Below are 57,671 nucleotides of genomic sequence, written 5' to 3' on the forward strand. Positions count from 1 at the left end.
CACCAATTGGATCTTCCTGACTGACTAACCTAGTTTACACCATGCGCTTCCGCGAAGCCACAACCTCCGACATACCTCTACTCCAGATCATCCGTCACTCTGTAAAAGAGAATATCCTTTCCGACCCGACTTTGGTGACGGACGAACTCTGCGCGTTATACCTGACTGAGCGCGGCAAAGGATGGGTATGCGAAGTTGATGGTCAGGTGGTTGGTTTCTCGATCGTTGACCTGCAGGAGCACAACGTATGGGCGTTGTTTATGCTACCTGAATTTGAAGGTCAAGGTATAGGCAAGCAACTGCACCGTATCATGCTCGACTGGTATTTTCAGCAGACGAAAGAACCGATCTGGCTAGGCACAGACCCTGGCACCAGAGCCGAAGCTTTTTACCGCCGGCAAGGCTGGCGGGAAACAGGTATACATGCTGGCTCCGAAGTCAAGTTTGAAATGCGCTACAACGACTGGCTGACTAAAAGTAAGGCATAATACTTCTAAGCTCCTTTCTCGCTTCCCTCCGACTTTCACAAGCTTTCTCCCGTATAGACGAATCAAGTTTTACCAACCAAAACCGATTCACTATGCTTGAAGAGCTCTGGTACAAAAATGCTATCATCTACAGCCTCGATCTCGAAACGTTCATGGACCTGAACGGCGACGGCGTAGGCGACTTTGCAGGACTTGCCCGTCGCCTCGATTACCTCAACGCCATGGGCATCGACTGTGTTTGGCTGGCCCCATTCCAACCTTCCCCCAACAAGGACAATGGTTACGATGTGTACGATTACTACGGTGTCGATCAACGGCACGGCTCCAGCGGCGACTTTGTAGAGTTCATGCACCAGGCCAATAAGCGTGGCATCAAGGTCATCATCGACCTGGTGGTGAACCATACCTCTGACCAGCACCCCTGGTTTCAGGATGCCCGCAGCAGCGAAGACGCCGAGCACCGCGACTGGTATGTGTGGTCTAAAAAGAAGCCTTCTGACTGGGATGAGGGCATGGTGTTCCCGGGGGTGCAGGAATCTACCTGGACCTACGACAAGAAGGCGAAGTCCTGGTACTTCCACCGCTTCTACGAATTTCAGCCCGATCTTAACATGGACAACCCCAAGGTACGTGAAGAGATTCAGCGCATCATGGGCTTTTGGCTGCAATTAGGGGTATGTGGCTTCAGGGTTGATGCTGTGCCTTTTATGATCGAGTCGCCAGTACCGGGTTCAGATAACCATGAACTCAACTTTGATTACCTGCGCGACATGCGACGCTTTCTGCAGTGGCGGCGTGGTGATGCCATTCTACTGGGCGAAGCTAACGTACTACCCGAAGAAACTAAAAAATACTTCGGTGATAAAGGGGATGGCATTCAGATGATGTTCAACTTTTATGTGAACCAGCATCTGTTTTACGCCTTAGCAACCGGTGAAATAGAGCCTTTGGTGGAGGCCCTGGAAGAAACACGCACCCACATGGCTACGGTGCAGTGGGCCCACTTCCTGCGCAACCACGACGAACTGGACCTGGGTCGCCTAACCGATGAACAGCGTGAAAAGGTCTTTGCCCGCTTCGCCCCGGATAAAGACATGCAGCTTTACGATCGGGGCATCCGCCGTCGCCTTTCTACTATGCTGGGCAACCGCCAGCAAAGTGAGTTAGCTTATAGCCTGATGTTTTCTTTGCCAGGCACTCCAGTTATCCGCTATGGCGATGAAATAGGTATGGGGGATGACCTGAGCCTCAATGAACGGGACGCCGTGCGCACACCAATGCAATGGACCGATGACCACCAGGCGGGTTTCTCTACAGCCAATAAACTGGTGCATCCTGTCATCGACAAAGGCCCTTACTCTTATCACCATGTGAATGTAGAGAACCAGCGCCGCGAGCCCGATTCACTCCTCAACTGGATGACTGCCCTGATTCGCCTGCGGCAGGAGTGTACCGAGATTGGCTTTGGCGATTGGCAAATTCTGAAAACGAATAAACCGAAGGTACTCTGCATGCATTACAGCTGGCAAGGCAGCTCTCTGATCATCCTGCACAACTTCGATGAAAAAGCGCACGAGGTAATTTTAGACTTAAAGCAAAAGCAAAACGGTCAAAAAGAAAAAGAGCGAAAGTTGGTCGACCTGATGGTTAACTACGAAAGCGAAGCTGACGAGAAGGGCAAACACTACATTACGCTCGATGCCTACGGCTATCGCTGGTTCCGGACCGGCGACCTGAGTCATTTGCTCAAGAAGAGCTAGTACGCTTAATAAATAACGCGAGCGGCCTCGCCCCGAATTACATTCCGAGCGAGGCCGCTCGCGTTATACAGATGGGCAGTAGATTATACCTTACTGCCCCTGCAGATCGATTTCGTCGGTTGGAAGCACCTCTACTTTTACTCCCATTTTCTTCTGGATGATCTTGAAGTGATGTGCATCTTCTGGTGTTATCAGCGAAATGGCTTCGCCGGAGGCTTCGGCGCGGCCGGTGCGGCCGATGCGGTGCACATAGTCTTTTGGGGAGCGCGGCAATTCGTAATTGATCACATAGGGCAGGAACTTGATGTCTATACCTCGTGAGGCCAGGTCGGTGGCGACCAGCACACGAAGCTTGCCAGCCTTGAACTGACGAAGCGCCTCTGTTCTGCCGCCCTGGCTTCTGTCACCGTGAAAAGCAGCGGCTTCTACTCCATGCTTTTTGAGTTTACCTACCACATTATCAGCCGTGCGGATGGACGAAGCAAACACCAGCACCTGCTGCATGTCGTGCTGCCGGATCAGGTAACGCAGCAGCGGCCCTTTCTTCTCAGGATCTACCTGGTAGGCTACCTGCCTGATCAGTTCCGGCACCGTGGCCTCCTCCTGCACAGTTACCCGCACCGGGTTGGTCAGGAGTTTGCTGATCAGGTCCTCCACATCCTGGCTCAGTGTGGCCGAGAACAAGAGGTTCTGCCTTCTTGCCGGTAACATGGCGAGTAGTTTGTTTACCTCCTCCTGAAAACCCAGATTCAGCATCTTGTCAGCCTCGTCCAGCACCAGCGTTTCCACCTCCGATAGGTGCACGGCTTTATGTTCGATCAGGTCGAGCAGTCGGCCGGGTGTTGCAACAAGCACATCCGTGCCGCTCAGTTTCATCATCTGGGGGTTGATGGAAATTCCGCCATATACGGCCTGTGTCTTCACCGGTCTTTCCAACCCTTTACCGAAAGCTCTGAACACCTCTTCGATCTGCACCGCCAGTTCGCGTGTCGGCACCAGCACCAGTGCGCGCACATAGCGGTTGCGGCCGGCCTGCTTCTGCTGGTATAGCTCCAGAATTGGCAGCGCGAAACTAGCCGTCTTGCCGGATCCCGTCTGGGCTATACCCAGCAGGTCCTTCCCTCTCAGGATGGCAGGTATAGCCTGCGTCTGTATAGGGTAGGGAGCGGTATAGCCTTGTTCTTGAATGGAACGCAGCAGTGGTGCCGAAAGGCCTAGTGAGGAGAATGACATAGATTCAGGTATAGAGTGCCGGGCAACTTGCCCGCGCGCCGGCAAAGGTACACATATTATACGTCTCTGTCTTTAGGAGCAATAATGACCTGGGTGTCATATCTTGTCAGGTAGTCGAGCAGCGCATAGATAAACAGCGCTACCCCTGACATTTCCATCAGCTCTTCCAGGCAGTAGAGGATGCGGTTGTACAGGTGGTCAAGCCCGTAGCGCTTGTACAGGTAGCCTTCAAAAAACTCCAGCCCGAGCGCGCCGCCCACAAACAGCGCCCCCGACAGCAGGATCAGATTACGGGTATAAGCGGGCAGACGAAGCACAAAGCCGATAAAATAAGCCACCACCGCCAACGTGAGCACGCCATAGGGCACCACCCAAGCCCAATGCAGCATACCCGACAGGTCGATTGCCAGACGCGGACGCACAAAATCCGCCACCCGCTCGTGTATCTGCGTGTTCTCATCGATGGCCATAAACAGGAAGATACACCCCAATATAAACCAGTGACGGGTATTGGTTTCCTGTACGGAGTGCTTATGTTGGCGGTGAACAAGAAAGAGGAGTCCACTAGCCGCTAACAACATCACCGAAGAGAAAAAAGCGGGTATGTTACTCTCGCCGTTGAAAGTAAAATAATACATCAATATCCGTGTCAACCTTGATTCGTAGTGCAAAACACTGTCCAGTACAATCCCGGCTATATCAGCCAGCAGCAGCACGAAAATTATTATAGCAAGCTTCCTAAGCACGTTATCAGGTGAAAGCAATAAGGGGGTGGTGGTAGGGGAAGTAGAGGTCAAATGCATATTTCAACAATAGGGAAGAGATCGGTACAATTTACAGATTCAGGTATACCCCAAAACCTCTTCTTCTGTTGCCCTGTACAAAGCCTGAGGCCACCCTAAAACAAGCCGAGCCTCAACTTCATTTCCACAGACTATGGGAGCCGCAATCCTACCAAAAGCTGCTTCCCAACAAATTAACAAACCATTTTTTCCACAGAAATAGTACACATGCTTAAATAGTTAACAAGTTATCCACTGAACATACCCCCAACCTTGATTTTTTATTCCTAAATCTTCAAATTATCTTCGTAATCCAAACCTGATAAACATGACGCAAGACGGACTAAACGCAGCCATACGTAACGACTGGACACTGGAGGAGATCAAAGCGATCTACTATAAACCGGTGTTGGAACTGATTGTAGAAGCAGCCAATGTACATAAGCAGTACCAGGCTACTGGTGAGGTACAGGTATGTACCTTATTGTCAGTAAAAACCGGTGGTTGTCCCGAAGACTGTTCTTACTGTCCGCAGGCTGCCCGTTTCCATACGGGTGTGGATGTGCACAAGCTGTTGAGCCAGGAGCAGGTGCTCACGGCTGCCCAGCGTGCCAAAGACGGCGGTTCTACCCGTTTCTGCATGGGTGCCGCCTGGCGCGAGGTGCGCGACAACCGCGACTTCGACAAGGTGCTTGACATGGTGAAGGGTGTGAACCAGATGGGTCTGGAAGTTTGCTGTACTTTGGGTATGGTGAATGAGTACCAGGCCGAGAAGCTGAAAGAAGCTGGTCTTTATGCCTATAACCACAACCTCGACACATCAGAAGAGAACTACTCAAACATCATCACGACCCGTACCTACGGCGACCGCCTAGACACGATCGAGAACGTGCGCAAAGCAGGTATATCCGTTTGCTCTGGTGGCATCATCGGCTTGGGCGAAACAGACGAAGACCGCATTGGCATGCTTCATACCTTGTCTACCCTGGTGCAGCACCCAGAGTCAGTTCCGGTGAATGCGCTGGTACCGGTAAAGGGAACGCCGCTTGAAAACCAGCCGCTTGTTACGGTTTGGGAAATGGTGCGCATGATCGCGACGGCGCGTATCCTAATGCCGAAAACCATGGTACGCCTTTCAGCTGGCCGTGAGCGCATGAGTGTAACTGATCAGGCCCTTTGCTTCCTGGCCGGTGCCAACTCTATCTTCACAGGCGAGAAGCTTTTGACGACTCCTAACCCGGATTTTGACGCGGATAAAGCGATGTTCGACCTGTTAGGCCTGACGCCACGCAAGTCGTTTAAAGAAGAGCCGCAGCACGTTTGCTAATCATTGATTGGCAAAAGATTATTCAACATAAGACAAAAGACTTTTCTTATTTTAAGGAACACATATAATTGGTTGTCCTTTGTCAAAAATTCCTTTGTCTACTAGTCCATTAACAAATAAACTACAGCAGAAGCTGGAGGAACGGGAGGCGCAGGATACTTTGCGCACGCTCAAAACCACCGCAGGACTTATTGACTTCTGCTCCAACGATTACCTCGGCCTTGCTCGCAGTGAGAAATTGCGGGCACTTATCCACAAGGAAGAGGAGCACTATAGACATTTACCATTGGGGGCAACGGGCTCCCGACTGCTATCCGGCAACCACGGCCTTTTCGAAGAGCTGGAAGGTATCATTGCGTCCTACCACAAGGGGGAAGCGGCGTTACTTTTCAACTCCGGTTATACAGCTAACGTGGGGCTGCTGTCAGCCTTGCCGCAGCGTGGCGACACCGTGTTTTATGACGAAGCCTGTCATGCTTCCATGAAAGACGGTATGCGCCTGAGCTTTGCTAAAACGTACTCCTTCCGGCATAACAGCGTGGATGATCTGCGGCAAAAGCTGAAGCACGCCACGGGGCAGGTATACGTGGTAGTGGAGTCAGTTTACTCCATGGATGGCGACCAGGCTCCCCTGCGGGAACTGGCCCAGGTATGCCAGGAGCAGGAAGCCGCTTTAATTGTGGACGAAGCCCATGCGGTGGGCTTGTATGGCGAGAAAGGCGAAGGCCTGACCGTGGCCCTTGGGCTACAGAATCAGGTATTTGCACAGGTCATCACCTATGGCAAAGCCATGGGCAGCCACGGAGCTGCTGTGGTGGGTCCAAAGGTGCTGCGTGACTTTTTGATTAATTATAGTAGAGCATTTATTTATACCACAGGTCTGCCGACGCATGCGCTGGTGGTCCTGAAGTGTGCTTATACCCTGTTGCCCGAACTCTCGCAAGAGCGCAAGCGCGTGCAGCAATTAGCGAACCGACTGTACCAGAAACTGAACAAACTTAGCGGCATACGCTGCACCCCGGAAGACAGTGTGATCCTGTCTGTTTTCCCGCAACAGCCACAGCAACTTAAGGCGCTGGCGGCTGCCCTGCAACAAGCTGGATTTGATGTACGCCCCGTGCTGCCTCCTACTGTGCCCGCCGGTACAGAGCGGCTCCGCGTGATCGTGCATGCCTATAATAGTGAAGAAGAAATTGACGGCCTCGTGCAGGCCATAGCGAAAGGTACATGAAAAGATATTTTGTAACAGGCATCGGAACGGACGTTGGCAAAACAGTTGCCGCAGCCATACTTACCGAAGCCCTGCAGGCCGACTACTGGAAACCCGTGCAGGCGGGCGGCCTTGACTTTACCGACACAGACATGGTTAAGAGTCTGGTTTCAAACGAAAAGTCTGTATTTCACCCGGAAGCATACCGTCTGAAGATGGCCGCCTCTCCGCACAAAGCAGCAGCGGCTGAAGGCATCGAGATCGATGTGCACGGACTGAAGCTGCCGGAGACGGAGAACAACCTGATCGTAGAGGGAGCCGGCGGCCTGATGGTGCCCCTGAACAAGCGCTACCTCGTGTTGGACCTGGTGCAGCAATTGGGACTGGAGGTTATTCTTGTTTCCAGAAATTACTTGGGCTCGATCAACCATACCCTGCTCACAGCGGAGGTACTGCGTTACCGCAAGGTTCCGGTGGCAGGCATTATCTTCAATGGTGAGGAGAACCAGACTTCTGAGGACTTCATCATTAAGTATACCGGTTTGCGCCGGCTACCATCTATCCGTCAGGAAGCCGATTTCTGCCAGGAGGCTGTTGCTGAGTACGCTAGGAATTTTACGCCATACCTGTAAGCCTGTATAACAAAGGATAAACAACCTGAAAGCCTATTGATTAAACTCTACTAAACGACATCCTCTTTCCAGGTTTTAACCAGAAACAGCACCAGTTCATGCGTCGTCATTATGTCTGCAGGCAAGGGTTTCTTTTTAATCTGGGAGGGCTTCATCGGAAGCATTAATTTCAGATAGGGCACATGAACGCAGAAGAACTGTTGCAGGTTTTAATTCACCCGCTTGGCAAAGTACAGGTACAGGAAACAGCAGCGCGGGTCAACTCAGGCAAACTGTCAGTTCAGGATCTTTTGTCCCTGTGTTTTCTGAAGCAAAACCCGGCCGTTGCCTTTCGGGCGGCTTGGGTGCTGGAGCATGTGGCGTATGTCTTCCCAAAGCAATTCGTGCCCCACCTCCCGGAATTTATCTGGCAGCTACCCGAGCAGCACAACCTGAGCTGCCAGCGGCACTTCACCAAAATACTGATGTGCTGCACCAACCCGGAGGCCAAGCCCATTTACAAGGTGGCGTGGCGTGCTATACCTGACCACGAGGTGGTGGTGGAAACGGTGTTTGAGTGGTTGATCAAACCAGTTACACCCGTTGCGGTAAGAGTCAATTGCCTGGACATACTGGTATACCTACAGGCCGAGTTTCCCTGGGTGAAAGACGAACTGAAGGCCCAAATCGAGTTCCTGATGAAAGATGGTTCGCCTGCCATTCTCAGCAGGGGCAAAAAGCTGCTTAAGCGCTTTTTCCAGAGCAATCCATAGGCAAATCCCCCAGCCTTTCATACTTTCGCACCATAGCTTTTCCCTTTATTATGTCAGCTTCCGATAACCTAGCCAACCGCGACCAGCAAGTGATCTGGCATCCGTACACCCAGATGAAAACCGCTGCCCTCCCTATACCGATCGTCCGGGGCGAGGGAGCGCTGTTGTATGCCGAGGATGGAAAGACTTACATCGATGCCGTAGCTTCGTGGTGGGTGAACCTGCACGGGCATGCGCATCCTTACATCGCGCAAAAGGTAGCCGAACAGTTGCAGACGCTGGAGCACGTGATCTTCGCCGGCTTCACCCATCCTGCTGCTGTTACCTTTGCTGAGCGACTGCTTCAAATACTCCCCCAAGGTCAGAGACGCATTTTTTATTCTGACAATGGCTCGACGGCGGTGGAAGTCGCACTCAAAATGGCGATCCAGTACTGGCAGAACAAGGGTATACCGAAGCGTAAAATCATCGCTTTCCGCAACAGCTATCACGGCGATACCTTCGGGGCAATGGCGGTGAGTGCACGTAGCGCCTTCACGGCACCCTTCTGGTCATATTTGTTTGAGGTCTGCTTTATTGATGTGCCTATACCTGGACAGGAGGAAGAAACGATAAAGCAGCTGGAAGCCTATACCCATGCCGGAGACATAGCTGCTTTTATCTATGAGCCGCTGGTGCTCGGTACGGCAGGTATGATTATGTATACCCCGGAAGTTCTGGACCAGCTTTTAAATATCTGTCAGCAGCACGGGATCCTGACCATTGCCGATGAAGTGATGACAGGCTTCGGCCGCACCGGCCGCACCTTCGCCAGCGATTACCTGCAGCAGCAGCCCGATATGGTTACCCTCTCCAAAGGATTAACTGGCGGAACCATGGCTTTAGGCGCCACTTCCTGCAACGAAAAAATCTATGAAGCTTTCCTGAGCGACGACAAGCGCAAGACCCTGTTTCACGGGCACAGCTATACCGGCAACCCGGTAGCCTGCGCCGCAGGTCTGGCCAGCATGGACTTGCTCCTGCAGGAAGAAACCCAGCAGCAGATCGCCCGCATTAGTCAGCGCCACGCAGCTTTTGCAGAACTGTTCAGGTCCTTGCCAAAGGTAGCGGAGGTGAGGCAGCAGGGCACTATCCTGGCTGTTGAATTTGAGGCGGACGGCACTTCCTACTTCAACAAACTCGGCGACACACTTTATAGCTTTGCCCTGGAGCAAGGCGTTATCCTGCGTCCGCTCGGCAACATCATTTATGTCATACCGCCCTACTGCATTACTGACAAGCAGCTAGACCAGGTATACCAGGCGATACAAGGTATGCAGGAGCTCATCACTGGGAATCGTTATTTTGAGCCGCCTACCAAAACCACGCTGCACGATTAAGCTTAAATTCTTCTACCTTTGCGGCTGATTTGGAATCTGCAAAAGAACATATCGTTATCAGGGGCTGTGGCGCTGTTTCATCGTTGGGTTCCGACAGTGAATCGATCTCACAAGGCTACCTCTCAGGCAAACCTGCAATTACCACAATGCAGCACCAGGGACAGCCCACCCCTGTGGCATCCCTCCCCGACACGGCAGAGGCAGCATTGCAGGCACTTGTCGCTACAAACCCAGCCTACCGCCAACTAGACCGCTCTGTGCATCTGGCAATTTTTGCTGCAACACAGGCCGCCACACAGGCTGGCTGGCTTAACGGGGATGCCACTCATCAGGAAGAAGATCTGGCAGTGAACATTGGCTCTTCCAGAGGAGCAACCGGCTTGTTTGAGCACCACTACGACGCTTTTCAGCAAGGACAACTTTCCTCCTCATCCTCTCCTACCACCACCCTGGGTAATCTCTCAAGCTGGGTAGGGCATGCCGTGAATGCCGGTGGCGCGCAAATCAGTCACTCCATCACCTGTAGCACAGCGCTTATGGCCGTTGCCAACGGAGTTGCCTGGCTACGAGCAGGTATGGCCAGTCGCTTTCTGGCAGGCGGCACCGAGGCGCCTCTTACTGATTTCACGATCGCTCAGATGAAGGCTGTAGGAATTTACTCCAGGCTCTTTACACATCCGTTTCCCTGCCAGCCTTTCGGCACATCCGCTCAAAATACCTTTGTGCTGGGTGAAGGAGCCGCCGTACTGGCACTGGAAAAAGCACCGGCAACTCAACTTAATAAGGGTGATGTGATAATCGAGGCTATTGGATTTGGTTTTGAGAAGATCCGTAGCAAAACAGGGATTTCAGCCGAGGGAGTAAATTTTCAACAAGCAATGCGGCATGCCCTGCTTCAACTCCTTCAGGAAAACCGAACAGTGGATGCAATCATTACCCATTCTCCCGGAACAAAGTCAGGAGACAGTGCCGAACTGGCCGCTATAAAGGCACTGTTTGGAGAGAGCATGCCCTGCCTGACCACCAACAAGCATCTGATTGGCCATACCTTAGGAGCCTCCGGAGCTTTAAGTCTCCAGTACGCGCTGCATCTGTTACAGTCTCAACAGGTCATATACCCTGACTATCCTACCTTACTCACAACCCCACCTGTTGCCCGCCTGCGCCGCATCATGGTCAATGCAGCTGGCTTCGGTGGAAACGCTGCCTGTTTAGTGCTTTCAGTGGTCTAGAAAATCAAGGTTTTTTTAAATTCTTGTTCCTACTTCTATTGCCTATATTTACTCGCCCTATATAGTGCAATTATTGTACATTTCCGCTCTGCAAGCTTTTACACTGCTTCAATAAAATTGCACTGTTTTTTCCTCAAATTCAATCTCCTTCTCTTACAGTGTTAGTACTCCCCATTCCCCTTTCAGCAAAAACGTCCATAACACAGGAAGCTACTGATTGTCTGTATATAACTAGATAAAATTATAGGTATATACCAGCTTTATAATACAATTCACATCAGCACACCTTTCATATTTTAGTCCAATTGCACACTAAAGTTTTGTAGCACAGGAACGTATAACCCAATACAATCTAATAGTGATCATAAGGTATCGACTGCCCAATTTGATCTATTAACAATTGTATTAATTACACTTTAACAGAGTACTTGCTATAACAAACTTTTACCTAAACTATGAAAAAATATATACAAGTCTCGTCACTGCGGAGTAGCTTATTGGCTCTAATCTTATTCGTGGTAACGATCGGAAGCGCTCTCGCACAAACACCTGGTCTGATTATTCGGGAAGCTATAAACAGTGGACAAGATATATTGGACCCAAACAATGACGGTTATATCTCCACAACTCCAGAAGGATTTGCAGGAACTTCAGATATTGGACCTGCGGTAAGTGAGATTCCTTACCGACCGATGCCCACACTTACAACTGAACCGGTCGGTGATATCAGAAGAGGGGCAGCGGGTGGACATACTGATTTTGTTTCACCTGCACCATTACAAGTCTTTTATAATGGACAGCATTTAATGTTCCGGATGCGGGTAGGTGGCACTTCCACCTCTCAGCGAGGGTATAGTGTTCTCATTGACAGCGACAACACTTTTGCCGGAACCGGGACCAACCCTGGTTTTGAGTATGAGGTAGTTTTCTCTTCAGGTTTCGATGTGAGCCTTATCCGGCATAATGGGAATTCGAGGCAAACCTTGCTAAGCGGCATATACAGTCAATTTTCTCAACGTGCCGTCGCAGCCAGTACAGCTGGAGGCAATGCCGACTATTTTGTAGACTTTTACGTGCCGTTATCTGCATTTGACGGACAGGTCACAGCAGCCACCCCGATGCGCATGGCAGGCAGCACACTAAACCTGGGCCAGCAAAGTGCACTACAGGATCTGAGTGTAGTGGCCGATGTAGCTGGTGTCAATTTCCAAAGTTATAATTTCGACGCACTAGCAGCTTATCGCGATATCATTGGGACATTCCCTCCTACTTCCCTCAACGACCTGGTGGCGGACGAAGTAGGTGAAATCAGAACATTCGCACCTGTTATAAACTCTCCTATTACGACTGCAGCTACAACGATAACAGGAACTTCCCGTGAGCCAGCCGGCACAACTATTACAATACTGCGTAACGGCACAGCACTGGGTACTACCACCGTCACAGATGCGGGCACCTGGTCCTTCACGGTGGCTGCAGGCACAGCACTCGCAGCAGGCAACCAGATTACAGCTACTGCTACTGCAGCAGGTAGACCTGTCTCAGAGACTTCAAATACTGTCGTGGTGACTGGTGTGGTTTGTACTACGCCTCCGCCAACAATAGGCCAACCAAACCAACCAAGAAGAGGCAGAGATTTGGTGGGAACCGGACAAGCCGGTGCGTTAATCAGAGTATATCGCGACGGAGTACAAATTCTAAACAGCACAAACAATCCCACTACGGTAGGCCCAAATGGTAGTTGGACATTTATAGTTTGCGACAACACAGGCAATTGTATACCTGATGGTACCTACACAGCGACCCAACAGGTTGGCAGTGGCTGCATATCCAACTTATCAAGTCCAATTTATGTGAGAAACGGTCAAATTGCACAGCCATCAGGACAGGCTCCTGCAATCACAACTACTCCAATCTGTGCTACCACCACCACTATAACCGGTACTGCGGCGCCGAATGCATTTGTTACGCTTTTCCTGAATGATCAGCCGCTTTATTTGACAACAACAACCTCGCGAGCTTACACTGTCACTGCAGGAACAAATGGCAATTGGACATTTACTGGTGATTTAGGCTATTCAGAAGGGGACAGGTTGTATGCAAGAGCATCAACTGGATCAGTATACAATGGTCAGTCTGCAGCAGTAGCAGTGACTACATGCCAGTCAGCTCCACCTGTGATAACAGGTGACTATTGTGGCACTACTACAACTGTATCAGGATCTTCCACAGAGCCTGCAGGTACCAGCATTCAAGTTTATGTGGGAGATGAGGCAGTTGGAGATCCGGGAACTGTGAATGAAAATGGCTTCTGGAGGGTAACAGGCCTCGAAATTCCGGCAGGTACTGCGTTTACGGCCACGGCCACTGCACCTGGTAGCTCTGAGAGCGAGCCATCGGAACCGGTAACAGCCACAGCACAGACTTCTAATGAAGCACTCACTATCAACGGACCTATTCTGGAAGGAGCCAACACGATAACAGGCACAGGTACTGGTGGCGCTGAACTGACGCTATACATTGGAGGCACACCTTTTACCCCAATAGTTATCCCTCCTGATGGCAACTGGAGCCTGACTGGATTCTCTTCTTCGGAGTTATTCCCTGGTGCAGAGGTAACCGTAACCGAAACCGCCACAGGACTATGTGAAAGCGAGCCTATCGAAAGTCTTTTTGTAGAATGTAACCCACTCACAACGACCTTCACTGTCACCTCAGACACAGAAGATGTACTGTGTGGAGGCAGTGGTACAGTTACCGTTAACCTTGCCGGCTCGGAGACAGGTGTAGCCTATACTATTATCCTGCCTGATGGCACAACCAGTGGTAGTTCTGTAATGGGAACTGGCGGACCGATTACGATAACTTCAGGCCCGATCCCGAACGAAGCTACTACTCAACAGGCTGTAGAGCTTTCTATAAGAGCCAGAAGAGTGACAGGCAGCCTTGGGGATGAACTGCCGGAAAGCTGCTCAGCCATCCTGAACGAAACAATTACCAGAACTATCCTGCCGCAACCGCCGACTGATTATACAATTATTCCACTAAGCAATAACATATGCGCCGGTTCGAACGTGCAGGTACAGCTATCAAGCTCAGCAACAGGCTTTACATACCAATTCCTGAACGAAGCAACCGGTGATTTGGTGGGTTCAGAAGTTGAAGGCACCGGAGGATCTATTACGCTTACCATTAACAACATCACTGCAAACGCTAACTATGCCGTTTATATCAGAAACTTGTCAAATGATTGTGAGTTTGTAGATGCAGCTCGTTATAATGCCACGATCTCAGGCCCGGCTATTGACAGACCGTTCTTCACGCCAACTACTGCCGTTTGCGTAGGCGGACCTGCCAATATCTTCCTGGCGACGCAGAACAATGCCTCTTACCTATATGATGTGTTCAGGGTAGGACCTGATGGAGTTGCAACTCAAATAGCTAATGATATACCCGGAAATGGACAAGTAGTAACTGTAAGTACCGGTACACTTACTCAAGCCGGCACTTACTCTTTCTATGCTGAAGTGATGGGTGGAAACTGCATGACTCCTGTAAGATTACTATCTGAGCCTAGCATAACAGTAGCCAACGAGCCGGGCGTTGCTGATGCCGGCGGTGACAGAACTGTATGCGGCAGCGAAACAATTCTTACCGCAGCTGTTTCACCAGACCCTGGCACCGGACTTTGGGAGTTTGTGGGAGATTCCAGAGGAGCTGTTATTACTAACCCAACCAGTCCTTCTACAACTGTGACTGGCTTAACCACTGGCGAATACACGATAACCTGGACGGTAACTACTGTCTGTGGGGGCACTACCTCAGAACCATCAGTAGATCAAATCACACTTACCGTCAACTGTCCATCTACTTATGTGATCGCTCCGCCTAAGTACCGCGACGAGTACATACCGGGTGACATTTTGGCTTCGGCCGTTGACCCTGATGGTGGTATACGAAACGCTGTATTAATAAATGGGACAATGCTTCCTCCTGGGGTGGAAATGAACTCTGAGAACGGAAATATTTTCGTAGGCGAAAATCCAGAAGCACTTGTAACCGGAATCTATACTTTCAGTGTGCGTCTGACAGATGCAGTAGGTAATGTTACAGATGTTAGCCTCACTCTCGAGATCCTTGAAGACTCCCCTGTCATCATCCCACTCCCAGTAGAGCTCGTTTACTTCACAGCCACTGTCCGCAACAACCAGGCGCACTTAGAATGGCTCACGGCTTCTGAACTCGACAACGACCGCTTTGAGATAGAGCGCAGCCTTGATGCGAGGAGCTTTGTGAAAGTCGGGACTGTGAAAGGTAAGGGCACCACCAGTCTGGAGACCAAGTACCAGTTCACCGACCTCACGCCGGTGCAGGGCACCGTGTACTATCGCCTCAAGCAGGTTGACACAGACGGACAGTTTGCCTACAGCAATACAATCGCTGTGTCGGCAGCCGGACTGGTGCGTGAGCTGGTAACGCAGGCTTATCCGAACCCATTCCGCGATGTGATAAAAGTAACGCTGACTGCGCCTGAGGAGCAAGCCGCTACCATGACGATTTACGACCTCAACGGTCGCCGTGTCATGACCAGCGATCTGAAACTTGATGCAGGTGTTAACAGCCTTGAGCTGAAACTCGACCAGTTACAATCCGGCGTCTACATCCTCAAAGTAGTAGGCGAAGGCATGGAGTCAACAAGCAGAATCATGAAAAATTAACTTTAAGACACCTCCTGCAGAAAGGGCAGCTTTAAAAGGCTGCCCTTTCTTTTTTACTTACATCAGGTATAACCCTACTGAAAATCTTTGCTTTTTACTAAATTTGCAGCCAGACTTTGCTCATCCTATACCTTGCAAAAGGCTATACCTGACCATCTTCTGACTATACCCTTTATTTGGAACTAATTAGATGAAAGTTTTAAAGTTCGGCGGCACCTCTGTGGGGTCGGCTGAAAGAATGAAAGCGGTGGCGGATCTCATCCATGATGGGACGCCTAAGATTGTGGTGCTCTCGGCGATGTCGGGTACTACCAACCAGCTGGTACAGATTGCTGAGAAGCTCTACCAGAATGCTAACCAGGAAGCAAATGCGCTCATAGATGCGCTGCACGATAAATATAAACAGGTAGTAGAAGAGCTCTACACCACTAATGAAAAGAAAAAACAGGCGCTTGAACTGATCGCCACTCACTTTGATCATATCCGCTCTTTCACGCTCGACCTCTTCACCATTTACGAAGAGCGTGCCGTGTTGGCGCAGGGTGAATTGCTGTCAACAGCTTTGTTCCAGTTCTTCCTCGAGGAGCAGGGTATACCTTCCGTACTGCTCCCGGCTCTTAACTTCATGAAGATCGACGAGAATGAGGAGCCAGACAATGCCTATATCAGCAAGAATCTGAAACTGGAGCTGGAGAAGCATCCGGACACGAACCTGTTCATCACACAGGGCTATATTTGCCGCAACGCTTTTGGTGAGGTAGATAACCTGAAGCGTGGCGGTTCAGACTACTCTGCTTCCCTGATCGGTGCGGCAGCCGATGCTTCCGAGATACAGATCTGGACTGACATTGATGGTATGCACAACAACGATCCACGTGTCGTGAAAAACACGTTCCCGATCGCAGAGCTGTCTTTTGACGAGGCGGCAGAGCTTGCCTATTTCGGAGCTAAGATCCTGCACCCGTCCAGCGTACTGCCGGCTAAACAGAAGAACATACCGGTACGACTTCTCAACACCATGCAGCCTCAGGCACACGGCACCACCATTTCGGCCCAGACCGGAAAGGGCGGCATCAAGGCGGTAGCGGCAAAAGACGGTATCACGGCAATCAAAATCAAGTCGGGCCGCATGCTTTTAGCCTATGGTTTCCTGCGTAGCGTGTTCGAGGTGTTCGAGCGGTATAAAACACCGATCGACATGATCACGACTTCCGAGGTGGCTGTTTCCCTGACCATCGACAACCCGAAATTCCTGGCTGAGATCACGCGTGAGCTTCAGGAGTACGGACAGGTAGAGGTTGACCAGGACCAGACCATCATTTGCATCGTTGGCGATTTTATTGCCGATCGCAGCGGCTCCGGCCTCAAGATTTTCGAAGCGCTTCGTGATATTCCGCTGCGCATGATCTCGTATGGCGGAAGCAAAAACAACATTAGCTTACTCATCAACACAACCGATAAAGAAAGATCTCTCATCCTGCTGAATGAGGGCATCTTTGAAAGGAACAACAGCAATGCTTAATTTATCTGTGCAGGAGTTGCAACAGCACGCCACTCCTTTTTATGTATACGACCTCAACCTGTTGCGCCAAACCCTGCAGCAGGCCAGCCAGGAGGCGGCTAAATATAACTTTCAGGTGCACTATGCGATGAAGGCTAACACTAACAGCCCGATCCTGAACGAGATGCGTGCAGTAGGCTTTGGAGCCGACTGCGTGAGCGGCAACGAGGTGAAATGTGCTATTGAAAATGGCTTTCCGGCGGACCACGTGGTGTTCGCAGGCGTGGGCAAGTCCGATGCAGAGATCAACTATGCACTGGACCAGAACATTTTCTGCTTCAACTGCGAGTCGAGCCATGAGCTGATCGTGCTGAATGAGTTGGCGGAAGCCAAAGGCAAAACGGCCCGTGTTGCACTGCGCATCAACCCGAATGTGAACGCCAACACACACAAGTATATCACCACAGGTCTGGAAGAAAACAAGTTCGGCATCAACGCCTGGGAGCTACCTGACGTACTGACGCTATTAAAATCACTGTCTAACCTGTCGCTGATCGGTCTGCACTTCCACATCGGCTCTCAGATCACCGATCTGTCGGCTTTCAAAAACCTATGCACCCGTGTAAACGAATTCCAGGACTGGTTCGAGTCGCAGCAGGTGCAGCTGGAGCACGTCAATGTGGGCGGTGGTCTTGGGGTGGATTACTATAGTCCGGACGAGCAGCCTATACCTGACTTTGAGGCTTACTTCTCGCTATTCAATCAGTTTCTGGAAGTGCGCCCAAACCAGCAGGTGCATTTTGAACTGGGACGCGCACTGGTCGCTCAGAGCGGTACGCTTATCTCCAAGGTACTTTACATCAAAAAGGGTGTCTCAACTAATTTCGCCATTCTGGATGCCGGTATGACCGAGCTTATACGTCCGGCACTTTACCAGTCGTACCACAAGATTGAGAATCTGAGTAGCAAAGGCACTGAGGACAAGTATGACGTCGTAGGCCCGATCTGCGAATCGTCTGATTGCTTTGGTAAGGCCGTGGTGCTGCCGGAAACCAATCGTGGTGACTTAATTGCGATCCGCACAGCGGGCGCCTATGGCGAGGTGATGGCTTCGGCTTACAACCTGCGCGACAAAGCAGCTGCCGTATACCTGGGCTAGTTTTTGCAACGCCTCTGATTAAAACGAAAGCCCCGGTTTCAGTAAAGGAACCGGGGCTTTCTCACTCTTAACCCAAAACCATCACAATCAAAAAATTTACATGTTGACCGAGACCACGAAGTCTGGTTCAGCATGTTTTATGAGTGGCTGCTTATGAAAGAAATTAGCCATCTCTAGCGCATTGCCCCGTGAATTTTTATCGGCTCGCAATACAAAAGTATCAGCATTCAGCTCAGTTACTAATTCCGTGCGGGTCACTGCAGCCAGGCGTTTGATTACCTGCTCTGCTGGCTGTCGGCCACTTTCCACGCTTACAATAAATTCATTCGATACACCCAATAACTTTCCTCCGGCGGACTCAAAATAAGGAGCCGCGTAGGCTACTGCCGGATCCTTTGAGACTTCGGAGATCGCTCCCTCTACCTGCTGGCAACTGAGTCCTGCCACTAATTTGGCAGGGTATAGGCGGGCCGAGTTTGTACGGATCGGCTGTCCCAGTTCTTCGATAAAAGCATGCTGCTCTGCTGCAGCTATAGCCTGTTCGTGGCTCAGCTCATGGCTAAATGACAGCAGTATCATACCGCTGTAGACTGTACCCAGCGGCTTTTCTGCATCATTATAATAATAGGTATGTGCGATACAGGGCATACCACCGCCAGCTTGTAGCGGATTTAGCAAACCGGGATCAAATCGAACGTTCCGAATAGGTGAAACATTGTCGTTTCTACAGGATGAAAATATAATTATCAGAAGTAGAGTGCTTATCCAGGGTATATAGGTTTTCATTGCTGTCGGGTATTATGTATCGTCCATAAATATTCATTGTACGATAGTAAAACCAGAAACAGATGAAAATGACAGCGTTATTTGCATAAATATTTTAAAAAGCTATTATAAAGGCTTTATCTCGATTTATCACAATACACTTATACAATTAATGTGCAATTCCAAATTGCTATTATTAAAATTATTTAATTGAATTTTTCTTATAATCTCATCCTGGAATAATTTTCACTTTCAGCGCAGATACACCCCTCCGATCTGAAGCCATACCTGCACACATTATGCGGGAATCGCCTCAGATCGAAGGAGTAGCTCTGGTATTTTATCAAGTGCGACACTTGCCGGGATAACCGCTACAAATACACCTTGCTGCTTGAGGGAGGCCTGGTGTAGCTCAAGCTGCTGCGGCGTCACCGAAAGTATAACTTGGTTTTTATCCGGAGACTGATAGTGCAGGGTCTGCTGAAGTAATTCTGTGAGCTCTGCAATGGGCCTCACCTGCCCCTGAAGCAGAACCGTCATCTGCTCGCTTCCGGAGGCAGTCGTCGTCTGGCTGGTGCAAAGCTTCGGATAGGTATAGCGGTATCCCCGTACTGCCGAAGTGATATCAGCCCACACAGCGGAACCAGTCGGGTGACTTCCAGCCCCACGCCCTTTCAGAAACTGCTTGCCCGCGAATTGAGCCTCTATTTCAAGACCATTGAATTCTGCTTCCACACCATATAGGCCGTCAGTTGCAGGTATAAGCGTAGGCAGCACCTGAAGCGCAACCTGCCCTGTAGCAGTAGCTTTTAAAGTACCGACCAGCTTGATGCGGCAACCTAAGGCGTCAGCCAGCTCTATGGCTTCAGTGTTTATGTGCTGTATACCAAAATGCAGCACCTCCTCCGGATGCACCAACAAACCAAAGGCATGCGCTGCCAGAATGCAGAGTTTATGCAGGGCATCTACTCCCTCTACGTCCAGGGAAGGATCCGCCTCAGCAAAACCTAAGGCCTGCGCCTGCTCCAAAGCTGATTGGTAGTTCCCCCGCTCAGCGTGCAGTTTACTTAATATATAGTTGGAGGAGCCATTCAGTATACCCCTTACTTCCACCAGCGACTCAGACCCATAGTAGGCTTCGAGTGTACGCAATACAGGTATACTGCCACACACAGAGGCTTCGTACAGCAGCACGCCCCCATGCCGCTGCTGAAGGCTGATCAGCTCTGGCAGGTTTTCGGAAATTACTTTTTTGTTGGCCGACACCACCGTTCTGCCCTGCTGCAGTGCTTGCCGGAGTATACCGAGTGCCTCCTCCGGATCACTGATCAGTTCGGCGATTACGTCTAGGCTCGGATCCTGCAGCACCTCCTGCACATTATAAGTAAAGGCGGAGGCTGGCAGCGTGCGAGGCTTTTCTTTGTCTTTCACGCAGATGCTCCCGATCTCCCAGCCCAGATGCCGGTTGGCTTCCACCACATCATATAAGCCCTGCCCTACGCAACCAAAGCCGATCAGCCCGATGCGTTTTTTAAACTTCTGTATTTTCATAGTGTATGTGCTTTACTCTTTCTGTTTCATAAAATTCCCGGATGGCCTGCGTGAGCTGTGCCGTTTCTACCAAAAAGCCGTCGTGCCCATAGCCGGAGTGGAGCAGCGCGAAATGTGAGCCCGGCACCAGCCGGTGCAGCTGTTGTTGCTCCTCTACCGGAAAGAGCAGATCAGTGTCTACCCCGACAAAGAGGGTCTTAGCCCGAAGCCGCTCCAGCGCCTTTTCAACACCTCCCCTGTCCCGACCAATGTTATGTGAATCCATGGCCTTGGAAAGCAGCCAGTAGGTATAGGCATTGAATCGCTGTGCCAGTTTCTCGCCCTGGTATACCTGATAGGAGGCTGCCCGGAAATCGTCGGTGATGCTGTTACCCGGCTCCTGCTGACTCGCTTCGTAGCAGGTATAGTGCCGGTAAGAAAGCATGGCGATAGCACGGGCCGTTTTAAGACCTGCTATACCTGCCTCGCTTGTGCTGGTCTGCCAGGTTGGGTCCTGCCGGATGGCCATGCGCTGGCTCTCGTTAAAGGCGATGCCCCAGGCAGAGTGCCGCGCATTGGAAGCCACCTGGATCAGGTTCTGGAAAACATGAGGTTGCTCTATAGCCCACTCCAGCGCCTGCTGTCCGCCCAGCGAGCCACCCAGCAGCGTATGCACCTGCGCTATACCTAAGTCCTGCCGCAATAGGTCAAAAGCCCGCACAATATCCCGGTTTGTCAGTTGCGGGAAGCTGTGGTAGTAGGGCTGCAGCGTTTCCGGATTAACTGCAAGTGGTCCCGTGGATCCATAGCAGCCACCCAGGGTGTTCGCACAAACCACAAACCAGTCCGCCGGATCGTATAGTTTTCCCTCGCCAAATAATTCGCCCCACCAGTCGGTGAAGTCCGAGCTGCCGGTGAGGGCGTGGCATACCCAGAGTACATTGCTTCGGTCTTGATTGAGTTGTCCATAGGTTGTATAGGCCAGTTGGAAGCCGGGGAGCAAGGCCCCCGACTCCAGCTGGAATTGTTTCTGAAAGTGAAATACTAATTGCTCAGGCATTATGCTTCATTCAAAACAGCTTGTTTTTCCTGCTGACCTACTTTGGCAAAGGCCTGTTCCAGATCAGCGATTATATCATCGATGTGCTCTATACCTGCAGAGAGGCGCAGTAGCGTTGGTGTCACACCCGCGCTCAACTGCTCCTGCTCCGAAAGCTGCTGGTGGGTGGTGGAGGCCGGGTGTATGATCAGGGATTTGGCGTCGCCCACATTGGCCAGGTGACTCACCAGTTGCAGACTGTTCACAAAGATCTCTGCCTGTTTCTTGTCACCTTTCAGGTTAAAAGAGAGCACACCACCAAATCCTCGCTTCAGGTATTTCTTTGCCAAGCCGAAGTACTTGCTGGACGGAAGTCCCGGGTAGTTCACGCTTTCTACCTGCTCGTGCTGCTCCAGCCACTCGGCCAGTGCCTGCGCATTCTGCACTGTGCGGTCCACCCGCAGCGAGAGTGTCTCCAAGCCCTGCAGCAGCAGGAAAGAGTTGAAGGGACTCAGTGCCGGGCCGAAGTCACGCAGGCCTTCTACCCGTGCTCTGATGGAGAAGGCGATGTTGCCAAAAGGTCCGTCGGTGCCGAAAACCTCCCAGAAGTTGAGTCCGTGGTAGCCCTCGGATGGCTCTGAAAACTGCGGAAACTTGCCATTGCCCCAGTTAAAATTACCACCATCCACAATCACACCGCCAATGCTGGTACCGTGGCCGCCGATCCATTTGGTGGCCGACTCCACTACCACATTGGCACCATGCTCGATTGGCCTGATCAGGTAACCGCCTGCCCCGAAGGTATTGTCCACCACCAGCGGAATATCATGTGCCTTAGCTACTGCAGCAATCGCATCAAAGTCAGGTATGTTGAAGCGCGGGTTGCCGATCGTCTCCACATAGATCGCTTTCGTGTTTTCGTCGATCAGCTGGGCATAGCTTTCCGGCTCGTCGCTGTCGGCGAAGCGTACTTCTATACCTAGCCTTTTAAAAGAGACTTTGAACTGGTTGTAAGTGCCGCCGTAGAGGTAGCTGGAGGACACGAAATTGTCGCCTGCCTGCAGGATATTGTTGAGCGCGATGAACTGCGCCGCCTGCCCGGAGGCTACCGCCACGGCCGCCACACCACCTTCCAAAGCGGCGATGCGCTTCTCAAAGACATCGGTGGTTGGGTTCATGATGCGGGTATAGATATTGCCAAACTCCTTCAGCGCAAACAGGTTGGCACCGTGCTCAGCATCTTTGAAAACATAAGAGGAAGTCTGGTAAATAGGCACGGCGCGGGAACGGGTGGTTGGATCGATTTCCTGGCCTGCGTGTAACTGAAGTGTCTCGAAATGAAGTGAATTAGACATAGTCGTGCTGTTTTAGATTTTGAAAAATATAGAATAGATTAGCTTGTTCTAAGACAAGAAGAAAGAGTTGGCTACAGGAGTCTGCTCACAGGCTATACCTGTGGCTCGACGTAGTTGCAGCAATACAATGGGAGATTGGTCGCGCTAGCAACAGCAGCGACAACACATGCACATGGGGCTACACATGACAGAAGCATGTGCAAAGGCATGAGAGTTCTGTGGCAGACTAACTGCCGAAAAAGAATGAAATAATTGCGTTGGCTTGGTTCCCTTTTCCATAACGTTATCAATTTATATGCTTCCGAACTTCCGGAATCAGGAATTAGCACCTTGCCTGAGGCTGGTTGCTAGCGCTTCACAGAGCCTGTCTCTCCACGCTTCTTTATAAATCGATACCCACAAAGGGATATCAGACTTGATGATGCAAACTTAGAGCAGCATTTCAAATAATCCAAATTTTTATTTCAAATTATTTTTATTTCACCGAATAAGGCAATTTTATAGAACTGCTTATCAGTGACTTATATACTTTATTATAACCACTACCTATACCTGTTGATTTACTGTCTTTGAATAAGTATAATTGCCTGCGCATAACAATACGAAGCTATACCTGTTGTGCTGCTAGAGACTATCTGACAGACCTGATGAAAATACTCCTGACCGGCGCAAACGGCTATATTGGCAAGCGACTCCTGCCCGCGTTGGTAGAGGCACAGCACGAGGTAGTTTGCCTTGTCCGGGATCCGAGGCGCTTTGAGATAGCAGACAGTCTGCAGGACAAGGTGCAGGTGGTCAAAGGAGACCTGCTCAAGCCGGATAGTTTACGCAACCTACCGCGCGATATCGAGGCTGCCTACTACCTGGTGCACTCCATGGGTTCCGGCTCTGCGGACTTCGAGGCGGCCGAAGAAGCATCGGCTGCGAATTTTGTCAGCTACCTCAACACGACCAGTGCCCAGCAAGTAATCTACCTCAGCGGCATTGCCAACGACACACATTTATCCAAACACCTAACTTCCCGCCGACAGGTAGAGGATGTGCTGGCGCAGGGCAAAGCATCGCTCACCGTACTGCGGGCGGCCATTATCATCGGGTCGGGCAGCGCTTCTTTCGAGATCATCCGCGACCTGGTGGAGAAGCTGCCGGTGATGGTGACACCCCGGTGGCTCAAGTCACGCTGCCAACCCATTGCCATACGTGATGTCATGTTTTACCTGACTGCCGTATTGGGTCGCGGGGACTGCTACGGCAAACGCTTTGAGATCGGCGGGCCCGAGGTGCTCACTTACAAGCAAATGCTGCTGCAACTGGCCAGGGTCCGAAACCTGAAACGGCGCATCTATACCTTGCCAGTGCTCACGCCAAAGCTTTCCTCCTACTGGTTGTATTTTGTCACGAGTACCAACTACGCACTGGCACGCAGTCTGGTGGAGAGTCTGCGCAACGATGCGGTGGTGAAAGACAGCAGTATACAGCAGCTGATTCCGCACAAGTGCCTGCGCTACGAGAGCGCTCTTAATCTGGCTTTTACCAAGATGGAGCAAAACCTGGTAGTGTCGAGCTGGAAGGATGCACTGGTGAGCGGCAACATAAAGCTCAACTTCATGGATTTTGTACAAATACCAGAACACGGTGTACTTACCGATCGGCAGCGCATGCGCTTCGACAGAGCACCCGAGGAGGTGATGGATAACATTCTGCGCATTGGCGGTGAGCGTGGCTGGTATAAGACCGACTTCCTGTGGGGGATACGCGGTCTGCTCGACAAGCTAGTAGGCGGGGTTGGCCTGCAGCGCGGCCGTCGACACCCTTCAGATGTGCGTGCCGGCGATTCTATTGATTTTTGGCGCGTGCTGGCCGTTGACCATAAAACAGAGCGCCTGCTGCTTTACGCTGAAATGAAGTTACCTGGCGAAGCCTGGCTGCAATTCAGGATCTGCCGGGAGGCTGAAGGCAACTACCTCGAGCAACTGGCTGCTTTCCGGCCCGATGGCCTGGCCGGCAGGCTTTATTGGTATGCCATGCTGCCATTTCATTTTATCATTTTTAAAGGAATGGTGCACAACATCATTCATTACCGGGAGAAGGATACAGAAAAAATATTACCTCCAGCACAACATTCTAGATAATGTACAAACAATAGATTTCATAATATAAAACTATCACTATACTTAAGAGTATATAGCAGTGTCTGAACTCAGATAATCATCCTTTCGGAGAAGGCGTTTTACATTTATACTTATACCTATTAACTCGCACCGACAAAAAAATTTTAACTTTGCCTTTCTCTAACCCAACAGACCTAATGGAGGCCATAAAAGAAACTAACTTCTCCTTCGCCGGGCAAACCGGTTTTTATAGAGGCAAGGTGCGCGATGTTTATTATTTCGAGGACCGGCTGGCAGTCGTAGCCACTGACCGGATCTCGGCTTTTGACGTGGTGTTGCCGCGGGCTATACCTTATAAAGGACAGGTATTGAACCAAATAGCGAGCATAAACCTTAAATCTACTTCAGACCTTGTTCCCAATTGGGTGCTTTCGACACCAGACCCGAACGTGACGATCGGGTACCGTTGCGAACCCTACAAAGTGGAGATGGTGATCAGGGGTTATTTGGCTGGGCATGCCTGGCGCGAGTACAAGGCTGGCAAACGCAGCGTATGCGGTGTAGCGCTTCCGGAAGGGCTTCGTGAGAACGACAAATTGCCGGAGCCGATCATCACCCCGACGACCAAGGCTGACGAAGGACACGACGAGGATATTTCGCGTGAAGAAATTCTGGCAAAAGGCATTGTATCTGAGCAAGAATATATTAAATTAGAAGCTTATACCCGGGCACTCTTCGCGAGAGGCTCGGAACTGGCCGCAAAGCGCGGACTGATACTGGTGGATACCAAGTATGAGTTCGGCAGCTACAACGGCGAGGTATACCTGATTGACGAAATCCATACGCCGGACTCTTCGCGCTACTTTTACCTGGAAGGGTATGAAGCACGACAGCAAAACGGCGAGTCGCAGAAACAACTTTCAAAGGAGTTTGTGCGTCAGTGGCTGATTGAGAATGGTTTTCAGGGGAAAGAAGATCAGGCTATACCTGAAATGACAGATGAAGTAGTGAACAGTATTTCGGACCGATACATCGAACTTTACGAGGTTTTTACGGGCCAGCCTTTTCATAAGGAAAGTTACGATAATGTGCTCTCACGCATTGAGAATCACATAGTAGAAAACATTTTTAACGAGAAAAATTAGAATTATTAACGTGGATTTTGGTACATTCGCGTTTAAATCCTTTACTGGTAGATCTATGAAGTACACGATTGATAAGAAAGAAAACTACACGATTATCACGATAGATGAGAAGAAACTGGATACTTCAATCGCTCCGGATTTAAAATCTGAGTTCGTGAAATTGAATGCTGAAGGGATCACCAACCTGATTCTTGACCTCAACAACGTAAAATATACTGACTCTTCAGGCCTGAGCTCTATCCTGATCGCTAACAGACTTTGCAACTCGTCTAACGGTTTGCTTATTTTGACCAGCCTGCAGGACCACGTGATGAAGTTGATCACGATCTCTAAACTAGAGTCTGTGCTTAACATCCTTCCTACAGTGGAAGAGGCAATCGACCGCGTGTTTCTGCACGAGATCGAGCAGGACCTGACCAACAAGGAAGACTAGTTAAAACTACTTTGTGGATTTCGAACTCAGGATACTCGGTAGTTCGTCGGCCACACCCTCGGCAAACCGGCACCATACCGCCCAATTGCTGACCATAGACAATCAGCTTCATCTGATTGATTGCGGAGAAGGAACCCAAATGCAGCTGATGCTTTACAAGATAAAGCATCAGCGCATTTCTAATATCTACATCAGCCACCTGCACGGCGACCATTACTTTGGTCTGGCAGGCCTCCTCTCCACCATGCATTTGCAGGGTCGCCTACAGCCGCTGCACCTCTTCGGTCCTCCCGGCCTTTCTGAAATCCTCAGTCTTCAGCTCAAATACTCTGGCACCAACCTGTGCTACAAGCTTATTTTTCATGAGCTTGACACGACCAGCTACCGCAAAATTTACGAAGACAAGAAGATCACGGTGCATACCATCCCGATGGAGCACCGCATTCCATGCTGCGGTTTCCTGTTCCGCGAAAAGCCAAAGCCACGTCCGCTGATCAAAGAGAACCTGCCCGGCTTCCTGACTCCGCCACAGCTGGTGCGCCTGAAGTGGGGCGAGGACATACGCGACGAACAGGGGAATGTGCTGGTGCGCAACTCGGTGGTGACGCTGGAGCCGAAACGCAGCCGCAGTTATGCCTACTGCGCCGACAGCAGGTATAAGCCCGACCTGCTACCCTACCTGAAAGGTGTAGACTTGCTTTATCACGAAGCCACCTTTGCAGACGAGCTGCGCGAGCGGGCGCACTATACCTTCCATAGCACTGCACGACAGGCTGCTGAAATGGCCGCCGCCGCACAGGTGCGCCACTTGCTGTTAGGTCACTTCTCGGTGCGCTACAAAGATCTGACGCCCCTGCTCTCAGAGGCGCAGGAAGTATTCCCCAAAACCGATCTGGCAGTGGAAGGCAGCATTTTTTGTGTGCGTGAATAAGGTATAACTATACCTGGCTAGTGCGCCATTTGCGCTATTTTATCAAGTGGCAGACTGTTCGCCATTTTCAGGATATTATCCTCTTTTGCATTGTCGGCTTTTAAGGTCAGCAGCGTGTTCTGCAAGGGAATCTGCAATTCATAGCCAGCTGGAGCCCCTTCCATACCCTCTATTTTGTTCAGCACCGCTTTGTAGCCATGCACCTTCACCACCTTCTGACTTCCGTCGCCGGAATTGCCTATTAATGGCAAAGCCAATACAGCCTGCAACGAGTTGATCAGTGGTGAATTGTTAATAATATCCACTGTGACCTGATTGGTTGCTGGTCCGTAGCTGCGGTGCACATACAAGCCCATGCCTATACCTGCGCCACCTCCGGTCACGTCATCTTCTTTCAGGTTAGGGCTGCGATCCTCCATTTTGGCAGGCAGCATCTTGAGTATCTCTTTTCCTATTTCGGCATCAAGGCTGCGTAGCATTTGCTCCATGGCAAAACGTGAATTACTCAGATCACCTGAGGTATAAGAGTTTTTGGCCTCCGCCAAGCTTTTGCTGAAGTCCTGGCTATACGCTGCGACAGGTATGAGCGCGAGCAGGAATAGAGTGGCTATCGTTTTCATGTTGTTTTTCATCTTAAAGGCTTCTTACTTTTCACCCAGCATTTTCTTGATCCCATCAATGTCCACGGTGTTAGCCGCTGCCATCATCTCCGGCTCGTTTTTGAAGTTGACGCCCTCATACACCAGCAGCGACGATTGTCCCATGGGCACCGTCAGTTTGTACCCACTGGCATCATCATACTCGATCACAGCGCGATGCCCCTTTACTTTGGTCTGCTTCCAGTTCTGCTGCTCTCCTGACGTTTGGGTATAGCCACCGTTTGCCAGGTACATGTTTACAGCCGATAGCATCACCGAATTATTGGCCACCATCACCCGCAGTTCCTTCTCGTTATTGTCGGTATACTGGCGCATGATGGTCAGACCGGCCCATCCCCAGCCACTGCTGGCTACCTGCTCGACACTTTCGTCCTTGTTCAAACCGCTGATCGACTCCGGCAAGGACTTCAGTATCTTCTGCCCGATTTGAAGTTCTACTCCCAGCATGGCCTGCTGCACCGCATAACGGGCTTCGCCGTACGTACCGGCTTTAAAAGCTTTGTCAGCATCACCCAGGAATGCGTTTACATCAGGCGGTGTCGAAATCAGGCCTTCACCCCCTTTGTTTCTGGCCCGGCTTGTGCTGGAGTTACCAGCGGCTGTACTTGCATTAGGAGATCCACCGCCTATACCTGTTTTGTCCTCGATCGTTTTGTCCAGCGCTTTTTCGGCGATGTTGTTGGCTTTTTGTTTTAGCTTGTTGAGCATCCCGCCCTGTGCAAAGGCCTCTCCCGACCCAAAGCACAACAGCAGCAGCACAGCTCCTGTAAATAACTTTTTCATAGCAATAGGAATAAATTGAATTAGGAAATCAGCAAACACAAATTTAGCTTTTTACCAACATTAAATAAAACTATTTTTATAAATATTAGTAATCTGTATATTATATTTATTGAATGACAGGAAATATCTGGTAAAGGCACAGCGCAATGTTTTAGTTGGAGAATTGTCAGAAGTAAAGCTAAGGGCAGGGATATTTGATTTAGCGATCCATAACTTGTAAACTTGCTGTGATAAGAAAATCCGACCTATGGCGGCAGCCCCTTCCCTTGAGAAAAAACGCACCAACCTCTTCCTTGTCCTGAGTGGCATCTTCCTGGCCAATGCCCTTTTGGCTGAGCTGATCGGTGTGAAGATCTTTTCCGCGGAAGCACTCTTTGGTTTGCAGGGAGCACAGATTGGTATCATGGGCGAGAAGTTTGACTTCAACCTTACGGCTGGCGTTATCATCTGGCCTGTGGTGTTCGTAACCACCGATATCATCAACGAGTACTTTGGCAAAGAAGGCGTAAAAAAGGTCAGCATCCTGACCGTAGTCCTGATTTTGTACGCTTTCTTGGTGATTACCATCGTCACAGGGCTACCTCCTGCCGCGTTTTGGCTGGAGCTGAATAATCAGGATGCAGCGGGCAATCCCTTCAACATTGATTTCGCTTTCAATTCCATTTACCGGCAAGGGCTGGGTATTATCATCGGCTCGGTCGTGGCCTTTCTGGTTTCACAGTTTCTGGACGCAACAGTGTTTCACTGGCTGCGCAGCTTCACAGGCAGCAGCAAAATCTGGCTCCGGGCAACAGGCTCCACGCTGGTGTCGCAGCTGATCGACAGTGTGGTGGTGCTTTTTGTGGCCTTCTATCTTTTCGGAAACTGGCCCCTTTCGCTGGTCATGTCAGTGGCGGCGATCAATTATATCTATAAATTTTTCATAGCCGTTGCCCTCACGCCTTTGTTGTATGTAGCACACTATCTGATAGATGGTTACCTGGGCCGCCGCACCGCCGAAACCATGATAGAGGTTGCTGCTGAGGAGAGCAAGGAATAGCCTGTGTTACAAATAAATTTGCTTTTAAAAGAATTACAGCTTTATCTTTGCGGCCTTGCAAAACAAAATGGCTGCACACTTAGCACATACACAAATCTTCATTACGGGGTACGTCCTGCACGACCTCTAACAGTCCCCGCTTCCGCCATTTGGGTCTGACGGCCCACCCCTATACCTTATTTTTTACTGCTTATTTCAAAAGGGACATCTATGTTCAGAGGCATCCTTTTGGTATTTCTCGGAGCGTGCAGCTTCGGCATACTATCCACATTCGTAAAACTGGCCTACAAAGAAGGCTATACCTTGGGTGACGTCACCGGCACACAGGTCCTCTTTGGCTTTATCATACTCTGGAGCATCGTACTGGTGCGCCAGCTGATGGGGCGTCGCAGTTTTGGCGTTTCGGCCCTTGATAAACTCAAACTCGTGGCCATGGGTACCAGTACCGGCCTGGTAAGCATTTTCTATTACAAATGCGTGCAGGCGGTGCCAGCATCCATCGCCATCCTGCTGCTGATGCAGTTCACCTGGATGAGCCTGGTGCTGGAGGCGGTGATCAAGCGTAAAATGCCACAACTATCACAAGTAGTCATGGTGCTGCTGGTGCTGATCGGTACGGCCATGGCAGGCAGGCTGTTCTCAGGCGCTATACCTGATTTTGATCTGGCCGGTATCGGTTACGGATTGCTGGCGGCAGCCTGCTATTCGGTATTTCTGATGATAAACGGTGCGGCTGGTAACGACCTGCACCCTACCGCCAAAAGTGCCCTCTTGTTGACTGGCGCGACTATACTTGTGCTGAGCATCTTCCCTCCAGTGTTCCTGGTGAACGGGGCTTTGGGTGATGGACTACTGAAGTGGGGCTTACTGCTAGCCGTGTTCGGCACCGTCATTCCGCCACTGTTCTTCGCCTACGGCATACCGCGCACTGGCCTAGGCCTGAGTGCCATCCTGAGTTCGGCGGAGCTTCCGGTGGCGGTGGCCATGTCCTACCTCGTGCTGCAGGAAGAGGTATGGACGGTGCAGTGGCTGGGTGTGGCCTTGATATTATTGGCCATCGCGGTGAGCAACCTGAACAGGGTCTACCAATCGCAGAAAACTAAAAAGCTGGTATCAGCTTAAACTATACAAGATTGTTTTTTTTACTTAACCCGAGGAAGCCTATGATGTAATTAACTTTAAACTATAAGATTTGATTTGATTTTTTTGAATGACTGGGTGTCTGCTCTTAAGTGAAGCGCCTGGTCATTTGCTTTTTTAGGGGAATAGGTAGCACATTGCCCCCAAAATGATGCAATTTATACCTTAACTGTTCCCTCGCACCCAACTCCGCTGCCCTGCTTTCGTATCTCACATCCTGACCCATGGCAACTGGTTAACTGTCATGGCTTCTTCTTTGCTCCAGCACACAATAATTCACATTTGGCAACAGTTAAAACAGAAATAACCTATCCAAAAGTGTACTTCTGAAAAACTGGTATATTTTCTGATATGGTTCACCCTGAACGACAAACCCTACACGGCATGAGAACAATACTCGCACTTATCATCCTATTCACACTTACCCTTGCCCTGCAGCAAGTACAGGCGCAGTCTGGCAAAAGCTACCAGGAGTGGCTGGAGGAAAACCGTGGCGGAGGTAAAAAAGCAACTGCTAAAAAGGCTCCGGCAAAAGGCAAGTCCTCTTCAGCAAAAGCCGGCACCGCTAAGCCAGCAGAAGAAGCACCAACAGCAGCTCCTGCCCTTGCTCCTCCGAGCGGCACCTTTATGGGCACGATCGCCTGCAAGGACTGCCAGGGCATCAAAACAGAGCTCACCCTAAGCGGCGACTCCAAGGGATCCTTCACGATGAAGCAGGTATACATAGGCAAACCCGCCGACAAAAGCGTGGTCAGCAGCAGTGGCAAGTGGTTCCTGGCCAAAGGTAACAAGCAAAATCCTGACGCGGTGGTGCTGCAGCTTATACCTACCGCCGGCGACATCGACCCCATGTATTTTCTGCAGGTAAGCGACACAGAGGTGAAGTTGCTGAGCAATACACAGGACGAGATCAGCAACTCCAGAAATTACTCTCTCAAGAAACTTTAAAGCACCAGGTATAGAATTGTCATAGTCGGGCTAGGCGTGTTTTCAGCAATTTGCGTTATTTTGCAGCTGTAAACCATTTTCCCGACTATGGCACGATACCTTACGGGCATTCAGAGCACAGGCCGTCCACACTTGGGCAACCTGCTGGGTGCTATCCTCCCAGCCATCGAACTTTCGAAGGCATCCCAGGAACAGGCGCTTTACTTTATAGCCAACCTGCATTCCCTTACTACTATCCGCGATGCGCAAGTGCTGCGCCACAATACCTACTCGGTAGCCGCCGCCTGGCTGGCCTGTGGCTTTGATACCGATAAACATATTCTATACCGTCAGTCAGACGTACCGATGGTGACCGAACTGAACTGGTACCTCAACTGCTTCGCTCCTTTCCCGATGCTGGCCAATGCGCACTCGTTCAAGGACAAGTCAAGCCGCAGAGGACTTTCTGACGTGAATGCCGGTCTGTTCACCTACCCGGTGCTGATGGCGGCCGACATCCTGCTATATGACGCCAACATTGTACCGGTGGGCAAAGACCAGATCCAGCACCTGGAGATCACCCGCGACATTGCCAGTTCATTCAACCACATCTATGGTGAGACATTTGTACTGCCTGAGGCAAAGACGGATGAAACGGTAATGACTGTACCGGGCATCAACGGCGAGAAGATGAGCAAGTCCTATGGCAACATCATCGACATATTTGAGGCCGACAAGCCGCTGCGCAAAACGATCATGAGCATTGTGACGGACAGTACTGCGCTGGAGGACCCGAAAGATCCGGACGAAGACACGACCTTTAAACTTTACAGTCTGCTGGCCTCACCGGAAGAGATCCTGCAGATGCGCAACAATTACCTGAATGGCGGATACGGCTATGGCCATGCCAAACAGGCGTTGTATGAGCTGATCCTGCGTAAGTTTGCCAAGGAGCGTGAGCTGTTCAATTACTACATGAACAACCTGGCGGAAATAGACAAGAAACTGCTGGAAGGCGCTGAAAAAGCGAAAGCCATCGCCACACCGGTACTGGAGCGTGTGCGCCAGAAGCTTGGCTACTAAGAGCGCTATACCTGCCAAACAAGAAGCGGCTGCTGAATGGATTTCAGCAGCCGCTTCTTGTTTATAACTATATCTCTAATCAGGCCCCTGTTCCGATCGGGCGGTCGTTGCGTGACCATTCGCTCCAGGAACCTACATAAAGCGTTGGTATACCCAATCCCGCATAGTCCATGGCCAGCGCTGTATGGCAGGCCGTCACGCCGGAGCCGCAGTGCACCACCACATGCTCCGGATCCCGCTCGCCTATTGCCTGGCTATACTTGTCTCTCAAAGCCTCAGGCGACAAGTAGGTCCCGTCCTGGGCCAGATTACTTTGAAAAGAAATGTTGACAGCACCCGGAATATGCCCGGCCACCAGATCGATCGGTTCGGTCTCACCACGGTAGCGTGCTGCGTCACGCACGTCAATGACCACGTACTCCGGATCTTTTACAGCCTTTGCGACTTCCTCCATGGAGATGGTCGGCAGTTCCCATGCTTTGAACGGATATGGATCAACAGGCTTAGCCCGTTCCACTGCGCTGCTGACAGGTATACCGGCCGCTACAGCCGCCTGGTAGCCACCATCCAATACCTGCACCTGATCATGCCCCGTAGCCCGTAGCATCCACCAGAAGCGGGAGGCAGCATTCGCTCCGCTCATGTCATCATATACCACCACCTGGCTGTGAGTCGCTATACCTAGGCGGCCCAGCAGCCCGGCAAATCGATCAGGTTCCGGCAAGGGGTGACGGCCACCTTGTGCAGCATCAGCCTTTACATCAGCTAGGTCTTTGTCCAGGTCTACATGCAGGGCTCCGGCCAGATGCTCCTGTTCATATTTGGCGCGGCCATTGGACCCGGAGCGGGCGTCGATCAGAACCAGGTTGGTATTGTCTCGCAGTACAGAAGACAGTTCAGTTGCGTTCAGGATTGGTTGCATATGTGAGGGCTTATCAGGTATAACATGATGGCAGATGGAAGATAGCTAAAAGTTCAGACGAGAAAAATTTCCGCATGTGAAATACTGCCGGAGTAGGATAATCATCTGCGGTATACCTGCGATAACGGAATCAATTGGAGCGTGCAAACTCACTAAAGGAGCTGCTTGCATGTAATTCCAGCAGCTTTCTCACATTGCCTGACGCATCTTTTACCATTTCAATGCGCAGGTGAGGAAGCCCGTCGATGCGGAAAATGGTATCAGTGATCGGAATCAGTCTTCGCTGTGCTTTGCCTTTTTGCTGGTAATAAAGCTCGTTTCCCTGCAGACTGACAAGTCTTTCTCCATACCTGCCGGCATACTTCGACATCACATTCTTATCTAACTGCACAGGCTGCAGTTCACTTTTTACATGCTGCAGTTCCCATTCCAGCAAAGCTCTGTCTTGTGCGTCAGTACTGGCCAAAAGCAGTTTGTTTAGCGCCAACTCCTGCGCCTGTAGCAGTGCCTTGTCAGCCTCGGTTTTAATATCGGGCACCACACCGGTTCCTTCCCAATTGGTTTGGGTAATGGCATTGACTGATCGGGCAACAGGTATATCCAGTACAAGCTGATCGTTCACGATGAAGGGCTGTACAGGGTGTGCGCCACCGGCCGTTGTCTCGCCCACTATCGTCGCCCTTTTAAGTGACTGCAGGTTGTAGGTCAGTTCTTCGGCCGCAGAAAAGGTGCTGCTGCTGGTGAGTACGTACAGATCAGTTTTTGGCATTCGCTTTCCATCCACCTCTGCCAGGGTATGATACGCTTTAGTGGTATTGCGCGGGCGATCGTAGATGCTGTTGTAGTGAATCGGCTTCTCATCAAAAAAGTAGCTTATCACCAGTTGCACCATTTCAGGATGCCCGCCTCCGTTGTAGCGCAAATCGAATATAACCGCATCCGTGTTAGCGATAAATGCCATTGCTGCTGCTACTGTCTGGCGAGCTTGCTCACTGACCGGGAAAAACTGGGTGAAGTTGATGTAGCCAATGTTGCCAGGCAGGCGCTCCACCTTTGTAAAGCCAAAATTATTGCGCTCCGCCATCCGCAGGTGCTCCTGCATTACCTCCGGTCCAGGCTCTGAGGCAGATTTCCAGCTTTTCAGCATTACGACAAGTCCCGGGTTATATTTCAGATTTAAGTGTCCGTCGCGATGTGCTTTTTGGAGGTCGTTGGATAGCGTTTTTGCGAATTGTTCGTAGTTATTGATTTGATCGTATGCCTTCTGTATGTGTTGAGATTGGATGTACTTACCCATCCCTTTTGCCTTGTCCGGGAAGATATAGTTTTGCGCTAACAGTTCAGTAACCCGCTCTACAACCTTTTCTTTTTCAGCTGCCGTAATTGTAACCTGCTGCTGTGCAATGGCGCCGTAGCAGAGAAGATACATAAAGAATATAACTAAGCACTTTTTCATACGCGGCATTATACTTTAGAGCCATATCGATACAACATCAGACAAATGCCGGTCTTGAAAATTAATGAAGCATTTCGGGGCATTCTGTAGCAAATCTGACAAAGAATCATCAGAAACGAAATCTAAACTATCGTCTAATACTACTGAATACTAATAATATAGCTATTTGTTGCTTCCAGAAAACAGCCCCTTTATCACATTAGGCAGCAGGCAGATATAAAGCACAAAAAACCGCTTTACACTCTTGTAATTCAAGTGTAAAGCGGTTTTAAGTATGAATCTAAAACAGCTCAGATTTTATACCTGCTCATTGTACTTTTTCAGACCGGCATACATCATTCTGCTTTTCAGCATCACCCAACCCGTCAGCACTTTTACCATTCCACTCATGCCCTTATATGCGGATGCGTATTTAATAGCTTTAACAGGAGAACTTCTAAAGAAATACCTTCATCTTTTCAGCACCCTTTATTAAGTATTTATACTCCCATAAGGTTTGATCTTCGACAATAGCAAGAAGACCAATTTCTTCATAAATGTCTATCTTCATTTAGATTGTTGAAAATCGACAAGGCAGGTCGAGTGAATTCTAATTATACAATTTCTGTGTCATTTTTTTTCAATCAAAGCTTTACCTATATCTCCAAATATTCTATATTTACACGTGCTGTACTTTACAAATATGGATTTTACCTCTAAATAATCCTTTATAAAGAACCTTATGAACTATCTATCATATCAGCATGACTCAATAAACAGAGTCCTATACTCAGCATGGCTCCGACCCGTGTCAAGTAATGAATTTCATAGTGGTGTGAAGATACTTTTAAACATCATTACGGAGCATCAGGTATTACACTGGCTCTGTGACTCGAGTAACAGAGAGGCACTGTCAATGGCTGACAGAGCTTGGTTCAAAAGCGCCTATGTTGCTGCTGTTAAAAAATCGAGCCTCAGAAGATTTGCCACAGTCTCTTCTATTGATGTAGTGCTTGATTTTGAGCTTGAGCTTCAGATGTCCTACTTAAACCAGGTGTTTGAGCATAGGGTTGCTCACCAGAGTTTTGAAACGGTAGAACGTGCGCTAGAGTGGCTTCAGGACGGTAAAGAAGAGGCTGTATCCAGGTATGCATTTTGTGGCACCTTATTTCCTGGAATGAGTAGCGGACAGATTTTCTATTAAAAAATTAAATGCAATGAAAAAAAAACGCACCTACCCTTCCATTGAAGAGCAAGTGCGTTTTAGATAATAGTTTATATTTTGTGTCCTACACAGTAGGTTTAATTATTATTCCGCCTTCCAGAGCTCACGCTCCTGATCACCGATCAGTACCACGAAGCGGGCAGGATTAGCCGTCAGTACCAGGCGCATCTCTATACCCGGAAATTCGTCTGACTCTACCCATACGCCTTCACGCTCACCATCCGGTGTTACATGGTCGCCATTGAGCGAGCTAGGCAGGTAGGCGGTTGGCAGCAGGATGTCAGCGTCGGAGCGCAGCTTGCCGTGCACATCCTCCAGTACATCCTCCAGGTAGTCGCCGTACTCTTCGTTAAAATCGTCTTCCAGGTCGTGCAGTTCTTCTTCAATATCGTCGTAGCGCTCGTCATTATAATCAAGCGCATTCAGTTCTTCTTTCTTGCTGATGATGGCCACCAGCGAACTGTTTAGTGCATTTGCGTTCATAGCGTCATTCTGTTTTTTACAAAGTTGGAAACATGCCGTAGTAATTGCAAGAATTAACAATGATAATTTACTGTGGCACTATCCGGGTTTTGATAAACGCATAAAAGCTGTATTTTTACAGAATCTATGATTTAAACCATACCAATCCCTATGGCAACAGATATTCTGCCGCTGAACGGCACAGATCATATTGAGTTTTATGTGGGTAACGCCAAGCAGGCTGCTCACTTCTACCAGACGGCTTTTGGTTTTAAACTGATCGCTTACGCTGGCCCTGAAACAGGTGTAAGAGATCGCGCTTCGTATGTACTGCAGCAGGAGAAAATCCGTCTTGTGCTGACTACCTCCCTTGATCCAAACTCAGACATCGCGCAACATGTGCATCAGCATGGTGACGGCGTGAAAGTGCTGGCCCTGTGGGTAGACGATGCCGAGGCTTCTTTCCGCGGTACAGTGGAGCGTGGTGCTAAACCCGCCATGGAGCCGAAGACGCTCACCGACGAGCACGGCGAGGTAAAAGTAGCTTCTATCCATACCTATGGCGATACCATCCATACCTTTGTGGAGCGCAAAAACTACAGCGGTGTGTTTATGCCGGGTTACGTACCACGCCATAGCCAGCTTGACATTGAGCCAGTCGGTCTGAAGTATGTAGACCACTGCGTAGGTAACGTGGAACTTGGTCACATGAACAAGTGGGTGAAGTTCTATGAAGATGTGATGGGCTTCAAACTACTGCTCACCTTCGACGATAAGGATATCAGCACAGAGTATACCGCCCTGATGTCAAAGGTAGTATCGAATGGCAACGGTTACATCAAGTTCCCGATCAATGAACCGGCTGAGGGTAAGAAGAAATCACAGATCGACGAGTACCTGGAGTTCTACAAGGGTGCCGGTGTACAGCACATTGCCGTGGCTACCAACGACATTCTGCATACCGTAGCGGAGCTTCGTCGCCGTGGCGTAGAGTTCCTTTATGTTCCGGAGACCTACTACGAAGACCTGATCGAGCGCATCGGCCACATCGACGAAGACATGGCGGATCTGCGCAAACTCAACATCCTCGTGGACCGTGACGACGAAGGCTATTTGCTACAGATCTTCACGAAACCGGTGGAAGACAGACCTACTGTATTCTACGAAATCATCCAGCGCAAAGGAGCCAAATCGTTTGGAAAAGGCAACTTTAAAGCCTTGTTCGAAGCTATCGAGCGTGAGCAGGCGCTGCGTGGTAACCTTTAGGCTGCAAGCCAAGTATAGCACGGTGTAACCCGTGTTAGATACCTCAATTTTGATATAAAGATATCACACCAGTTCTCTAGACCGTTAAGCGGTAAATGAAGGGCTGGTGTGATTTTTTGTGCGATTGAAGGTATAGGGAAGTAGGTAAGTAAGTGAATTAGTGAATGTGTGATTGAGTGAGTAAAGTCCAAGTAGTCACATATTACTGGCAGGTATAGCAAGACTAACTCGCACGGGATCTACACAGCAAGCATCTTTGCCATGTGCGCCTAAATGACGCTCCACTGTTTGAGCGTTCAGCGAGTTTGGAGCGTCTTGACTTTTTTGCTTACTTTTTGTGTCAAGACAAAAAGTAAGGCCCGCCCGGCCAGGGCATACCGTGCCTGCCGCACAGGCAAAGCTATAGAACAACTCAGGTTGCTATACCTATAAAAGTACAGTTATTATACCTGGGCCAGAGGCCCCACCATAGCAGACACGAGCGAGGTCGCTCGCGCCATGCATGACATAAGAAAGACATAATCATCAATACATACAACACCAACAAGACTATGATTGAACCAGCTATACAGCATAAAATAGACGCCTGGCTAAACGGCAACTACGACAACGCTACCAAATCAGAAATAAACGGATTACTCGAGCGCAACGAACACGAAGCACTGGCCGATGCTTTTTACAAAGACCTTGAATTTGGAACAGGCGGTTTGCGCGGCATCATGGGCGCGGGTAGCAACCGCATGAACCGCTATACCTTGGGTATGGCGACGCAAGGCCTTTGCAACTACCTGAAGCAAAACTTCCCGGGTGAGCGGGTGAAAGTGGCCATTGCGCACGACTGCCGTAACAACTCCGATGTGTTTGCCCGCATCGCCGCCGACATTTTCTCGGCTAACGACATTGAGGCATACCTGTTTGAAGCCCTTCGCCCTACACCGGAACTGTCGTTTGCCATCCGTCACCTTGGCTGCCAGAGCGGTGTGGTCGTAACGGCTTCGCACAACCCGAAAGAATACAACGGTTACAAGGTATACTGGAACGATGGCGCACAAGTAACTGCTCCGCACGACAAAAACATCATTGCCGAGGTGAACAAGATCACGTCCATCGACGAGGTGAAGTGGGAGGCAAAGCCGGGCAACATCCACATGCTGGGTCAGGAAATGGACGAGGCCTATATAGCCAAGGTGCAAAGCCTTTCCATTTCGCAGGATGCTATTAAAAACCAGCATGACCTCAAGATTGTATTCTCATCCATACATGGTACAGGTATAACTTTGGTGCCGGAGGTACTCAAGCGCTTTGGCTTTACCAACGTGCACGTGGTAGAGGAGCAGGCTACGCCAGACGGCAACTTCCCAACGGTGGTATACCCTAACCCAGAGGAGAAAGAGGCGATGACCCTGGCGCTGAACAAGGCGAAAGAAATTGACGCTGACCTTGTCATGGCCACCGACCCGGACTCAGACCGTGTAGGTATAGCTGTGAAAAATCTGAAAGGCGAGTTCGAGCTGCTCAATGGTAACCAGACCGGCGCATTGCTGATGAACTACCTCCTGCTGGCCTGGCAGAAAGCAGGTAAACTCACCGGCAAGGAGTTCATTGTAAAGACCATCGTAACCACCGACCTGATCAAGGATATTGCTGACAACTACAACGTGAAAATGTACGAGACCCTGACTGGCTTCAAGTATATTGCTGAGAAGATCCGCGAACTGGAAGGCAGGGAAACATACATTGGCGGTGGCGAGGAAAGCTATGGCTATATGATCGGCGACTTCGTGCGCGACAAAGACGCTATCTCGGCTTGCGCCCTAATCGCCGAAATGGCGGCTGTGGCAAAAGACAGAGGACAGAGCCTGTTCGAGATGATGGTCGAGATCTATACCCAGCACGGCTTCTACAAAGAAGAACTGGTTTCTTTCACCAAGAAAGGGCAGCGAGGTGCAGAGGAAATTCAGCAAATGATGGCCGATATGCGTGCCAATCCGCCACAGAATATTGCTGGCTCCAAAGTGGTAGAGGTAAGCGACTTCAAGCACAGCACCCGCAAAAACCTGGTGACAGGCGAAGAGTCAAAGCTGGACCTGGAGAGCTCTAACGTGCTGCAATATCTGACCGAAGACGGCAGCAAGATCTCTGCCCGTCCGTCTGGTACCGAACCCAAGATCAAGTTCTATATCAGCGTAAACGAGCCTTTAGCTTCTAAAGATGACTTTGATGCTGTAAATGAGCAGCTGAGCCAGAAGATCGAGCAGATTCTGGTGGATCTGAAACTCCGATAAGCTTTTACAAAATAAGAGAGGCCGGCAATTTAAAATTGCCGGCCTCTCTTATTTTGCCCCTATACCTTTTGAAGCCTCTCGTCCAAACCTGATAAAATCTGGATAAACTGATCTGACCTGAAATCCACTTCCTTCAACCCATCGTGGGCCTGTTCAATCAGTCCCCTGCTGTAAAGCTTGTAAAGGTTCAGTGCAATCTCGTTCATTTGCTGGTGAAGCCGGATAAGCTGTAAAATTTCAGGTTCATGGGCGTAACGTATCTTACCCACTGTAGAGAACCAAATGTCTATTGGCCCTGCACTGGAAAAAAAGGTTGCATCGAAGGTTCCGCCATACAAAAACGAACGCACCTTCGACTTATACAGAATATGCTTTATCCTAAGTTGCTGGAAATCTAGCCGTGCTGCCTCCATCTACACAACATCCCTCAATTATTATTTTTTAAACGGACTTCAGATTAAAGTGACAAGAGGTCTTCTAACTTCTTTTTATACAGAATCTCATTGGTGATGTCGTAGCCAAAGGCCAGGATGCCTGTAATCTTATCTGCCTCGTATATGGGCTGGTAGGAGAAATTGAAGAATCTTTCCTCCATCTCGTCTGTGCCCGCCTTCGGTAAAATGATAGGCACACCCTCTGCGATGTAGGTTTCACCTGTCTCGTATACCTTGTCGAGCAACTTTGTGAAACCCTGGGCCTTGATATCAGGCAGTGCCTCCCCCAAGGACATCCCGATCAGGTTGCGACCCGGGTACAGTTGCTGGTACTTATCATTCATCAGCTCAAACCTATGCTCCGGCCCTCTCAATATGACAAACATGGCCGGGGCCTCCATGATGAGCCTTTCCAGTGTCTTGCGCTCTGATTCGGCTTTTTCATAGGCATGCTGCACCTGGTCTGAGAGCAGCGCCATCTGTTCGTTCGAATCCAGCAGTTCCTGCACCAGCTTTCTCGTGTCGTGTATGTCGGTCGAGCTGCCAATCCACATGGTAATGTTGCCTTCGGCATCTTTCATGGGTATTGAGCGGGAGAGGTGCCAGCGATAGGTCCCATTTTTGTCACGCATACGCAACTCCATTTGCATCTCGGTGCCCTCCTTAGCAGCTGCCTCCCATCTAGCCAGCGTGTTTTCCAGATCATCAGGGTGAATTATCTGGTCCCAGTTGATCTGCAATAGTGTCTCCAGACTTATACCGGTGTATTCTTCCCAGCGCTTGTTAAAATAAGAGGACTTCCCTCCTGGTTCTACAGTGTAAATCAGTTGAGGCAGGGCCTCTGCCATAACCTTGAACTTTTCTTCACTCTTTTGCAAAGCCACCTGTGATACTTCGCGTTCTGTCACATCGAAGGGCTTGTGTATGATGTATTCTACATTGCCCTCACTGTCGAGAATCGGCGTCTGGTCTACTTCCCAAAAACGCACCTCATATCCCCCCCCTTCCGACTCAGGTTTTTGAATGTCATAGCGCATTGCCTCCAGCCGGACAGTCTGCTTTGTTTGCAGCACCTGATCCAGGCCTTTTTTCACAGCATTATCCTGGTAAGAGCTCCCCCTCTCAGGGAATGCCTCTAATAAGAAATGTAAACCTATTAGCTGATCCCTTGTGCGCAGGCTGCTCTCGAGAAAGGCATCTGTTGCCGCAACAACTTTGTACTCCGGTGAAAGCACCACGATAGGTTCGGGTATACTATTGAACAGTTTATTAAAATCCATAGAAGGCTACTAACAAATAACGATAATCTTAAAGATAGTAAATCTTGTACAGATACTTTGCTGCTCCAGTTTTAGGAATAAGCTTTTTAAAGTAGATTTTTTGCTAGGGTGAGAGAAGTACGACTGGCGGTTGTGCGTGGGGTCAGTTTGTAGCTGGTGTAGCGTGGCTATAGGTATAGCAACCTGAGCTGTTTTATAGCTTGCCCTGGCCGGGCGGGCCTTACTTTTTTCCTTGATGAAAAAATCGAGGGCCCCTACCCCACTAAGCAAAAAATCAAGACAATTTTAAACTCGCTGACCGCTCAAACACAAAATCGTCTCTGGTGCACCTTGCACAGTGATCTTTTTCATGGCTTGGGTTGCAAGGATCTCTCTCAATGTGCGCCAGTGGTGTGTAACCTGTGCAACGCAGCTTATACCTTCTGATCGGCAGTGGCCGAAACTCCCCTCTCGGGAGCAGGGGTATGTTCATCCTGCACGAAGATCCTGCAAATCCTAATCCTGATTTAATTTCATTGTCCGTACTTTTGCAGTACCAAACAAGATCAGAACTAACTATATGCATACATCATTCTCAGAAATAAGTAACATTATCCGGAACCGCAGAACAACTAAACCCGACAAAATGAACGGGCAGCGTATACCTGACGAGCAGGTGAAACAACTGCTGGAGCTTGCCGACTGGGCTCCTACCCACGGCCATACAGAGCCTTGGCGCTTCATGGTATACGCTGGAGACAGGGTACAGGACTTTTGTCTGGCACATGCCGAACTGTATAGGAAGCACACCGAACAGGAGAAATACCTGCAGGAGAAGTATGACAAACTGCTGCACATGGGCAACAAGACCTCGCATGTAATGGTGGCCTATATGCAGCGCGGCAACCTGCCTAAAATTCCTGCTCTTGAAGAAATTGCCGCAACCTCCTGCGCCATCCAAAACCTGTTGCTGGGCGCTACGGCCTTAGGTATAGCCAGCTATTGGGGTTCGGGCGGCATGGCTTATCACCCTGCCATGAAAGAGCTGCTGCAGTTGTGCGAAGAAGACGTAGTGCTAGGCGTACTATACCTGGGCTATTCGGACACACCTGCCACAGAAGGAAAACGCACCGTGCCGATGGAGGAGAAAGTAGAGTGGATGTAAATAAATTAGCCGCTGGCTCTCGGGCTCAGCGGCTAATCATCCTTTGGCTTAGGATCTTGTCGACTCAGAAATTCAGTGAAAGTATAAGCAGACTCAAAATTCTGGTCTGATTGGGATACTTTCGCTTTGGCCTTATGTCAAGAATGTCTTTTGTCTGAAAAATTAAAACGGCGGCTCTTCGTCGAAACCAGAGGCAGGGAATCCTCCCCCACCGTTACTGCCGTCATTCATACGGCTACCTAGCCTGATGGCGCCGGGCGTTTCAGTGTCGAAGCTGCTGTTAGGCAGTGCATTGAATCCTCCGTCACCACCAAAATCAGAGTCCAGGTTGGTGAACTTGGTGTACTTGCCAATAAACTTCAGCTGCACATTTTCAAGCGAACCGTTACGGTGCTTGGCGATGATCACCTCACCTACACCGGCTGTCGGGTTGCCCATCTCGTCTTCGGTGATGCCATAGTACTCCGGGCGATACAGGAAAAGCACCATGTCGGCATCCTGCTCGATGGAACCGGATTCACGAAGGTCAGACAGCTGCGGACGCTTGTCACCACCACGGGTTTCCACGGCACGGCTCAGTTGCGACAGGGCAATTACCGGCACGTTCAGTTCCTTGGCCAGCATTTTCATGGCTCGTGAAATCGAAGCAATTTCCTGTTCACGGTTACCACCACCTTTGCCTTCAGCGTTGCCGCTCATTAGCTGCAGGTAGTCAATAATCACCATCTGGATGTCGTACTGCGCCTTCAGTCGGCGGCATTTGGTACGAAGCTCACGGATGGAGAGACCCGGCGTATCGTCGATAAAGATCGGCGCTTCGGTCAGTTTTGCAATCTTATGGTTCAGCTGCGCCCATTCATAATCTTCCAGGCTTCCTTTTTTGATCTTCTCAGAGTCAAGCTCGGCTTCCGAAGATATCAAACGATTCACCAGCTGCAGCGAGGACATTTCGAGTGAGAAGATCGCCACACCCTTTTTGAAATCAACAGCTGCGTTGCGCAGGCAGGAAAGCACAAAGGCCGTCTTACCCATCGCGGGACGAGCCGCCAGAATGATCAAATCCGATTTCTGCCAACCGGAAGTTACACGGTCCAGGGCCGTCATGCCGCTTGGCACACCGGTCAGACCGTCAGTTTGCTTGCGCTTCTCCTCGAGTTCCTTAATAGCCTGGTGCATCAAAGAGCGCATGTCATCGAAGTTTTTGCGGATGTTCGACTCCGACACCTCGTACAGCTTGGCTTCTGTTCTGTCGAGCAGTTCGAATACGTCGGTAGTGTCTTCAAAGGCACTCGAAAGCACCTCCGAGGAAATAGAGATCAGATCACGCTTAATGGAATTCTCCGTGATAATACGGGCGTGGTACTCGATGTTGGCCGCCGAGTTTACGCGGGTGGTTAGCTGCGTGACATAATAAGCGCCTCCTGCCAGTTCCAGTTCGCCGTTTTCGCGCAGCTCGTGGGTTACGGTCAGAATATCGATTGGCTCTGACTTATCGAACAGGGCCAGAATTGCTTTAAATATGCGTTGGTGGGCTTCTTTGTAAAAGCTGCTTGGTCGCAGAATGTCGATCACTGTGGTCAGCGCATCCTTCTCCAGCATCAGAGCGCCTAGCACGGCCTCCTCCAAATCTAGTGCCTGCGGCGGTTTTTTACCCAACTCTGCCACGGCAGGGGCTTTTTTGCTCCAGGTGCCACGGTTGCCAGTTGGCCGCACGTTCATTTTCATCTCCTCCATACCACAAATTTAAAAAGTAAGCCGCCCAAGTAATCCACAAATTACGGAAGATATCCACATATTAGCGTATAGCTATTTACATTTAAATAAGGAATTATAAATTTGTCGGTTCGCTAAATGGATAGCACGGATTATGGAGAGAACGGATTTTAAACATATTCACCTGATCGCCACCGGGGGCAGCATTATGCACAACCTGGCTTTGGCGCTGCACGATCAAGGTATAAAGGTAACAGGCTCAGATGATGAGATCTACGAGCCGGCCGAAAGCCGACTGGCCGCTGCAGGTATACTGCCGGCTGAGGAGGGCTGGTTCCCGGAGAAATTAGACGCCAGGCCCGATGCCGTGATACTGGGGATGCACGCACGCATCGATAACCCGGAGCTGCTTCGTGCGCAGGAATTAGGCATACCGGTTTACTCTTTCCCTGATTTCATTTACGAGCTGAGCAAGCACAAGCAGCGCATCGTGATCGGTGGCAGCCATGGCAAGACCTCCATCACCTCCATCATCATGCACGTACTCCAGCATTGCGGCCGCCTGTTCGACTACGCCGTGGGTGCGCAGCTGCAAGGCTTCGACCGCATGGTGAAGCTCACGGAGGAGGCCCCAATCATCATCATTGAAGGCGATGAGTACCTTTCCGACCCGATCAAGCGCGTGCCGAAATTCCACCTGTACCATCACCATATCGGGGTGATCAGCGGCATCAGCTGGGACCACATCAACGTGTTCCCGACGCCGGAGGTATACCGCGACCAATTCCGCATTTTCGCGGAGATGACGCCAAAAGCAGGCACCCTGATCTACAACCAGGACGACGAGCAGGTACAGCTGGTGGCCGTGCCGCGCAACCCTGCTGACATTGCCTACATTGGCTATACCGTGCACCCGCACAGCATCCGCAACGGCAAAACCATCCTGCACACTAAAAAGGAGGGTGATGTCGAGATTCCGCTGTTTGGGGAGCACAACCTGCGCAACATTAGTGCGGCCAAGGAGGTCTGCAAGAAGATCGGCATCAAAGCGCATGATTTTTACGAAGCGCTCAAGACTTTCAAGGGAGCTGCCAAGCGTCTGGAGAAACTCGGCGAGAGTGACAAAACCGTGATCTTCCGTGACTTTGCCCATGCGCCTTCTAAAGTAAAAGCAACGACTGAAGCCGTAAAAATGCAGTATCCGCAGCGCAGACTGGTGGCTTGTGTGGAGCTGCACACCTTCAGCAGCCTGAATAAGAATTTCCTGCCGCAGTATGCAGGCGCACTCGACAAAGCCGATGTGCCGATCGTGTTTTTCAGCCCTAAAACGGTGGAGCACAAGCGCATGGAAATGCTGTCTGAAGAAGACCTGCGCAGCGCCTTTGGTAACCCTCAGCTGCAAATATTCACTGACTCTAACTCCCTACTCGAGCACCTGAAAGGTATGGAATGGCAAAATGCCAACCTGCTGCTTATGAGCTCTGGCACTTATCAAAACCTTGACTTGGAGGCGCTCAAAAAAGCGGTTCTGTAAACCAACCCTGTATGAAGCTGAACCTGAAGCGCCCCATCGTATTTTTTGACCTCGAAACCACCGGCACCGACATCTGCAAAGACCGCATTGTCGAGATCAGTGTATTGAAAGTAAAGCCAGACGGCGAAGAGATACTCAAGACACGTCGCATCAACCCGACTGTGCCGATTCCGTTGGAGTCGAGTTTGATTCACAAGATTTACGACGAGGACGTGAAGGACGCTCCTACTTTCCAGCAAGTGGCCCGCAACCTGTACCAGTTTATGGAGGGCTGTGACCTGGGTGGCTACAACCTGGTGCGCTTCGATATACCTTTGCTGGCGGAGGAGTTCCTGCGGGCAGGTATAGACTTCGACATTGACAACCGCCACGTAGTGGACGCATGTCGCATTTTCCATATGATGGAGAAGCGCACGTTGTCTGCCGCTTACAAATATTACTGCAACAAAACACTCGACAACGCCCACAGCGCCGAGGCCGACACGGTAGCAACCTATCACATCCTGAAAGCGCAGCTGGAGCGCTATGAAAATACGGTAGTAGAAGTGGCCGAAGGAATAGAAGAAACGCCTATCCAGAACGATATGGCCCAGCTCCACAAGTTCACGTTTGAGAAGTCAGCCGACCTGGCCGGCCGCATCGTGTACAACAATGCCGGTCAGGAAGTCTTCAACTTCGGAAAGCACCGCAATGTGCCCGTAGAGGAAGTACTCAGCAAAGAGCCAAGCTACTACGACTGGATGATGAAAGGCGACTTCCCGCTGTATACCAAAAAGATCCTGACCCGCATCCGGCTACGAAACATGCAGAGTAGTGTGTCTTAGATCTTTAAATAGGGCCCCTACCCCAAGGATTTACAGGATTAAAAGATTTTCAGGATTTCGGATGGACTAAATCCCAACAATTACAAAAAAGAGCGGGCTGCCAGAAAACTAGCAGCCCGCTCTTTTTGTTTATCCGCTGGACTATTCCTGTCTCGAATTCTTCAGTCTCACGCCTTGCAGCAGGTTATTGCCTTCCTGCACCTTGTGGCGGCAGTCGTAGCCGGCGGCCCGGATCGAGCACTGGCAGCCGGTGATCCGGTTGTCCTCGAAGGTGAAGTAACAGAAATCGCAGCCGGCAGTAGCCTCACAAATGTGCTTCATTGACTTGCTGCTCAGGTATAGGCTGTTGTCTGAAGACACATCCAACTCCAGCGCCATGGAGCGGAAAGAGCCGTTGTGTATCCCCAAACCCACCAGATAGTAGGTAGCAGGTAGCTTTTTGTTGTCCTGCACCTTATGGATCGTCACTTTGTTCACCACCGTTCCGTTTCCAAACTCCTTTATAAAAGGCTGTATCAACTCCTGCTGCGGCACCACAAAGTCAATCTCGTCAAACACCACCTGAGCCAGCAGTTGTCCGTCATACTTTGGCCCGGCCTCTGCGTCGAGCGGCTCCTCCTCACTTTCCTCGGGGAAAGCTTCTCGGCGCGTACAGCCAGCCGCTACAAGTAGGATCAGAGTCAGGGCCAGCGTCCAGCGCAGGCAGGTCAGCAGCAAGTGCCGGCCATTGGCTAAGGGTGATGCAGTCATGTAGGTCTATCGGATTAGTGATTATTTCTTGTAGTATTTCATAGCCTCCGGCATATACTTCTGCAGGTTAGCACGACGGGTGCCAGCGCTCGGGTGCGTGCTCAGAAACTCCGGTGGTGCCTGACCGCCAGACTTAGCTTCCATACGCTCCCAGAAAGGGATCGCCTCCTGCGGGTTGTAACCAGCCATGGCCATAAAAATCAGCCCCAGACGGTCAGCTTCGCTCTCCTGATCGCGGCCGTACTTCAGCACGCCAAGACCAGATCCTGCGCCGTAGGCAGTCATCAGCAACTGCTGCGCTATACCTGGCTGGCTACCTGCAAGGGCAGAGAGGGTCTGACCGCCGAACTGCTGCGCTAATTGCAAGCTCATGCGCTCGTTGCTATGCTTGGCAATCGCGTGAGCGATCTCGTGCCCCATTACCACGGCAAGACCTGTTTCGTTTTGGGCAATAGGCAGTATACCTGTGTAGGTCACTGTCTTACCACCGGCCATGGCCCAGGCGTTCACCTGCTCATCCTCGATCAGGTTGTGCTCCCAGGCGAAGCCCTGCAACTGGTCTGACATGTTATTGGCAGCCATATACTGCTCCACGGCACGCTGTATGCGCTGTCCGGTACGCTTCACCATGGCTGTGGCCTGTGCATCGCGCGACAGCTTGTTCTCTTTCAGGAACTGATCGTAGGCGTCGTAACTCATTTGCATCATCTGCGCGTCTGACACGAGACTCAGCTGTCTGCGGCCTGTGATGGGCACTGTCGTACAGGCAACCATCATCACTACCGCTATTGAAAAGGCAATTAACTTCTTGTACATAGTTTTAAAATTTAATGACTCTTAAATAGGCTTTTCAAATTTTGAACCAATTTTTAAGAACCAAGATAGAGTGGGTCGTTTAATATGATAAAATTACTATACTTTAACCGATAAAACAAAGTGCAACCTGACACAAAACCGCAGCCTGCCACCTTGTCCGGTCTAGATTAGGTATACGAACGCTATATTATAAAATGTTGTAAGCGCCATGAACACAATAAAGCGGACCTTCTCTTGTTAAAGTATAAAAAAGGCCTGCAATAAATTCGGCTGCGGGCTGACAGAAAAAATTGTCCTGAAACTGATTCTTTTTGCGGAATTATGCTGTACTAAAACTGCAGATAGCCTATTTTTGAGAATCGATAAAGAAAACGCCCTTAATCTTTTATGAAAATTATAGCCATCGGCCGCAATTATGCCGACCATATTGCCGAACTCAAAAACGAAGTACCAGACGAGCCGGTGATCTTTTTTAAGCCTGACACCGCCATTCTGCGCAATAACGATCCTTTTTACTACCCGGAGTACAGCCAGGACATCCACCACGAGGTTGAATTGATTCTGCGCATCAGCCGCGAAGGCAAGAACATCGACAAAAAGTTTGCCCACAAGTATTACGACGCCATCGGCTTAGGTATAGACTTCACGGCCCGCGACCTGCAGACCAAGGCCAAGGCCAAAGGACTGCCCTGGACGCTGGCCAAAGGCTTTAACGGTTCTGCCCCAGTGTCGGAGTTCCTGCCGCTCGAGCAGTTTGAAGACCTGCAGGATATTAACTTCCGCCTCGATGTAAACGGCGAGATTAAGCAGCAGGGTAACTCAAAGATGATGTTGAACACCTTTGACGACATCATCGCCTATATCTCCCGCTTCATCACCCTGAAGAAAGGCGATATTATCTTTACAGGTACGCCTGAGGGAGTGGGACCGGTGCAGATTGGCGACAGACTGGAAGGCTATGTTGAAGATAATAAACTACTTGATTTTGAAATTAAATAAGCGCCTGGCGCTCCTTTTCGCTTACGTTTTCACTACCCTCGGACTGGCCGCTCAACCGGCGCCGGAACAGGGCTATTTTATGTTCCCCATCAAGCCGGGGCAGCGCAACTACCTGTCCGGCTCCATGGGCGAGATACGCGCCACCCACTTCCATGGCGGACTCGACATCAAAACTGACCAGCGCGAAGGTTTGTCGGTATACGCTGCCGCAGACGGGTACATCTCGCGTGTGAAGATGTCTACCTACGGGTATGGCAACATCATTTACGTGACGCACCCGAACGGACTCACGACCACTTACTCGCATTTGCTGGCTTTTTATGATCCCTTGGCAGACTACATCCTGCAGAAACAGTACGAGAAAGAAACATTTGAAATAGAGCTGTTCCCCGAGAAGAACCTCTTCCCGGTAAAAAAAGGCCAGATCATCGCTTTGTCCGGTAACACAGGAGGCTCCGGCGGTCCGCACCTGCACTTTGAGATTCGGGATTCCGAAGACCGTTTATACAATCCTTTGCGCTGGGGTTTCAAAGAAATCATCGACACCACACCTCCCGACTTGCTGGGTCTGGGTATACAGCCCCTGAACATTTATGCCCGCATTAACCAGGAATTTGCGCGTAAGGAGTATACCCCTAAGAAAACAAATGGCGTCCACACCTTGCAGGACACGGTGTATGCCCATGGCCTGATTGGCTTTGAGCTGCAGACCATCGACCGCTACGACGACACCCAGAACCGCAACGGCACGCAGGATGTGACGGTGTTTGTGAACGACAGACAGGTGTACAACCACCACATCGACCGCGTTCCTTTTGAGCTCTCGAAGCAGGTGTCGCAGCACGTGAACTACAACGTGTACCGCCGCACTGGCCGCACCTTCCAGAAGGCTTATGTAGATTATGGTAACGACCTTCCGCTTTATACCGCCCCCCAAAACCGGGGCAGACTCAATGTGCAGGCCGACTCGATCTATCACGTGCGTCTCGTAGCGAAAGACACCTACAACAATGCCTCTACCCTGACTTTTGTGGTGAAGGGGCAGAAACCGACTTTCACGCAGGCGACAAACGGCAAGGTGACCAAGCCGCAGCTGAGTTACGAGATCATCGGCAACATCCTGAAAGTAAACGCCTCTGACACGTCGGCTACACCGCGCAATGTGGAGATGGTAGTGAATAACCAACAGCTGATGCTGGTGCCAAGCTATACCAAAGGTGCTACCTCGGTGAGCTTATACGACCTGCGCGGCGGTTTGCCTGAGTCGCTGGAGTACTGCGGCACCTCCACCCCACTCGACCTGCAGGCTACTATACCTGCGGGGCAGGAGCACAGCTTCAGCAACCGCGACATGACCATCCGCTTCGCAAAGGAGAGCCTGTACGACACGCTATACCTGCAAGCCAAAAAAGAAGGTGATGTGTATACCATCGGCGATTATTTTACGCCCTTGCACAAGCCCATCAAAGTGACCATTACACCAAGTACGCCGGTAGCAGACAAGAGCAAAGCCGCTGTTTATTATCTGGGCTTGGGCAAAGGCCGGGGTATGCTGGGCGGCGCCTGGGACGGCAACAGCATCACCTTCTCAGCCCGGGCAATGGGTAAGTTTAAGGTACTCGAGGACGTAAAGGCCCCAACGATCAAGCTGCTTAGCAAAAGTCCGACACAGATCAGGTTTAGGATCGGCGATGACCTGTCAGGTATAAATTCTTTCCGCTGCGAGGTAAACGGCAAGTGGTTGCTGATGAAATACGAGCATAAAACTGCGACCATATACTCCGAAAAATTAGATAAAAGCCTACCTTTGTCGGGTAAAGTGGTCTTGAAGGTAAAAGACAACGCCGGAAACGAAGCGGAGTTTGTGACGACGATATAAAAACGTATCACGTATCACGATGCCTTCAGAGAGTATTTGACAAAGGAAGAGGGGTCTTATACCTATAATAAAAAGTCTTGATACTTGCTACGTGATACTTGATACGCAAAAAACCATGGAATTGAAAATCGGAGATAAAGCACCGGAGTTTGAGGCAAAAGATCAGCACGGTAATACAGTAAAACTGAGCGATTATCGCGGCAAGAAAGTAGTGCTCTACTTCTACCCGAAGGATAACACCTCTGGCTGCACCGCCCAGAGCTGCAACCTGCGCGACAACTACAGCGACCTGCAGGCACAAGGCTACGAAGTGATCGGGGTGAGCATCGACAGTGAGAAGTCGCACCAGAACTTCATCGGCAAGTACGACCTGCCTTTCACGCTACTGGCTGACACCGATAAAAAGCTGGTGGAGCAATACGGAGTCTGGCAGGAGAAATCAATGTATGGCCGCAAGTACATGGGCACGATGCGTTATACCTTCGTCATCGACGAGGAGGGCACCATCGAGGACATCATCACGAAAGTGAAAACGGCCGATCACGCCGCCCAGATATTGAAAAAGTAAACACAAGCGCAGCTGTCCTTCCAGACGGCTGCGTTTTTCAGTTTATATATTTGGTCTCCAGAAGAGACAGACTCTTGGCTACAGCAGGTAGGTAAAGAATGACCAAAGCGCTGTACGATAATACGGATGATTGTTATTCTGAATCAACAGTTTAACAATCAAAAATTTAGCAATCAAAAATCAACAATCTAACAATTCATAAAATCGTGAACCCACACAACAAAAGCATCGACGAGCTTAAGGAGATCGCGGCACAGGTACGCCGTGACATCGTGCGCATGGTGCATGCGGTAAACTCCGGCCACCCGGGCGGCTCGCTCGGCTGCACGGACTATTTCGTGTCGCTGTACTTCCGCGTGATGAACTACAAGCCTCAACCTTTCAACATGGACGGCGAAGGCGAAGACCTTTTCTTCCTTTCCAACGGCCACATCTCTCCGGTATGGTACAGTGTGTTGGCTCGCGCCGGCTTCTTTGAGGTATCTGAACTGGCTACCTTCCGCAAGATCAACTCGAGGTTGCAGGGCCATCCGGCTACTGAAGAAGGCCTTCCTGGCATCCGTGTAGCCTCAGGCTCATTGGGTCAGGGACTTTCTGTGGCAGTTGGTGCCGCACAGACAAAGAAACTGAACAAGGACAACAACCTGGTATATGTGCTGATGGGCGACGGCGAACTGGGCGAAGGTCAGGTATGGGAAGCAGCCATGTATGCCGCTCACAATAAAGTAGACAACCTGATTGCGACAGTAGACCGCAACTACCAACAGATCGACGGCGGTACCGAAGAAGTTCTCGCGCTGGGCGACCTGCGTGCGAAGTTCGAGGCATTCGGCTGGCACGTACTGGAAGCTGACGGTAACAATTTCGAAACGCTGTTGCCTGCATTGGAAGATGCGAAGAGGGCAACTGGCAACGGCAAGCCAGTGATGATCCTGATGAACACCGAAATGGGCTTTGGCGTTGACTTCATGATGGGCTCGCACAAGTGGCATGGCGTAGCGCCAAACGACGAACAGCTCGAGATCGCACTTCAGCAATTGGCAGTACAGCAAGCTTCAGATTACTAAGCATTAAAACACAGAGATGAAAGAGTATACATATACAGAGAAAAAAGACACCCGTTCTGGTTTTGGCGTTGGCTTGCTGGAGCTTGGCCGCACCAACCCGAACGTAGTAGCCCTTTGCGCTGACCTGATCGGTTCGCTTAAAATGGATGCCTTCAAAAAGGAGTTTCCGGAGCGCTTCTACCAGGTAGGTATAGCCGAGGCCAACATGATGGGCCTGGCAGCTGGTATGACGATTGGTGGCAAGATTCCTTTCACAGGCACCTTCGCGAACTTCTCGACAGGCCGTGTGTACGACCAGATCCGTCAGTCGATCGCCTACTCAGGCAAGAACGTGAAGATTTGCGCTTCGCACGCCGGCTTGACACTGGGTGAGGACGGTGCCACGCACCAGATCCTGGAGGATGTGGGCATGATGAAAATGCTGCCGCACATGACCGTGATCAATCCTTGCGACTTCAACCAGACCAAGGCCGCGACCATCGCGATTGCCGACTACGAAGGTCCTGTATACCTGCGTTTCGGTCGTCCGGCTGTTCCTAACTTCACGCCTGCCGACCAGAAATTCGAGATCGGTAAAGCCGTGATGCTGAATGAAGGTACCGATGTAACGATCCTGGCCACAGGCCACCTGGTATGGAAAGCCATCGAGGCGGGCCACAAACTGGCCGAAAAAGGCATCAACGCTGAGGTTATCAACATCCACACCATCAAGCCATTGGATGATGAGGCTATCCTGAAGTCAGTTGGCAAGACCAAGTGCGTGGTAACTGCCGAAGAGCATCAGATGAACGGTGGTCTGGGTGACTCAGTGGCACAGCTGTTGGGGCGTCAATTGCCTACTCCACTGGAGATGGTAGCTGTGAATGACTCCTTCGGTGAGTCTGGCACACCAGACCAGCTGATGGAGAAGTACGGCCTGAGCACTGAGAACATCGTAGCTGCCGCCGAGCGCGCCATTAGCCGCAAGTAACACAAAGGGCTATACCTTCCCTTTCCATAAAAAGAGAGGCTGCACTGTTAAAGTGCGGCCTCTTTTATTTTTATGGACTATATTGCATATTCAGACAGGTCCAATCGCCCTGCCCCTGCTACCTTATACGTGGAAGACAAAGAGATCCTAGAAAAATTCGCCAACCCTGATAGCCGTAATCTGGCCTTCAACCAGCTTGTCCGGAAGTACCAGCAAAAGATCTACTGGCACATCCGAAAGATGGTGATTGACCACGACGATGCGGATGACCTCACACAGGAGGTGTTCATCAAGGTATGGAAGAATCTGGAAAATTTCCGGCAGGATGCGCAGCTTTATACCTGGCTCTACCGTATCGCCACCAACGAGTGCCTTACCTTTCTGTCGAGTAAGCGCAAAAAATTCTTTTTACCTATAAACGACGTGGCTGCCGAGCTTACCGAGAAGATCGACTCCTCTCCGAACATTGATGGGGACGAGATCCAGCTCAAACTTCAAAAGGCTCTGCTGAGGCTTCCTGACAAGCAAAGGCTGGTCTTTAACATGAAGTACTACGACGAACTCAAGTACGAGGAAATGTCTGAAATTCTGGGCACTTCAGTAGGCGCTTTAAAGGCATCCTATCACCACGCAGTAAAAAAAATTGAAGAATTTATTAAACAGGATTAAACTATAGCACTCTATAGCTATCTAACTGATAAGTACATTAACCATGAAAAACGATTTTAAACTAAGCGACCTGCCCAAGCGCAACATCTACGAGGTGCCTGACAAGTACTTCGACAGACTGCCTGCGCAGATCATGGAGCGCACCGCCGGTGCCGGGTATAGCCCTGCCCCCTGGTATGCTGCCGCCTGGAAGCCGTTGAAGCTGGCCATGGCACCTTTGGTGCTACTACTGGTGGCAGGTGTCGTGTACTTCTCGGTACTGCGTCAGGAGCAAGAGGAACCAGGAGTTGTGCTGGCTACAGTAGGCGACGAAGCGATTATGGATTACCTGAGCACTTATGCTGTACTTGAGAGTTCTGATTTTGCCGAGATGAAATCGCTTTCTAACCCTGAAATGACTGCAGAATTTTTGAACGTGAGTTCAAAAGCAGCCGAAGAAGAACTCGAATACTACCAATTGGATACAATTGACTACTAATTCACACATGAAAAGATTGCCCTTTATTTTACTTCTTTTTTGCGCATTCACGTTTGGCAGCACGGCAGCCATGGCACAGTCGGGCCGCCCGCAGGACAAAAACGTGGAAGCAGCCAAAGTGGCCTTTTTAACTGACAAGATGGGGCTGACTACAGAACAGTCGCAGAAGTTCTGGCCACTTTACAACGAGTACGAGGCCAAACGTCGCGAACTGGTACGCTCCTACCGCAGCGGCTACCGCCAAGATGTGGACCAACTCAGCGATCAGGAAGCGAAAGCCCGCCTGGATGGTATGTTCAGCACCCGCGAAAGAGAACTGGAACTGGAGAAGGAGTATGTGGCACGTTACCAGCGTGTGATCTCTTCTAACCAGATCATCAAACTCTACCGCAGTGAGCGTGAGTTTACAAAGCTCCTCCTCAAAAAACTGGAGGCCAACAACAAAGCACAGTAGTTTTTTTGAATAGATAATTATAGTGAGAACAGCAAAAGGACCTGGCATTTTGCCTTGTTTTTTTTAAGCAAAAGCCCCTGCTAATGACATGGCAGGGGCTTTGCATTTTTACAGGGATTAAGTTTAGTATGCCTCCAGCAGAAAGTTGATATCATCGGCCGGCTTAAACTCCATCGCTGGCTTCCCCTGCAGGAAGATGCGCGCCGGGTGTGGCCCCAGCAGGCTAATTTTCTCCCCTTTTATACGCAGCATACTGCCTTCCCGCAAACCCACCACGGGCTGACGGTTGTGCACATGAAACTCCTGAATACGGGTTTCGCGGGTCTCGCCCATGTGCGTCGAATCAGGCAGCGGATCCAGGTAGTGCGGATTGATGTTGAATGGTACAAGTTGCAGCGCATCAAATGACTTCGGGAACACGATCGGCATGTCGTTGGTAGTACCGATTGTTTTGCCTGCTACGTTAGTGCCGGCGCTGGTGCCCATGTAGGGCATGCCTTGCTCTACCCGCTTCTGCAATGGCTCAATCAATTTATTGGCGTAGAGCTGGCGCAGCAACAGAAAAGTATTGCCTCCCCCTATAAAAACGGCCTCTGCCTGCTCCAGAGCTGCAACCGCGCTCTCGGACTCATGCACACCACTTAATTTGATGCCCATGGCTTCAAATGCTTCGCGTGCTTTGGCGGTATAGTCGGTATGAGAGACACCGCCCGGGCGGGCATAAGGTATAAACAGGATGCTCTTGCGGTCGCCCAGCAGTTCTTTTATCTCATTCTGGCAGTGCTCCAGGTAGCCAGTGCCGTGGGTGGTTGAGGTACTAATTAACAGAATATCTTTCTTTGGTAAGGCTTTTTTCATTTGTCTGTATTTTAGCGTATACCTGCAAAAGTATCAAATTCCGGCGAACCCCTCTCCTTTCAGCTTTTATTCGGCCGCTATACCTGCCCCACAGCAGCCAGGTCAGCTGTACAAGCATAGCATACCTACACCCTTAGCTCTTGCTGCTATACCTGTTATCAGGTCTTCACTCTTAGCTTAATCGTTTCCAGGTAAGGATCCAGGGAGGCCTTGTTAGTGAGGGCGCGCACCAGCCCGATGGTTTTGAGATCATATAGGAACCACACCTCCACATAGTAATTATGAAACCAGTACAAGTCAATTTTGCACCATCCGCGGATGATGTGATGCAGGTATCGCCCTTGCTCCAACACCAACGCGGCCTGCTCCCGGGGCGAGAGCGAATTAAACTCAGTAATATTCAACATAAATCTACTCCATACCTTTGGCAATGAAAAAAGGCTGCCGGGGCAGCCTTTTGGTTAACGAAAATATCAGCGGTTTTGATATTAATTCAAATGTAGCGTGTATAACTCAAACCTGGTGG

Annotated in this window: 52 protein-coding genes and 1 riboswitch (1 of these 53 only partly in view); of the genes, 33 read left to right on the top strand and 19 right to left on the bottom strand. The window is 50.3% G+C overall.

The genetic code is table 11. The annotated features are described in order from the left end of the window. The first annotated feature begins 41 nt into the window (after positions 1-41). Both AC5FXQ_RS00240 and AC5FXQ_RS00245 read left to right on the top strand, forming a co-directional pair. The gene (locus AC5FXQ_RS00240) at positions 42-488 is read left to right on the top strand and encodes a GNAT family N-acetyltransferase (protein ID WP_493600504.1); all 447 of its coding nucleotides are present in this window, start codon (positions 42-44) and stop codon (positions 486-488) included. Between the two features lie 92 nt (positions 489-580). Next, entirely contained in the window at positions 581-2,248 is a 1,668-nt protein-coding gene (locus AC5FXQ_RS00245) for an alpha-amylase family protein (protein ID WP_493600505.1), read from the top strand. Between the two features lie 90 nt (positions 2,249-2,338). Here the strand turns inward: AC5FXQ_RS00245 and AC5FXQ_RS00250 are convergent, their stop codons facing one another. Together AC5FXQ_RS00250 and AC5FXQ_RS00255 are read right to left on the bottom strand one after the other, a co-directional pair. After that, positions 2,339-3,481, bottom strand: a complete 1,143-nt coding sequence (locus AC5FXQ_RS00250; protein WP_493600506.1) for a DEAD/DEAH box helicase — start codon at positions 3,479-3,481, stop codon at positions 2,339-2,341. A 56-nt stretch (positions 3,482-3,537) separates the two neighbouring features. Then, the gene (locus AC5FXQ_RS00255) at positions 3,538-4,284 is read right to left on the bottom strand and encodes a DUF8692 domain-containing protein (RefSeq protein WP_493600507.1); all 747 of its coding nucleotides are present in this window, start codon (positions 4,282-4,284) and stop codon (positions 3,538-3,540) included. Between the two features lie 307 nt (positions 4,285-4,591). On the opposite strand from AC5FXQ_RS00255, the gene bioB reads away from it, so the two are divergent. From bioB to lysA, 9 genes are all read left to right on the top strand, one after another. After that, positions 4,592-5,590 carry a biotin synthase BioB gene (bioB, locus tag AC5FXQ_RS00260; RefSeq protein ID WP_493600508.1) on the top strand — a complete coding sequence of 333 codons (999 nt, stop codon included), beginning with the start codon at positions 4,592-4,594 and terminating at the stop codon, positions 5,588-5,590. Positions 5,591-5,669: 79 nt separating this feature from the next. Continuing rightward, complete coding sequence (locus tag AC5FXQ_RS00265; RefSeq protein ID WP_493600509.1) at positions 5,670-6,821, top strand: aminotransferase class I/II-fold pyridoxal phosphate-dependent enzyme; 1,152 nt, start codon at positions 5,670-5,672, stop codon at positions 6,819-6,821. Then, positions 6,818-7,432, top strand: coding sequence for a dethiobiotin synthase (gene bioD / locus AC5FXQ_RS00270; RefSeq protein ID WP_493600510.1), 615 nt, complete (start codon positions 6,818-6,820; stop codon positions 7,430-7,432). The genes AC5FXQ_RS00265 and bioD overlap by 4 nt, the downstream gene beginning before the upstream one ends. 182 nt (positions 7,433-7,614) lie before the next feature. Continuing rightward, positions 7,615-8,184 (top strand): HEAT-like fold family protein, encoded by a 570-nt coding sequence (locus tag AC5FXQ_RS00275; protein WP_493600511.1) that lies wholly within the window; start codon positions 7,615-7,617, stop codon positions 8,182-8,184. Between the two features lie 50 nt (positions 8,185-8,234). Then, entirely contained in the window at positions 8,235-9,563 is a 1,329-nt protein-coding gene (gene bioA, locus AC5FXQ_RS00280; RefSeq protein WP_493600512.1) for an adenosylmethionine--8-amino-7-oxononanoate transaminase, read from the top strand. Positions 9,564-9,592: 29 nt separating this feature from the next. Then, positions 9,593-10,795 carry a beta-ketoacyl synthase N-terminal-like domain-containing protein gene (locus tag AC5FXQ_RS00285; protein WP_493600513.1) on the top strand — a complete coding sequence of 401 codons (1,203 nt, stop codon included), beginning with the start codon at positions 9,593-9,595 and terminating at the stop codon, positions 10,793-10,795. A 692-nt stretch (positions 10,796-11,487) separates the two neighbouring features. Continuing rightward, positions 11,488-15,513, top strand: a complete 4,026-nt coding sequence (locus AC5FXQ_RS00290; protein ID WP_493600514.1) for a T9SS type A sorting domain-containing protein — start codon at positions 11,488-11,490, stop codon at positions 15,511-15,513. Positions 15,514-15,703: 190 nt separating this feature from the next. Further along, the gene (locus AC5FXQ_RS00295) at positions 15,704-17,035 is read left to right on the top strand and encodes an aspartate kinase (protein ID WP_493600515.1); all 1,332 of its coding nucleotides are present in this window, start codon (positions 15,704-15,706) and stop codon (positions 17,033-17,035) included. Beyond that, the gene (gene lysA / locus AC5FXQ_RS00300; protein WP_493600516.1) at positions 17,028-18,173 is read left to right on the top strand and encodes a diaminopimelate decarboxylase; all 1,146 of its coding nucleotides are present in this window, start codon (positions 17,028-17,030) and stop codon (positions 18,171-18,173) included. The genes AC5FXQ_RS00295 and lysA overlap by 8 nt, the downstream gene beginning before the upstream one ends. A gap of 96 nt (positions 18,174-18,269) precedes the next feature. On the opposite strand, the gene AC5FXQ_RS00305 is transcribed toward lysA, so the two are convergent. The 4 genes from AC5FXQ_RS00305 to AC5FXQ_RS00320 form a co-directional block, all read right to left on the bottom strand. After that, entirely contained in the window at positions 18,270-18,821 is a 552-nt protein-coding gene (locus AC5FXQ_RS00305; RefSeq protein WP_493600517.1) for a hypothetical protein, read from the bottom strand. 414 nt (positions 18,822-19,235) lie between these two features. Then, on the bottom strand, positions 19,236-20,489 hold the full coding sequence (locus AC5FXQ_RS00310; RefSeq protein ID WP_493600518.1) for a homoserine dehydrogenase: 1,254 nt from the start codon (positions 20,487-20,489) through the stop codon (positions 19,236-19,238). Continuing rightward, positions 20,470-21,528, bottom strand: a complete 1,059-nt coding sequence (metX, locus tag AC5FXQ_RS00315) for a homoserine O-acetyltransferase MetX (protein WP_493600519.1) — start codon at positions 21,526-21,528, stop codon at positions 20,470-20,472. The genes AC5FXQ_RS00310 and metX overlap by 20 nt, the downstream gene beginning before the upstream one ends. Then, complete coding sequence (locus tag AC5FXQ_RS00320; protein ID WP_493600520.1) at positions 21,528-22,862, bottom strand: O-acetylhomoserine aminocarboxypropyltransferase/cysteine synthase family protein; 1,335 nt, start codon at positions 22,860-22,862, stop codon at positions 21,528-21,530. The genes metX and AC5FXQ_RS00320 overlap by 1 nt, the downstream gene beginning before the upstream one ends. Positions 22,863-23,150: 288 nt before the next feature. After that, a riboswitch (SAM riboswitch) is annotated at positions 23,151-23,253 on the bottom strand. A gap of 256 nt (positions 23,254-23,509) precedes the next feature. On the opposite strand from AC5FXQ_RS00320, the gene AC5FXQ_RS00325 reads away from it, so the two are divergent. The 4 genes from AC5FXQ_RS00325 to AC5FXQ_RS00340 all read left to right on the top strand — a co-directional run bounded on the left by AC5FXQ_RS00325 (position 23,510) and on the right by AC5FXQ_RS00340 (position 27,482). Further along, positions 23,510-24,994 (top strand): SDR family oxidoreductase, encoded by a 1,485-nt coding sequence (locus tag AC5FXQ_RS00325; RefSeq protein ID WP_493600521.1) that lies wholly within the window; start codon positions 23,510-23,512, stop codon positions 24,992-24,994. Between the two features lie 176 nt (positions 24,995-25,170). Next, the gene (locus AC5FXQ_RS00330; RefSeq protein WP_493600522.1) at positions 25,171-26,118 is read left to right on the top strand and encodes a phosphoribosylaminoimidazolesuccinocarboxamide synthase; all 948 of its coding nucleotides are present in this window, start codon (positions 25,171-25,173) and stop codon (positions 26,116-26,118) included. Between the two features lie 55 nt (positions 26,119-26,173). Further along, on the top strand, positions 26,174-26,551 hold the full coding sequence (locus tag AC5FXQ_RS00335) for an STAS domain-containing protein (protein WP_007657896.1): 378 nt from the start codon (positions 26,174-26,176) through the stop codon (positions 26,549-26,551). A 13-nt stretch (positions 26,552-26,564) separates the two neighbouring features. After that, positions 26,565-27,482 (top strand): ribonuclease Z, encoded by a 918-nt coding sequence (locus tag AC5FXQ_RS00340; protein WP_493600523.1) that lies wholly within the window; start codon positions 26,565-26,567, stop codon positions 27,480-27,482. Between the two features lie 17 nt (positions 27,483-27,499). Here the strand turns inward: AC5FXQ_RS00340 and AC5FXQ_RS00345 are convergent, their stop codons facing one another. Beyond that, positions 27,500-28,102 (bottom strand): hypothetical protein, encoded by a 603-nt coding sequence (locus AC5FXQ_RS00345; RefSeq protein ID WP_493600524.1) that lies wholly within the window; start codon positions 28,100-28,102, stop codon positions 27,500-27,502. Positions 28,103-28,126: 24 nt separating this feature from the next. Then, positions 28,127-28,924, bottom strand: coding sequence for a hypothetical protein (locus AC5FXQ_RS00350; RefSeq protein WP_493600525.1), 798 nt, complete (start codon positions 28,922-28,924; stop codon positions 28,127-28,129). A 247-nt stretch (positions 28,925-29,171) separates the two neighbouring features. Between AC5FXQ_RS00350 and AC5FXQ_RS00355 the strand changes: the two genes are divergently transcribed. From AC5FXQ_RS00355 to trpS, 4 genes are all read left to right on the top strand, one after another. Next, positions 29,172-29,963 (top strand): queuosine precursor transporter, encoded by a 792-nt coding sequence (locus tag AC5FXQ_RS00355; RefSeq protein ID WP_493600526.1) that lies wholly within the window; start codon positions 29,172-29,174, stop codon positions 29,961-29,963. A 210-nt stretch (positions 29,964-30,173) separates the two neighbouring features. Continuing rightward, positions 30,174-31,085 carry an EamA family transporter gene (locus tag AC5FXQ_RS00360; RefSeq protein ID WP_493600527.1) on the top strand — a complete coding sequence of 304 codons (912 nt, stop codon included), beginning with the start codon at positions 30,174-30,176 and terminating at the stop codon, positions 31,083-31,085. A 402-nt stretch (positions 31,086-31,487) separates the two neighbouring features. Next, entirely contained in the window at positions 31,488-32,051 is a 564-nt protein-coding gene (locus AC5FXQ_RS00365; protein WP_493600528.1) for a copper resistance protein NlpE N-terminal domain-containing protein, read from the top strand. Between the two features lie 87 nt (positions 32,052-32,138). After that, positions 32,139-33,113, top strand: a complete 975-nt coding sequence (gene trpS, locus AC5FXQ_RS00370; protein WP_493600529.1) for a tryptophan--tRNA ligase — start codon at positions 32,139-32,141, stop codon at positions 33,111-33,113. Between the two features lie 79 nt (positions 33,114-33,192). Here trpS and AC5FXQ_RS00375 read toward each other — a convergent pair whose 3' ends face one another. Together AC5FXQ_RS00375 and AC5FXQ_RS00380 are read right to left on the bottom strand one after the other, a co-directional pair. Then, a complete protein-coding gene (locus tag AC5FXQ_RS00375) occupies positions 33,193-34,035 on the bottom strand; it encodes a sulfurtransferase (protein WP_493600530.1) in 843 nt (280 codons plus the stop codon). 130 nt (positions 34,036-34,165) lie between these two features. Beyond that, positions 34,166-35,491: a S41 family peptidase gene (locus AC5FXQ_RS00380; RefSeq protein WP_493600531.1), complete on the bottom strand. Its 1,326-nt coding sequence runs from the start codon at positions 35,489-35,491 to the stop codon at positions 34,166-34,168. Between the two features lie 895 nt (positions 35,492-36,386). Between AC5FXQ_RS00380 and AC5FXQ_RS00385 the strand changes: the two genes are divergently transcribed. Then, positions 36,387-36,674, top strand: a complete 288-nt coding sequence (locus tag AC5FXQ_RS00385; RefSeq protein ID WP_493600532.1) for a hypothetical protein — start codon at positions 36,387-36,389, stop codon at positions 36,672-36,674. Positions 36,675-36,779: 105 nt separating this feature from the next. Here the strand turns inward: AC5FXQ_RS00385 and AC5FXQ_RS00390 are convergent, their stop codons facing one another. Then, positions 36,780-37,178 carry a hypothetical protein gene (locus AC5FXQ_RS00390; RefSeq protein ID WP_007657881.1) on the bottom strand — a complete coding sequence of 133 codons (399 nt, stop codon included), beginning with the start codon at positions 37,176-37,178 and terminating at the stop codon, positions 36,780-36,782. Between the two features lie 150 nt (positions 37,179-37,328). Here AC5FXQ_RS00390 and hppD point away from each other — a divergent pair, with 150 nt between their 5' ends. Further along, positions 37,329-38,423, top strand: coding sequence for a 4-hydroxyphenylpyruvate dioxygenase (hppD, locus tag AC5FXQ_RS00395; protein WP_493600533.1), 1,095 nt, complete (start codon positions 37,329-37,331; stop codon positions 38,421-38,423). Between the two features lie 551 nt (positions 38,424-38,974). Continuing rightward, positions 38,975-40,708: a phospho-sugar mutase gene (locus AC5FXQ_RS00400; protein ID WP_493600534.1), complete on the top strand. Its 1,734-nt coding sequence runs from the start codon at positions 38,975-38,977 to the stop codon at positions 40,706-40,708. Between the two features lie 59 nt (positions 40,709-40,767). On the opposite strand, the gene AC5FXQ_RS00405 is transcribed toward AC5FXQ_RS00400, so the two are convergent. After that, positions 40,768-40,914, bottom strand: a complete 147-nt coding sequence (locus AC5FXQ_RS00405) for a hypothetical protein (protein ID WP_493600535.1) — start codon at positions 40,912-40,914, stop codon at positions 40,768-40,770. A gap of 251 nt (positions 40,915-41,165) precedes the next feature. Continuing rightward, complete coding sequence (locus AC5FXQ_RS00410) at positions 41,166-42,422, bottom strand: PAS domain-containing protein (protein WP_493600536.1); 1,257 nt, start codon at positions 42,420-42,422, stop codon at positions 41,166-41,168. Between the two features lie 559 nt (positions 42,423-42,981). Here AC5FXQ_RS00410 and AC5FXQ_RS00415 point away from each other — a divergent pair. Continuing rightward, complete coding sequence (locus AC5FXQ_RS00415) at positions 42,982-43,566, top strand: nitroreductase family protein (protein WP_493600537.1); 585 nt, start codon at positions 42,982-42,984, stop codon at positions 43,564-43,566. Between the two features lie 162 nt (positions 43,567-43,728). On the opposite strand, the gene dnaB is transcribed toward AC5FXQ_RS00415, so the two are convergent. Beyond that, positions 43,729-45,300 carry a replicative DNA helicase gene (dnaB, locus tag AC5FXQ_RS00420; RefSeq protein ID WP_493600538.1) on the bottom strand — a complete coding sequence of 524 codons (1,572 nt, stop codon included), beginning with the start codon at positions 45,298-45,300 and terminating at the stop codon, positions 43,729-43,731. A 133-nt stretch (positions 45,301-45,433) separates the two neighbouring features. On the opposite strand from dnaB, the gene AC5FXQ_RS00425 reads away from it, so the two are divergent. After that, the gene (locus AC5FXQ_RS00425) at positions 45,434-46,813 is read left to right on the top strand and encodes a UDP-N-acetylmuramate--L-alanine ligase (protein WP_493600539.1); all 1,380 of its coding nucleotides are present in this window, start codon (positions 45,434-45,436) and stop codon (positions 46,811-46,813) included. 11 nt (positions 46,814-46,824) lie between these two features. Then, a complete protein-coding gene (locus AC5FXQ_RS00430) occupies positions 46,825-47,637 on the top strand; it encodes an exonuclease domain-containing protein (RefSeq protein ID WP_493600540.1) in 813 nt (270 codons plus the stop codon). A 141-nt stretch (positions 47,638-47,778) separates the two neighbouring features. On the opposite strand, the gene AC5FXQ_RS00435 is transcribed toward AC5FXQ_RS00430, so the two are convergent. Continuing rightward, positions 47,779-48,387 carry a hypothetical protein gene (locus AC5FXQ_RS00435; protein WP_493600541.1) on the bottom strand — a complete coding sequence of 203 codons (609 nt, stop codon included), beginning with the start codon at positions 48,385-48,387 and terminating at the stop codon, positions 47,779-47,781. Positions 48,388-48,408: 21 nt separating this feature from the next. Beyond that, positions 48,409-49,203 (bottom strand): M48 family metallopeptidase, encoded by a 795-nt coding sequence (locus AC5FXQ_RS00440; protein WP_493600542.1) that lies wholly within the window; start codon positions 49,201-49,203, stop codon positions 48,409-48,411. 387 nt (positions 49,204-49,590) lie between these two features. On the opposite strand from AC5FXQ_RS00440, the gene AC5FXQ_RS00445 reads away from it, so the two are divergent. From AC5FXQ_RS00445 to AC5FXQ_RS00480, 8 genes are all read left to right on the top strand, one after another. After that, positions 49,591-50,202 carry a fumarylacetoacetate hydrolase family protein gene (locus AC5FXQ_RS00445; RefSeq protein WP_493600543.1) on the top strand — a complete coding sequence of 204 codons (612 nt, stop codon included), beginning with the start codon at positions 49,591-49,593 and terminating at the stop codon, positions 50,200-50,202. Continuing rightward, the gene (locus AC5FXQ_RS00450) at positions 50,189-52,081 is read left to right on the top strand and encodes a M23 family metallopeptidase (protein WP_493600544.1); all 1,893 of its coding nucleotides are present in this window, start codon (positions 50,189-50,191) and stop codon (positions 52,079-52,081) included. The genes AC5FXQ_RS00445 and AC5FXQ_RS00450 overlap by 14 nt, the downstream gene beginning before the upstream one ends. A gap of 115 nt (positions 52,082-52,196) precedes the next feature. Next, positions 52,197-52,649, top strand: a complete 453-nt coding sequence (bcp, locus tag AC5FXQ_RS00455) for a thioredoxin-dependent thiol peroxidase (RefSeq protein WP_493600545.1) — start codon at positions 52,197-52,199, stop codon at positions 52,647-52,649. A gap of 206 nt (positions 52,650-52,855) precedes the next feature. After that, the gene (locus tag AC5FXQ_RS00460; protein ID WP_493600546.1) at positions 52,856-53,716 is read left to right on the top strand and encodes a transketolase; all 861 of its coding nucleotides are present in this window, start codon (positions 52,856-52,858) and stop codon (positions 53,714-53,716) included. 16 nt (positions 53,717-53,732) lie between these two features. Next, entirely contained in the window at positions 53,733-54,686 is a 954-nt protein-coding gene (locus AC5FXQ_RS00465; RefSeq protein ID WP_493600547.1) for a transketolase family protein, read from the top strand. 129 nt (positions 54,687-54,815) lie between these two features. Then, positions 54,816-55,355 (top strand): RNA polymerase sigma factor, encoded by a 540-nt coding sequence (locus AC5FXQ_RS00470; protein ID WP_493601260.1) that lies wholly within the window; start codon positions 54,816-54,818, stop codon positions 55,353-55,355. A 43-nt stretch (positions 55,356-55,398) separates the two neighbouring features. Further along, positions 55,399-55,833, top strand: coding sequence for a hypothetical protein (locus AC5FXQ_RS00475; protein ID WP_493600548.1), 435 nt, complete (start codon positions 55,399-55,401; stop codon positions 55,831-55,833). Between the two features lie 7 nt (positions 55,834-55,840). Further along, a complete protein-coding gene (locus AC5FXQ_RS00480) occupies positions 55,841-56,287 on the top strand; it encodes a hypothetical protein (protein WP_493600549.1) in 447 nt (148 codons plus the stop codon). A gap of 123 nt (positions 56,288-56,410) precedes the next feature. On the opposite strand, the gene pepE is transcribed toward AC5FXQ_RS00480, so the two are convergent. From pepE to AC5FXQ_RS00495, 3 genes are all read right to left on the bottom strand, one after another. Then, complete coding sequence (pepE, locus tag AC5FXQ_RS00485) at positions 56,411-57,145, bottom strand: dipeptidase PepE (protein WP_493600550.1); 735 nt, start codon at positions 57,143-57,145, stop codon at positions 56,411-56,413. A 158-nt stretch (positions 57,146-57,303) separates the two neighbouring features. Beyond that, positions 57,304-57,552, bottom strand: coding sequence for a hypothetical protein (locus AC5FXQ_RS00490; RefSeq protein WP_007658202.1), 249 nt, complete (start codon positions 57,550-57,552; stop codon positions 57,304-57,306). A gap of 81 nt (positions 57,553-57,633) precedes the next feature. Then, positions 57,634-57,671 carry the 3' end of a hypothetical protein gene (locus AC5FXQ_RS00495; protein WP_245869226.1) on the bottom strand. It continues 160 nt past the right edge of the window, so 38 of the gene's 198 nt are visible here — the last part of the coding sequence; its start codon lies off the right edge, out of view — the gene reads right to left on this strand; its stop codon occupies positions 57,634-57,636.

This window comes from Pontibacter sp. LHS1 (assembly GCF_058932855.1).

What these genes read in the sequence shown, in the direction of transcription:
- AC5FXQ_RS00240 (WP_493600504.1), top strand. Translation starts at nt 42, where the DNA reads ATGCGCTTCCGCGAAGCCACAACCTCCGACATACCTCTACTCCAGATC.
- AC5FXQ_RS00245 (WP_493600505.1), top strand. Translation starts at nt 581, where the DNA reads ATGCTTGAAGAGCTCTGGTACAAAAATGCTATCATCTACAGCCTCGAT.
- AC5FXQ_RS00250 (WP_493600506.1), bottom strand. Translation starts at nt 3,481, where the DNA reads ATGTCATTCTCCTCACTAGGCCTTTCGGCACCACTGCTGCGTTCCATT.
- AC5FXQ_RS00255 (WP_493600507.1), bottom strand. Translation starts at nt 4,284, where the DNA reads ATGCATTTGACCTCTACTTCCCCTACCACCACCCCCTTATTGCTTTCA.
- bioB (WP_493600508.1), top strand. Translation starts at nt 4,592, where the DNA reads ATGACGCAAGACGGACTAAACGCAGCCATACGTAACGACTGGACACTG.
- bioD (WP_493600510.1), top strand. Translation starts at nt 6,818, where the DNA reads ATGAAAAGATATTTTGTAACAGGCATCGGAACGGACGTTGGCAAAACA.
- AC5FXQ_RS00275 (WP_493600511.1), top strand. Translation starts at nt 7,615, where the DNA reads ATGAACGCAGAAGAACTGTTGCAGGTTTTAATTCACCCGCTTGGCAAA.
- bioA (WP_493600512.1), top strand. Translation starts at nt 8,235, where the DNA reads ATGTCAGCTTCCGATAACCTAGCCAACCGCGACCAGCAAGTGATCTGG.
- AC5FXQ_RS00290 (WP_493600514.1), top strand. Translation starts at nt 11,488, where the DNA reads ATGCCCACACTTACAACTGAACCGGTCGGTGATATCAGAAGAGGGGCA.
- AC5FXQ_RS00295 (WP_493600515.1), top strand. Translation starts at nt 15,704, where the DNA reads ATGAAAGTTTTAAAGTTCGGCGGCACCTCTGTGGGGTCGGCTGAAAGA.
- lysA (WP_493600516.1), top strand. Translation starts at nt 17,028, where the DNA reads ATGCTTAATTTATCTGTGCAGGAGTTGCAACAGCACGCCACTCCTTTT.
- AC5FXQ_RS00305 (WP_493600517.1), bottom strand. Translation starts at nt 18,821, where the DNA reads ATGCCCTGTATCGCACATACCTATTATTATAATGATGCAGAAAAGCCG.
- AC5FXQ_RS00310 (WP_493600518.1), bottom strand. Translation starts at nt 20,489, where the DNA reads ATGAAAATACAGAAGTTTAAAAAACGCATCGGGCTGATCGGCTTTGGT.
- metX (WP_493600519.1), bottom strand. Translation starts at nt 21,528, where the DNA reads ATGCCTGAGCAATTAGTATTTCACTTTCAGAAACAATTCCAGCTGGAG.
- AC5FXQ_RS00320 (WP_493600520.1), bottom strand. Translation starts at nt 22,862, where the DNA reads ATGTCTAATTCACTTCATTTCGAGACACTTCAGTTACACGCAGGCCAG.
- AC5FXQ_RS00325 (WP_493600521.1), top strand. Translation starts at nt 23,510, where the DNA reads ATGAAAATACTCCTGACCGGCGCAAACGGCTATATTGGCAAGCGACTC.
- AC5FXQ_RS00330 (WP_493600522.1), top strand. Translation starts at nt 25,171, where the DNA reads ATGGAGGCCATAAAAGAAACTAACTTCTCCTTCGCCGGGCAAACCGGT.
- AC5FXQ_RS00335 (WP_007657896.1), top strand. Translation starts at nt 26,174, where the DNA reads ATGAAGTACACGATTGATAAGAAAGAAAACTACACGATTATCACGATA.
- AC5FXQ_RS00345 (WP_493600524.1), bottom strand. Translation starts at nt 28,102, where the DNA reads ATGAAAACGATAGCCACTCTATTCCTGCTCGCGCTCATACCTGTCGCA.
- AC5FXQ_RS00350 (WP_493600525.1), bottom strand. Translation starts at nt 28,924, where the DNA reads ATGAAAAAGTTATTTACAGGAGCTGTGCTGCTGCTGTTGTGCTTTGGG.
- AC5FXQ_RS00355 (WP_493600526.1), top strand. Translation starts at nt 29,172, where the DNA reads ATGGCGGCAGCCCCTTCCCTTGAGAAAAAACGCACCAACCTCTTCCTT.
- AC5FXQ_RS00360 (WP_493600527.1), top strand. Translation starts at nt 30,174, where the DNA reads ATGTTCAGAGGCATCCTTTTGGTATTTCTCGGAGCGTGCAGCTTCGGC.
- AC5FXQ_RS00365 (WP_493600528.1), top strand. Translation starts at nt 31,488, where the DNA reads ATGAGAACAATACTCGCACTTATCATCCTATTCACACTTACCCTTGCC.
- trpS (WP_493600529.1), top strand. Translation starts at nt 32,139, where the DNA reads ATGGCACGATACCTTACGGGCATTCAGAGCACAGGCCGTCCACACTTG.
- AC5FXQ_RS00375 (WP_493600530.1), bottom strand. Translation starts at nt 34,035, where the DNA reads ATGCAACCAATCCTGAACGCAACTGAACTGTCTTCTGTACTGCGAGAC.
- AC5FXQ_RS00380 (WP_493600531.1), bottom strand. Translation starts at nt 35,491, where the DNA reads ATGAAAAAGTGCTTAGTTATATTCTTTATGTATCTTCTCTGCTACGGC.
- AC5FXQ_RS00385 (WP_493600532.1), top strand. Translation starts at nt 36,387, where the DNA reads ATGGCTGACAGAGCTTGGTTCAAAAGCGCCTATGTTGCTGCTGTTAAA.
- AC5FXQ_RS00390 (WP_007657881.1), bottom strand. Translation starts at nt 37,178, where the DNA reads ATGAACGCAAATGCACTAAACAGTTCGCTGGTGGCCATCATCAGCAAG.
- hppD (WP_493600533.1), top strand. Translation starts at nt 37,329, where the DNA reads ATGGCAACAGATATTCTGCCGCTGAACGGCACAGATCATATTGAGTTT.
- AC5FXQ_RS00400 (WP_493600534.1), top strand. Translation starts at nt 38,975, where the DNA reads ATGATTGAACCAGCTATACAGCATAAAATAGACGCCTGGCTAAACGGC.
- AC5FXQ_RS00405 (WP_493600535.1), bottom strand. Translation starts at nt 40,914, where the DNA reads ATGAACGAGATTGCACTGAACCTTTACAAGCTTTACAGCAGGGGACTG.
- AC5FXQ_RS00410 (WP_493600536.1), bottom strand. Translation starts at nt 42,422, where the DNA reads ATGGATTTTAATAAACTGTTCAATAGTATACCCGAACCTATCGTGGTG.
- AC5FXQ_RS00415 (WP_493600537.1), top strand. Translation starts at nt 42,982, where the DNA reads ATGCATACATCATTCTCAGAAATAAGTAACATTATCCGGAACCGCAGA.
- dnaB (WP_493600538.1), bottom strand. Translation starts at nt 45,300, where the DNA reads ATGGAGGAGATGAAAATGAACGTGCGGCCAACTGGCAACCGTGGCACC.
- AC5FXQ_RS00425 (WP_493600539.1), top strand. Translation starts at nt 45,434, where the DNA reads ATGGAGAGAACGGATTTTAAACATATTCACCTGATCGCCACCGGGGGC.
- AC5FXQ_RS00430 (WP_493600540.1), top strand. Translation starts at nt 46,825, where the DNA reads ATGAAGCTGAACCTGAAGCGCCCCATCGTATTTTTTGACCTCGAAACC.
- AC5FXQ_RS00435 (WP_493600541.1), bottom strand. Translation starts at nt 48,387, where the DNA reads ATGACTGCATCACCCTTAGCCAATGGCCGGCACTTGCTGCTGACCTGC.
- AC5FXQ_RS00440 (WP_493600542.1), bottom strand. Translation starts at nt 49,203, where the DNA reads ATGTACAAGAAGTTAATTGCCTTTTCAATAGCGGTAGTGATGATGGTT.
- AC5FXQ_RS00445 (WP_493600543.1), top strand. Translation starts at nt 49,591, where the DNA reads ATGAAAATTATAGCCATCGGCCGCAATTATGCCGACCATATTGCCGAA.
- bcp (WP_493600545.1), top strand. Translation starts at nt 52,197, where the DNA reads ATGGAATTGAAAATCGGAGATAAAGCACCGGAGTTTGAGGCAAAAGAT.
- AC5FXQ_RS00465 (WP_493600547.1), top strand. Translation starts at nt 53,733, where the DNA reads ATGAAAGAGTATACATATACAGAGAAAAAAGACACCCGTTCTGGTTTT.
- AC5FXQ_RS00475 (WP_493600548.1), top strand. Translation starts at nt 55,399, where the DNA reads ATGAAAAACGATTTTAAACTAAGCGACCTGCCCAAGCGCAACATCTAC.
- AC5FXQ_RS00480 (WP_493600549.1), top strand. Translation starts at nt 55,841, where the DNA reads ATGAAAAGATTGCCCTTTATTTTACTTCTTTTTTGCGCATTCACGTTT.
- pepE (WP_493600550.1), bottom strand. Translation starts at nt 57,145, where the DNA reads ATGAAAAAAGCCTTACCAAAGAAAGATATTCTGTTAATTAGTACCTCA.
- AC5FXQ_RS00490 (WP_007658202.1), bottom strand. Translation starts at nt 57,552, where the DNA reads ATGTTGAATATTACTGAGTTTAATTCGCTCTCGCCCCGGGAGCAGGCC.